Genomic DNA, 56606 nt, shown 5'->3' on the forward strand with positions numbered 1-56606 from the left:
CCTCTCCCGACTTCGCTTCGCTCGTCTGCCCTCTCCCCTGAAGGGGAGAGGGAGATGTGATTACGCCGCTTCGCGCTGGCCGCCGAGATAGTCGATCAGGTTCGCCAGCGTCGCGCGGAGGTCGCGGCGGTGCTTGACCATGTCGATCATGCCGTGCTCGAGCAGATATTCCGCGCGCTGGAAGCCCTCGGGCAGCTTCTCGCGGATCGTCTGCTCGATCACGCGCTGCCCGGCGAAGCCGATCAGCGCGCCCGGCTCGGCGATCTGCACGTCGCCGAGCATCGCGTAGCTTGCGGTCACGCCGCCCGTCGTCGGGTCGGTCAGCACGACGATATAGGGCAGTCCGGCATCATGCAGCATCGCGATCGCGACAGTCGCGCGCGGCATCTGCATCAGGCTGAGAATGCCCTCCTGCATCCGCGCGCCGCCAGCGGCGGTGAAGATGATGTACGGGCAATTCTCCTGGATCGCGGTCTCGACGCCGCGGACGAACGCCTCGCCGACCGCTAACCCCATCGATCCGCCCATGAAGGCGAAGTCCTGCACGCCGATCACCGCCTTGCGGCCCTCGATCGTCCCGCGCGCCGTGATCAGCGCATCGCCTTCCGAGGTTGCCGCGCGCGCCGCCTTGATGCGATCGACATAGCGCTTGGTGTCGCGGAACTTGAGCGGATCGTCGGGCACCTTGGGGAGCGGCACGATCGTGTAGCTGTGCTCGTCGAACACGTACTGGAAGCGCAGCAGCGGTCCGATGCGATCGTGATGGTCGCAATGCGGGCAGACGTGGAGATTGTCCTCGAGCTCCTTGTGGAACGTCATCGTCCCGCAGCCCTTGCACTTGTGCCACAGATTGTCGGGCGTCTCCTTCTTGACGGGGACGACATAGGCGAGCGCGTTGCGCACGCTGGTGAGCCAGCTCATGCGGGAACTCCTTCGCGGGCGGCATGGATCGCCGCCGACAGGGACTGGATATAGGTACGCACGGCGTCGGGTGCCGCGGCGCCGTGCTGCGCGACGAGCTCGACGATTGCCGAGCCGACGACGACACCATCGGCGACCTTGGCGATCGCGGCGGCCTGGTCGGGCGTGCGAACGCCAAAGCCGACCGCAACGGGGAGGTCGGTGTGGGCCTTGAGGCGCTTCACGGCTTCGTCGATCGAGGTCTGCGCGGCCTGTTGCAAGCCCGTGATGCCGGCGACCGACACGTAATACAGGAACCCGTTCGCGCCATCGAGCACCGTCGGCAGGCGCGCCGCGTCCGTCGTGGGGGTGGCGAGGCGGATCGGCGCGATGCCTTTCTCGCGCAGCGCCGGGCCGAGCTCGGGGTCTTCCTCGGGCGGGATGTCGACGCAGATCACGCCGTCTACGCCGGCATCGTGCGCGGCGTTGGCGAACCAGTCGCCGCCGCGGATCGTCATCGGGTTGGCATAGCCCATTAGCACGAGCGGCGTCTCCGGATGGCGCGCGCGGAAGCTCTTGGCGATCGCGAGAATGTCGGCGGTGCGCGTGCCGGCCGCCAGGCTGCGGATGTTGGCGGCCTGGATCGCGGGGCCATCGGCCATCGGATCGGTGAACGGCATGCCGAGCTCGATCACGTCGGCGCCGCCCTCGACGAGCGCGTCGAGGATGGCGGCGGTCGGGCCGTCCCCTGCGGTGACGAACGCGACGAGCGCGGGGTGGCCCTTGGCGAAGGCGGCGGCGAGACGGGTCACTTAGCCCTCTCCCCTTCAGGGGAGAGGGTTGGGAGAGGGGAAGTCGCGATGACGCTGGCAATGGTCAGCAAAACGCCTTCGAGATTCGCCATGACATCTGTGTTCGAGAAACGGATCACGCGGTAACCTTGTTCTTCGAGAAAATGGGTTCTGGCTTTGTCATATGCTTCTTGTCCGGCATGGGTGTCGCCGTCCAGTTCGATCACCAGCATCGGGTCGCGGGCTGCGAAGTCGGCGATATAACGACCGATGACCTTCTGGCGGCGGAATTTAACGTTCTCGAACCGCTTCGCCCGCAGCGCGAGCCAGAGTCGCTGTTCAGGTTCGGAGGGGGCCCGACGCATCGTCTTTGCGTGAGCGGTCAATCGTGCGTCGCGCACCCAACTTCCCCTCTCCCAACCCTCTCCCCTGAAGGGGAGAGGGCTTTTATTGCCTATATCGCCACCCCCAGCGCTTCGGCGACGGTGAAGATGTCCTTGTCGCCGCGCCCGCACAGATTGGCGAGGATGATCTGGTCGCGGTCCATCTCTCGCGCGCGCTTTGCCACGGCTGCGATCGCGTGCGACGGTTCGAGCGCAGGGATGATACCCTCGGTCCGGCACAGCAACTGGAACGCGTCGAGCGCCTCGGTATCGGTGATCGACGTATATTCGACCCGGCCGATCGAGTGCAGCCACGAATGCTCCGGCCCGATGCCGGGATAATCGAGCCCGGCCGAGATCGAATGCGCCTCGGTGATCTGGCCGTCTTCGTCCTGCAGCAGATAGGTCTTGTTGCCGTGCAGGATGCCCGGCGCGCCGCCGGCGAGCGACGCCGCATGCTCCTTGTCGAGCCCGCGACCCGCCGCCTCGACGCCGAGCATCATCACGTCGCCATCGTCGAGGAACGGATGGAACAGCCCGATCGCGTTCGACCCGCCGCCGATCGCCGCGACGAGCAGGTCGGGCAGGCGGTTGATGCGCGAGAGCATCTGCGCACGCGCCTCGATGCCGATCACGCTCTGAAAATCGCGGACCATTTCCGGATAGGGGTGCGGGCCGGCGGCGGTGCCGATGATGTAGAAAGTGTCGTGGACGTTGGCGACCCAGTCGCGCATCCCCTCGTTCATCGCGTCCTTGAGCGAATGCGACCCGCTCGTCACCGGGCGGACCTCGGCGCCGAGCAGCTTCATGCGGAACACGTTGGGCGCCTGCCGCTCGATGTCCTTGGCGCCCATGTAGATCACGCACGGCAGGCCGAAGCGTGCGCAGACGGTCGCGGTGGCGACGCCGTGCTGGCCGGCGCCGGTCTCGGCGATGATCCGGGTCTTGCCCATCCGCATCGCGAGAAGGATCTGCCCGATGCAATTGTTGATCTTGTGCGCGCCGGTGTGATTGAGTTCGTCGCGCTTGAACCACACTTGCGCGCCTTTGCCTTCGGGCGCGGACTCGCGCAAAGCGTCGGTGAGGCGCTCGGCGTAATACAGCGGGCTCGGGCGGCCGACATAATGTTCGAGCAGATCGTCGAACTGCGCCTTGAAGGCCGGATCGGCCTTGGCGGCGCGGTACGCGGTATCGAGCTCGAGCACGAGCGGCATCAGCGTCTCGGCGACATAGCGGCCGCCGAAGTCGCCGAAATGCCCGCGCGAGTCCGGTTGCTGGCGCAGGCTGTTCGCCAGCGCGGGGGGCTGGGTGCGGAAGGAGTTGGGGGCGTTCATGCCGTGCCGTTTAGCATCTGGTGCGGGTGTGTCGAGCCGGGTGCGAAGTCGTCAGCAAGAAGGTTTGTTCGCGCAGAGGCGCAGAGGCGCAGAGGCGCAGAGTGTGTGCAGGGCCGGCGCCGTCGCATGTCACCGCATCGCTGATCTCAGCGACCCGGTTGCAAGAGCACCGCTGCGCAGCAAGCGCGACACCTCTGCGCCTCTGCGCGAACAAAACTTCTTCGCAGCTTCGCGGCTTCGCGTGCACCCCTTGAGCGCGCGGGATCAAAGCTCGTGCACTGCCCCCAGGAACGCGCGGATCTTGGTCACGTCTTTGATCCCCGGCGCGCTCTCGACGCCCGACGAGACATCAACCAGCGTCGCGCCGGTTATCGTCACCGCCTCGCGCAGATTGACCGGATCGAGCCCGCCCGACAGCAGCCACGGCAGCGGGTGGCGGAAGCCCTCGAGCAGGCTCCAGTCGAAGCGGACGCCCATCCCGCCAGGGAGCGCGGCGCCGGGCGGGGTCTTGGCGTCGTACAGGATCCGGTCGGCGACGCCGCCATAGCTCGCCGCCTCGCCGAGATCGGCGCGCGTGCGCACCGCGACCGCGCTCCAGATCGGCAGGCGGGTGCGCGCCTTGATCGCGGCGCTGCGCGCAGGCGCGGTCTTGTGGAGCTGCAGCACGTCGAGATGCCCCGCGCCGATCGCGCTTTCGAGCAGCGCATCGTCGGGATCGACGAACACGCCGACGCGCTGGACATGCGCCGGCACGCGTGCCGCAAGCTGCGCCGCGCGCTCCCGCGACAGCGTGCGGGGTGAGGGGGGGAAGAAGACGAAACCGACATGGCTAGCACCGCCGTCGATCGCGGCGTCGAGCGTCTCGGGCGTGGACAGGCCACAGATTTTGGCGGTGGTGGTCATCGGCTTCCTTGCGCGCGCATTCCGAAGAGCGTCCCCGGGCTCTTAGCGCGTCTCGGGCGGTTCCGACACCTGCCACAGCACACCCGCGGGATCGAACAGGAAGCCGACGCGCAGACCCCAGGGTTGGAGCGTCGGCGCGCGCGGGGGTTGCAGGCCGAACCGCTCGACCAGGTCGACGGTCCGCTGCCACCAAGTGTCGAGATCGCGCACGAAGAATTGCAGCATGCAATTCTCGGCGAACTCTTTCACGTAATAGTTCTGCAGAAGGATGCCGGCCCCTTCGTAATCGAAAATCGCGAGCTCGTCGTCGCGATAGCCGGATACGAAGCCGATCGCCTCGTAGAACGCGCAGGATGTCGCGAAATCCCGCGCAGGCACGAACGGACGGATCAGCGCCATACTCGCATCCTCAGAGCGTTCCGGCGATCTGCCGCGCGGCGGCGTCGGGATCCTCGGCTTGCGTGATCGGGCGGCCGACCACCAGGATCGAGGCGCCCGCGTCGATCGCCGCGCGCGGGGTGACGACGCGCTTCTGATCGCCGATTACCCCATCGGCAAGCCGTACGCCGGGGACGACGAAGAAGCCCTTCGGCCAGAACGCATGCGCCGCGGCGACCTCCTCCCCCGAGCAGACGACCCCGTCGACGCCCGAATCGCGCGCGAGTTCGGTCAGGCGCAGCACTTGCTCGTGCGGGTCGCCGCTGCAGCCGATCGACTTCAGGTCGGTGCCGTCGAGGCTCGTCAGCGTCGTCACCGCGACGACCTTGGTGCCGCTCGGCGCGGCGGCCTTGGCATCCTCGAGCATCGCGCGACCACCGGCGGCATGGATCGTCAGGATCGCCGGCTCGAGATCGCGCAGCGCCATGATCGCCTTGGCGACGGTGTTCGGGATGTCGTGGAGCTTGAGGTCGAGAAAGATCGGCAGGCCAAGCTCGGCCAGCTCGCGCACGCCCGCACGACCGTTCGCCATGAAGAATTCGAGCCCGAGCTTGATCCCGCCGACATGGTGGCGGAGCTTGCCCGCCATCGCTTTGGCCGCGGCGAGATCGGGCGTGTCGAGCGCGACATAGATGCGGTTGCTCATGCCGGATCGACCGGGCGCGCGTCGATCACGACGGGATCGGGCCGGAGTGTCGGGGCGGGCGTCGGCGCGACGGTAACGCGCAGATCGTGCAGCGCACGCTCGGCCGCGGCGAGCCGGTTGCGTAGCCGCCAGCGCAGCGTCGAATGCCATAGCAGCGTCGGCACCAGCCCGGCGAGGAAGGTCAGCAGCAGCAGCAGCGGCAGATTGACCAACGCTTCCATCCCGCCCCACAATTTGATCGGCACGCTGGTCCAGTTGCCGAGCGTGAAGACCGCCGCGATGAACGCGAGCAGGCACCAGAAGAGGATTTTTAGGAACTGCATGGCCGAGAGGGTAATGCCAATGCGGTGGGTTGCCAACCTGTCGCGTCGTTCGCGTGCTAGCCGATCTCGCGGCGCAGCGTCTCGAACAGGCCGGGGATCGCGGTCAGTTTGTCGGCTTCCTCGTCGAGGATCGCGAGGAAGGCGGCGCGCTTGATCGTCGCGGCGCGGCCGGGCTTGAGCGTCATCGACGGTTCGAGCGCCGAGAGCACGATGTCGATCATCCGGTCGGCGCCGTGCAGCCGGCCCCACAGATAGTCGTTCTCGCGGTAGGCGCGGCTGAAGAAGGCGCCGAAGCTGTTGAACTGGATGCCCTTGAGACTCGCCTCGGCGCCGCCGCTGCGGATGCTGGTGGCATCGTCGGGGCAGATGCGGTCGACCTTGATCGGGTCGAACTCGTCGAGCCCTTCGCCCTGGAGGAGCGGGAGCGTCGCGACGTCGAAATAGGGAAAGCCGAGATAGGTCAGCAGCAGCGGCCGCTTGATCTCGCGGCTGAGCCCGGCGAACGCGGCTGCCAGGCGCTCCTCGGTGCGGACATCGAGCGCTTGCAGGTCGAGCGCTTCACCGAGCGCGTCGAGCAGCGGCCCGGCATCGTCGCGCAGCGCCTGCACCGCTTCGCTGAGCGCGCCGTAGCGGTCGGTCCGCTTGCGTTCGAGATATTCGGCAAGGCTTTCGTAGATCGCCTCGCGCACGCCGGCGATCTCGGCCTCGGGCTGATCCCCTTCCAAATCGGTCAGACGGCGGGCGAGGAGGCGCAGCCGTCGGAGGCGGAAGCCGAGATCGAAGGTGCGCAGGAAGCCGATCGTCGCGGGGCTAGCCCCGCGCGCGAAGCTTGACTGCATGTCGTCGAACCCGCGCGCGCTGACCGCGGCGAGGACCTGCGCGCGGATCGCGCGCCAACGCTGGCCGCCACCCTCGCCGCCGGCATGGTGGAGCAGATCGGTGATCCCCTCGACCACGCCGTTGATCTTGAGGTGGCCGTACGCCGCATAGCCATAACCGGCATTCTTCGCCGCCGCCGTCTGCGCGCGCCGCCGCCAGGTGGCGAGGCGCGAGGCGGTCGGCGAATCGAGGAACAGCGTATAGCCGAACAGACCCTCGACCTGTTTCTCGACCTCAGGGCGGATGCCGGCGATGATCGCGCGCATCCGCTCGATCTGGCGCGAGCGCGCAGTGATCTGTTCGAGATTGTCGCGGATCGGTTGCGCGCGCGGCAGTTCGGTGACTGCGCCGATGATCGTCTGGAAGAAACCGGGCGACGTGCTGCGTGTGGTCCCGAACACCAAGGCGCCGCGCGGGTTGGGATCGATATAGACGAAGCGCCGGTCGACCTGCCGTCGCGCTGGCCGCTCGCGCAGCGCGTCGATCGCCGGCTGGAACGGCGCGTTGTTGAGCACCGATCCGTCGATCAGCACCGCGCTGTCCGCGGCGTTGACCGCGAATTGGCGCGGCAGGATCCGTTTCAGAAAGGCGGCGCGCCCGGGCCAGCGCAGCTTGCGTTCCTCGAGCACGCGGTCGAGCTCGCCGACCATGAAAGGCGGGAAGGCGCCAGGGAAGCTCGAGGTGGCGCGCCCGGCGAAGGCGAGCTCGGCGGGATCGGCGAGCGTCTCGCCGGCAAGGCCATGGTCGCTGAACGGCACGATCACACGGTGCTCGGTCTCCATCACCTCGGCCGGCGAATGGAGCGTCAGGCGCTCGGGGTGCCCGCGGAAATCGGTGACGGTGACGAACAGGTCGAGCGGCTGGCCGGGGGGCAGCAGGCGCGGTTCGCGCGGCGACGCGGCCATCGCGGCGAGCGCATCGAGGATCAGGCCGGTGAACAGCTCTCCGCCAAAGGGCGGCTCGAACCAGCGCGAGCGGATGAAATGCGACAGCTTTGCGCGGACTTCCTCGCGTTCGCCGGGTTCGACGGTCTGCTCGATATCCTCGCCGTCGCGCCGCCCGGCCATCCAGGCGAGCGGCAGCGCCCAGACCTTGGTGAAGCGGTGTGTCGGTTTCTGGCGCGGATCGATCAGCGCCTCGATATCGGCCGAATCGAGCCAGAGCTGGGTGAGCGGCTCGAGGCTTTGCCCGGTGCTGATCGCCTGGCCGAGAAAGATGCCGTTCATGCCGCCCGCGCTCGCACCGGCGATGATGTCGACCAGCACGCGCAGCTTGAGCCCGGTTTCGGCCTCGATCTCTTCGAACAGCGCGCGGTACACGCTTTCGCTACCCGTGCCCGGGGTCGCATCGTTGGCATGATAGGCGCGGCTGGCGCGCGCGATCCGCCAGATCTCCTTGGTGATGCCGTGCATGTAGACGGCAAGGCTGATCCCGCCGTAGCAGACGAGCGCGAGGCGGAGTTCCTTTTCGCGCATCACTCGGGCTCCAGCACCGCCCAGATCGGCAGATGATCCGAGGCGCGGCGCGCGGTGGCACTGGCATGGACGCCATACTCGATGACGCGGAAGCCGCGCGTCATGATCCGGTCGAGCCGCCCGACCGGGCGGCGCGCGTGGAAGCTCGGGCCGGTCGGCACGCTCGGATAGTCGCGGCCGAAATCGTGCAGGCAGCCGCCCGAGGGGGTCCATTCGTTGAGATCGCCCATCAGGACGGTGGGCAGCCGTGCGGGGCAGGAGTCGACATGCGCGAGGATTGCGCGCGCCTGCTTGCGCCGCCACAGGCCCGACAGATCGAGGTGCATGCCGAGCACGCGGATCGGCGTTCCCGACGCTGCGACGACGTCGGCGCGGATCGCGCCGCGCGGCTCGAGCGCTGGGATATGCAAGGTCGCGCTGCTCTGCACCGCCATGCCGCGGCGCACCAGGATGGCGTTGCCGTGGAATCCCATGCTCGCCCGGTCGTGGCCGATCGGTATTGCGTGCCACGGGCTGTGCTCGTCCATCAGATGCTGCGGGATGACGCGCGCCTTCGCGCCGAACCGGCGATCTGCCTCCTGCAGCGCGATCACGTCGCCGTCGATCTCGCGCAGTACGTCGAGAATCCGCCGCGGGTCGCGCTGGCGATCGAGGCCGATCCCCTTGTGAATATTATAGCTGACGACCTTGATCATGCGCGCGCCGCGCGGCGGCGATCGGTCTGACACCATAGGAGTGGAATAAGGTCGATCATGGTCCATCAACAAAGCGGCCGGCGCCGCGGTTGCATTCGCGCATCGCTGCGGGCGACCTATAGCGCGCCATAGCGCCAGGACCAGCGCTTCCGCGATCCCGGCCTTTTAGCGCGCGAATGCGCAATTAGGACAGAATTGCAACCTTTTGGCGTTTCATGACTCTAACCAATGTTATTACTCTGACTGCTCGACATCGCCGTGGAGCGGGTTCGCATAAGGAATGGACGATCGTGGATTCGAAGATGTTACGATTGGTGGCGGATATCGTTATGGCGCAGGTCAGCGCCAATCGCGTCGCCACGGGCGAAGTGGCCGGTTTGATCAAGTCGGTGCATAGCTCGCTGACCGGGCTCGGACAGGCGCAGCTGGAGACGTCCGAAGCGCCGACGCCGGCGGTGTCGATCCGGGCAAGCGTCCGCCCCGATTCGATCGCCTGCCTCGAATGCGGTGCGCGCTTCAAGGCGCTCAAGCGCCACCTGACCGGGCACGGCCTGACGCCGCAGAGCTACCGCGAGAAATGGTCGCTCCCCGATTCCTACCCGATGACCGCCGCCGATTACAGCGTCGTGCGCTCGGGCATGGCCAAGGCGAGCGGGCTGGGGCGCGTGCAACGCTGAGCTGCTCCTGCTGAGGAAGCTTGCCGTGGCCGCGCGGTCGCGGCATTGCAGCACCATGCGCACCGTTTCCTCGACCGCGAGCGTGCGGCTCTATCATCTCGACGACAGCGATCCCGTAGCGCAGACGCTGTTCTACGGCCCGCTCGCCGAGGCGATCGTGATCGCACGGCAGCAGAGCGAAGACGTGCAGGCCGGTTTGTGGTTCGCGACCGATAACGATGTCGTGCCGTTCCTCGATATCGACGCGGATTGAGCGGTGGGTGCCGATGCCAGCAACGGATTTGACCATGGCGAGTGACAAGGCGGCGGTCCCGGATTCGGCGTCCGCGGAGAGTGGCGCGGGCGAGGCCCTGACGCACGTCGATACGGCGGGGCGCGCGCACATGGTCGACGTCAGCGAGAAACAGGACACCGCACGCGTCGCCACCGCCGAGGGGCGGCTGCTGTGTTCGGCCGAGACGCTCGACATCGTCGAGCGCGGCGCCGCGCCCAAGGGGGCGGTGGTGCAGACCGCCGAGCTCGCTGGCGTGATGGCAGCGAAGCAGACGAGCACGCTGATCCCGATGTGCCATCCGTTGCTGCTGACCAGCATCACGGTGCGGATCGTCGCCGATCCCGCGCTGCCGGGGTTCCGCGTCGTCGCCAGCGTCAAGACCAAGGGTCAGACGGGCGTCGAGATGGAAGCGTTGACCGCGGTCAGCGTCGCGTGCCTCACCTTGTTCGACATGCTCAAGGCGGTCGATCGCACGATGCGGATCGAGGGGATCCAGGTGACGCTCAAGTCGGGCGGTCGTTCGGGCGTCTGGCAGGCGCAGGGCGCGTGATCTCGTTCGACGCGGCGCTCGCGATCCTCGTCGCCGAAGCCACGCCATTGGCGACAGAGTCGGTCGCGCTCGACGCGGCGCACGGGCGCGTGCTTGCCGAGCCCTGCATTGCGCAGGTCGACGCGCCACGCAGCGACATTTCGGTCATGGACGGCTATGCGCTGCGCGATGCCGATCTCGCGCTAGGTGCGCCGTTTCGCGTGATCGGCGCGGCCTATCCTGGTACGGCTTTCGAGGGGCGGGTCGAGGCGGGTACCTGCGTTCGGCTGTTCACCGGCGCGCCGTTGCCGCAAGGGGCGGATCGTGTCGTGGTGCAGGAGGACGTCGCGCGCAACGGCGATGCGATGCGCGTCGTCGGGACGCTGTCGGGCAAGCGCTATATCCGGCCGCACGGTTCGGATTTTCGCGCGGGCGAGACCCTGCTCGATGCGGGGACGGTGCTCGGCCCGCGTGCGCTGGTCGCGGCAGCGGGGGCCGATATGGCCATGCTGCCGGTGTGGCGGCGGCCACGGCTCAGCGTGATCAGCACCGGTGACGAGCTCGCCGAGCCTGGCGGCGCACGTGCGCGTGTCGGGAGCATCCCCGAAAGCGCGTCCTATGGTGCGGCGGCTTTGGGCGCGGCATGGGGGGCGGAAGTGGTCGGACGCTATCGGCTTCGCGACGATATCGCCGAACTGACCGCCGGCGCGACCGAGTCGCTTGACGAAGCCGATGTGGTCGTCGTCACCGGCGGCGCATCGGTCGGCGAGAAGGATTATGCCAAGCAGATCTTCGTGTCGCTCGGCACCGAGATCCTGTTCTCGCGGATCGCGATCATGCCGGGCAAGCCGGTCTGGTTCGGGCGCCGGGGGGCGCAGTTCGTGCTCGGGCTGCCGGGAAATCCCAGTTCGGCGATGGTCACCGCGCGGCTGTTCCTGACGACCTTGCTCGCGGGGCTGAGCGGGCGCGCGCCGGCGGACGCACTGCGCTGGCGGAGTGCGCGGCTGATGGCGCCGCTCGACGCGGCGAGTGCACGGGAAACCTTCGTGCGCGCGCGGTGTGACGAGGGCGGCGTAGTGTCGCTCGCGAATCAGGATTCGGGGCTGCAGCGCGCGCTGGCTGAGGCCGATGTGCTGATCCGGCGCATGCCGCATGCCGAGGCGGCACCAACGGGAACCTTGGTCTCGATCATCGACTTCTAGCCGGTTGCCCTGGCGACCGCGCCGCGCCATGCACGCTTTCGGCCATAGGAGTTTGACGATGCGCCCCTTCTCCAAGTCGATCCTCGTGGTCGTCGCCATGCTCGCCGCGACCCCGACGCTGGCGCGCGGGCCGCTCGTGCTCGCCGCGGCGAGCCTCCAGGAATCGATGAACGCTGCTGCCGACGCCTGGGCGGCGCAGCGCCACGAGCGTCCGGTCATTTCGTTCGGTGGATCCTCGGCACTCGCACGGCAGATCGAGGCGGGGGCGCCCGCCGATCTGTTCGTCTCGGCCGACGAGGAATGGATGAACGCGCTGGCGAAGAAGGGCGCGATCGTTGCCGCGAGCCGGGTGAGCTTCCTCGGCAACCGTCTGGTGCTCGTCGCGCCCGCGGCGTCGGCAAAGCCAGTGACGATCAAGCGCGGGTTCGCACTGACCCAATGGCTCGGCGGCGGGCGGCTCGCGATGGCCGATAGCGCAGTGCCCGCGGGCAGATACGGGCAACAGGCATTGACGGCGCTCGGCGTCTGGGCCGCGGTCGCGCCGAAGGTCGCGCGCGGCGACAGCGTGCGCTCGGCGCTCGCCTTGGTCGAGCGCGGCGCGGCGCCGTATGGCGTGGTCTATGCGACCGATGCCTATGCCTCCAAGGCGGTCAGGATCGTCGGGGTGTTTCCCGCGGCGAGCCATCCGCCGATCACTTATCCGATCGCGCGGCTCAAGGCCGCGCCGTCGGCGGAGGCGGCCGAGCAGTTCCGTCGTTTCCTGGTGTCGGATGCGGGCAAGGCGATCTTCCGGCATTACGGCTTCGTGCCGCGCTGAGCGCCGTTTCACCATGACGCCCGAGCTGTGGACCATCGTTTGGCTGTCGCTCAAGATCAGCCTGGTCGCAGTGCTGGTGACGCTGCCGATCGCGTTCGCGCTGGCGATGCTGCTCGCGCGCGGGCGCTTTCCCGGCAAGTTCCTGCTCGACGGGCTGGTCCATCTCCCGCTGGTGCTGCCGCCGGTGGTGACCGGCTGGCTGCTGTTGCTCGCCTTTGCGCCGAACGGACCGCTCGGTGCGCCGCTCGCGGCGATCGGCGTGTCGCTGCTGTTCCGCTGGACCGGGGCGGCGGTGGCGGCGGGGATCATGGCGCTGCCGCTGATGGTCCGCGCGATCCGGCTGTCGATCGAGGCGGTCGACCCGCGCCTCGAGGGCGCCGCGCGGACGCTCGGCGCGTCGCGCGCGCGGGTGTGGTGGACGATCACGCTTCCGCTCGCGCTGCCCGGGATCGCGGCGGGGGCGGTGCTCGGCTTCGCGCGCTCGCTCGGCGAGTTCGGTGCGACGATCACCTTCGTCTCGAACATTCCGGGCGAGACGCAGACGCTGCCGATCGCGATCTATTCGGCGTTGCAGGTGCCGGGGTCGGACCCGATGGTCGCGCGGCTTGCGCTGATTTCGGTGCTGCTGTCGCTGGCGGCGCTCGTGCTGTCGGAATGGCTCAGCCGCCGCGGGGGCGTCGACCATGTCTTTTGACGTCGATGTACGGCATCGCTTCCGCTCGGGCACCGTCGCGGCTCTGGCGTTCGAGAGCGGGGCCGGGCTGACCGCATTGTTCGGCCCGTCGGGGGTGGGCAAGTCGAGCGCGCTCGCGATGATCGCCGGGCTGCTCCGGCCCGATGCCGGGCATGTCCGAGTCGCGGGCCGGACGCTGTTCGATCACACCAGCAACGTTCCCGCCGAGCACCGCCGCAGCGGCTACATCTTTCAGGATGCGCGGCTTTTCCCGCATTACCGTGTACGGGCCAATCTGCTCTACGGCGCGGCGCGCGCGGCGGGGGCGGGGATGACGCTCGACGAGGTCAGCGCGCTGCTCGGGATCGCGCATTTGCTCGATCGCTGGCCGCGCACGCTGTCGGGCGGTGAGGCGCAGCGCGTCGCGATCGGGCGCGCGCTGCTGTCGGGGCCGGCGTTCCTGCTGATGGACGAACCGCTCGCCTCGCTCGATCGCGTGCGGCGCGGGGAGATCATGGAGCTGATCGAGCGCGTGCGCGACGAGGTCGGGTTGCCGATCCTTTACGTTAGCCATGATCGCGGAGAGGTCGACCGGCTTGCTACCACGGTTGTGGAAATGGGGGCGGGCTGAGCCCCATACGCGATACGGGTGATTTGCCCCCATCGGTCACCCCGGCCTCGTGCCGGGGTCTACCGGGACGCGCGTATTGACGCCGAAGCGAACGTGGCACGGTGGGCCCCGGCACAAGGCCGGAGGGACGGTTGGGGGCTTAGTCCGCGACGATCTTCACCGGGACCGACTTCGCCGCAGGAACGAAGCTTTCCTCGGCATAATGCTCGACCGGCATCAGCACGTTGCACTCGGGATAATAGGCTCCGAGGCATCCGCGCGGGATGCTGTACGGCGTGACGATCAGCCCGTCGCGGCGGCGCGTGATGCCGTCGCCTGCGTCGCTTTCGAGTGCGACGATCTGGCCTTCCGAGAGCCCGGCCGCGGTCATGTCCTCGGCATGCATGAAGAGCACGTCGCGCGTCCCCTTCACGCCGCGGAAGCGGTCGTGATAGCCATAGATCGTCGTGTTGAACTGGTCGTTCGAGCGCAGCGTCATCAGGCGGAAGCGACCCGCGGCATCGTCGAAGCCGGTGGCGCACAATCCGGTCGGGACGAGGAACTCGGCCTTGCCGCTCTCAGTCAGCCAGATCCGCTCGGACGCCTTGTTGCCCTTCCAATAGCCGCCGGGCTTGAACAGCTTGTTGTTGAAGTCGGGAAAGATCTTCGGATAGGTCTCCTCGATCGCATCGCGGATCAGCGCGTAATCGCCGACCCACGCATCCCAATCGACCTTGGGATTGGCCGGCAGGATCTGCTTGGCGAGCGCACCGACGATCGCCGGCTCGGACAGCAGATGCTCGCTCGCCGGCTGTGCCTTGCCGCGCGAGGCGTGGATGCAGCTTGTCGAATCCTCGACCGTGACGACCTGCGGGCCGCTTGCCTGCACGTCGGTCTCGATCCGGCCGAGGCAGGGGAGGAGATAGGTCACCTTGCCCGGGAAGAGATGGTTGCGGTTGAGCTTGGTGGCGATCTGGACCGACACGTCGAGGCGGGGCCAGGCGGCTTCCATCGGCTCGGTCTCGGGCACCGCGCGCAGGAAATTGCCGCCGAGCGCGACGAACGCCTTGACCGACCCGTCGATTACGCCGCGGCACGCCTCGACGGTGTTGAGGCCCTTCTCGCGCGGCGCGGTGAAGCCGTATTGCTTCTCGAGCTGATCGACCGGCGCGAGCTCGGTCTTTTCGGTGATCCCGACGGTGCGCTGCCCCTGAACGTTCGAATGGCCGCGGACCGGGGTCGGCCCGGCGCCGGGCTTGCCGATATTGCCGCGCATCAGCAGCAAATTGACCAGCATCCGGACATTCTCGACGCCCTTGACGTGTTGCGTCAGGCCCATGCCGTAGATCGCGAGCACTGCCTTGGCCTTGGCATAGAGCCGCGCCGATTCCTCGAGCTCGGACTTGAACAGCCCCGATTCGTGGACAATCGCGTCCCAATCGGCTGCCCGTACCGAGGCTACGAAGGGCTCGAAATCGTGCGTGTGCTCGGCGATGAAGGCGGTATCGAGCACGCCGGGTTTGCCCTCGGCGAGCGCCGCATCGTGCCATTCGACGAGGAACTTGGCGATCCCCATCATCGCCGCGATGTCACCGCCGGCCTTCACCTGATGATATTGCGTCGAGATGTTGGTCTCGCCGAGCGTCGCCATCTCGATCGGGTTCTGCGGATCGGTGAAGCGTTCGAGCCCGCGCTCCTTCAACGGGTTGAAGGTGACGATCTCGACCCCGCGCTTGCGGCAGCTCCGCAGATCATGGAGCATCCGCGGGGCGTTCGAGCCGACATTCTGTCCGAAGAACAGGATCATGTCGCACTTCTCGAAATCCTCGAGCCGCGTCGTGCCAACGGGCACGCCGATCGCCGCCTTGAGCCCGACCGAAGTGGATTCGTGGCACATGTTCGAGCTGTCGGGAAGGTTCTGGTTGCCGTACATCCGCGCCATCAGGCCGTACATGTACGAGGCTTCGAGGCTGGTACGGCCCGACGAATAGAAGACGACCGACTTGGGGTCGAGCGGCCTGAGCGCGGCACCGATCGCGGTGAACGCCTCGTCCCAGCTGCACGCGACATATTTGTCGGTCGCGGAATCGTACCGCAGGGGGTGCGTCAGACGGCCATTCTGCTCGAGGTCGTAATCCTTCCAGTCGCGCAATTCGCTCAGCGTGTGCTGCTGGAAGAATTCGGGCGTGGTGCGATAGCTGGTGAGCTCCCAGGCAGTCGCCTTGGCGCCTTCCTCGCAGAATTCGGCGGGGTGATGGTTGGCGGGCTTGGGCCAGGCGCAGCTCACGCACTGGAAACCGTCGGGTTTGTTCTGCCGGACGAGTTCGCGCAGCGCCTCGGGCCCGACGCGTTCGCGCGGCATGATCTCGGCGAGCGAGCGGACCGAGCCCCAGCCGCCGGCCGGCCCCTTGAACGGCTCGATTTCAGGGGCGTCCGACTTTTGCTTGACCATGACCGTTCCCGCTTGCTGCCCGCATGGCGCTGCGGGGCTTAGCGCTGAACGATAGCAGAACCAATTGGTTCAAGGAGAAATCGCGCAGCGCGCATCGGCGCGATCGTATCGCGCGAAACGCGGCTGCAGCACGCGATTGCGCATTTGGCGATAGCGCGGGATCGGCTAGGGCGATGTGATGACGGCAGCTTCGCTCGACCAGAATTTCGCGCAGATTCGCCCCGATGGCACGCGAACTGCGATCACGCGCGCGGTCGCGGTCGAGCGGCCGATCGCGCTCGAATTTAGCGGGATCGGCTATGCCGTGATGATGGCGTCGCCGACCGATCTCGAGGATTTCGTGACGGGCTTCGCGCTGAGCGAACGCTTGATCCCGGGCGCAGCAGCGGTGTTGGGACTCGACGTCCATTCGCGCGCCGATGGCGATGTCGTGCGGGTCGCGCTCACGCCCGAATGCGCGCCGGGGCTGCTCGAGCGCGTTCGGCACCGCGTTTCGGAATCGTCGTGCGGGATGTGCGGGATCGAGAATTTGGAGCAAGCGCTGCGCCCCCTGCCGCGTGTCACCGCGCAGAGCCGTGCCGACAGCGCCGCGATGTTTCGCGCCTTGAATGCCTTGCGCGCGCTCCAGCCACTCAACCGTGCGACCGGCGCGGTCCACGCCGCCGCCTTATGCTCGGCGGAGGGGGAGGTGCTGCTGGTCCGCGAGGATGTCGGGCGGCACAATGCATTCGACAAATTGATCGGCGCGATGGCGCGCGCCGGGCGCGGTTGGGATGGCGGCTTCGCGTTGCTCTCGTCGCGCTGCTCGTACGAACTGGTCGAGAAAGCGGCGCTGGCGAACTGCCCGCTGCTGGTGACGATCTCGGCGGCGACCGACCTTGCGCTGAAGCGCGCGGTGTCGTGCGGTTTGCGCGTGGTGATGCTCGCGCGCAGCGATGCGGTGCTGGCGGCGCAGGGCGACGCGGCGTGAGGCTGCTTGGCGCGATCCTCGCCGGGGGGCAGGCGACGCGTTTCGGCAGCGACAAGGCGCTGGCGCTGCTCGACGGGCAGCCGTTGATCGATCACGCCGCGGCGGCGCTGCAGGGGACGACCGATACGGTGATCGTCTGCGGGCGCGCCGCCGGCCGCGAAGGTCTGCTCGCGATTCCCGATTGGCCCGCGCCGGGGCTCGGGCCGCTCGGCGGCCTCTGCGCGGCGTTGCGCCACGCTTCGGCGCGCGGATACGCCGCCGTGCTGTCGATCGGCTGCGATACGCCCCGTCTGTCGCGCGCGCTGATCGAACGGCTGGTGGCGGGCGAGGGCGCACGGTTCTTGCGACAAGCCCCGATTATCGGCCATTGGCCTGCGGACCTTGCCGTTGATCTGTCGCGGCATCTTTCCGGCGGCGCGGATCGCGCGGTCTATCGCTGGGCGTCGCGCGTCGGCGCGCTCGCGATCGATGCCAGCGGCGACCTGCCCAACGTCAACCGTGTCGCCGATCTCGCCGCGCTGGCCGACACCCCCGAATGAGCGACGCGCCCCGCCCCGAGCGGCCCAGTTTCGATGATGCGCTCGCGATCATCCGCGCGCATTCGGCGCCGCTCGGCGGCGAGACGGTCGATCTGGCCGAGGCGTTGCAGCGTGTCACTGCTGTGCCGGTGAGCGCGGCTAGCGATTATCCGCGCTTCGACGCGGCGGCGATGGACGGCTTCGCCTTCACCTCGGCGGACACGGTCGACGCGCTGCCGGGATGGCCGGTACTGCTGCCGATCGCTGCCGCGGTACGCGCGGGCATCAGGCCGCTATCGCATGGCCCGGGGACCGCGTGCAGGATCAGCACCGGCGCGCCGCTGCCGGCGGGGTGCGATCATGTGCTGCCCCATGAGGAAGCGCGGATCGTCAAGGGCGCGCTCGTCATCGAGGGTGCACTACCGGCGGGTCGCAATGTTCGACGTCGCGGGGAAGATGCGGCCGCTGGTGCCGCAGTGCTGGCGCCGGGGATCAGGGTGACGCCCGAAAGGATCGGCGCGCTCGCCTGTTACGGGGTCGAAACCCTTAAGGTCGCGCGGCGGCCGGCGATTGCGCTGCTGCCGACCGGGGACGAACTGCTTGCCCGCCCGAGCGCCGAACGACCCGCCGCGATCTTCGACGCCAACAGCGTGATGCTCGCCGCGTTGCTGCGCGCACAGGGGCTCGAGCCACTGCGCGCCGCGCCGGTCGGCGACGATGCCGGGCAGATCGAGCGTGCGATCGCGGCGGCGTCCGACAGCGCGATCGTCGTGGCCACCGGCGGCGCGTCGGGCGGCGACCATGATCATCTCGCGCAGGCGCTGACGCGGCTTGGCGCCACGGTCCATTTCCACGGCGTGCGGATGCGCCCGGGCAAGCCCGTCGTGTTCGCGACGCTGCCGGGCGGCGCTTTGTTCTTCGGTTTGCCGGGCAACCCGGTCGCGGCGTTGCTCGGCGCGCGCTTCTTTCTCGGCGCGGCGCTCCGCGCGATGCTCGGGGAGTCGCCGGAGCGCGGCGATGTGGTCGAGACCGTCACCGAGCTCCGGCCCGATACGACGCTCTTCCTCAAGGCGGTCCGCGACCCCGGCGGCGCGATCGAGATCCTCGCCGATCAGCGATCGCACACGCTGCGCCCGCTGATCGCGGCGAATTGCTGGGTGGTCGCCGACACGACGCCGCTGGGGCCGCGTCGCCGCGTGTTTCCGCTGATCTGAAGCGGCTATTGGTGCGCGCGAAGCGTCACGCCGATCACGCGCGGGTCGCTCGGCGTACCGAGGATCAGCCCCGAATTGCCGGCCTGGATCGTCAGGTTCTGGATATAGTTCGAATCGAACACGTTGCGGACGAACACCGCCACTTCGAGCCCGGCGCGGGTGCGGAGTCCGAGGCTGGCGTTGGTGACGTTGTAGCCGTCGATCAGCGTATATTTCGACAGGCTGGGGTCGCCGTAATAGCTGGTGCGCCAGCTCGTATCCGCGTGGAGGATCACCGCGAGCGATCCGACCGGCAGCGTGTAGTCGCCGCCGATCGTCTCGGACCATTTCGGCAATCCCGCGAGCGGCCGACCGGTAAGGTTGCACGCGGTCGTCGCTGCGGTCTGGACTTCGAGCGGACAGGGGCCGGCGGGGTAATTCGAATAGTCGCCATGCGCGTAGGCGAGGTTGCCACGCAGCTGGAGATTGCGCGTGAGGTTGGCGGTCAGGTCGGCCTCGACGCCCTTCACCGTGACCTTGGGGATGTTCGAGAGATAGCCGCGCAAGGCGACCGTCTGCGAGCTGTCGACGATCGTCGCCTGGAAATCGCGTACGTCGGTGGTGAAGCCGGCAAGGTTGAAGGTCAGCCGTCGGTCGAACAGCGCGGTCTTGAGGCCTGCCTCATAGGTGGTGTTGAGCTCGGGCCGGATCACCGCCGTGGTCAGCACGGGCTGGTTGGCGGTGTTGAGCGGCAGCCCCGACAGATTGATCCCGCCCGATTTGAAACCCCTCGCATAGCTCGCGTACGCCAGCACCCGATCGTTCGCCTGCCAGGCGAGGTTGGCGCGGCCCGACAGGTTGCTTTCCGTGTCGTGCCCCGAATAGTTCTGCCCGCGCAGCACGCCGAGTTGCGCCGCGAGCAGCGCGGCGTTGGTCACGGTCGGTCCGCCGAAGGTGTAGGCGCTGTAGCTGCCGTCCTTGACCTCGTAGGTGTAGCGCAGGCCCCCGGTGAGCGTCAGGCGCGGCAGCAGCTTGTAGTTGAGCTCGGCAAAGGCGGCGTAGCTGTCTTCCTTGAGCCGCGTGGCGCCGTCGGTGCCATAGCCGTCGAGCAGGTTCGCCGGGACCGCGACCGCAGCGGCGCCGGTCCCCGTGGTGGTCCCGATCAGATAGCGCGCGGCGGCGGGGCCATAGATGCTGATCGGCTCGCCGGTGATCTTCTGATCGGAGAAATAGAGGCCGGCGACATAGCCCAAGCGATGTTCGCCGTTCGACGCGAGCCGCACTTCCTGGCTGAACTGGTCCTGCCGCGAGGGGATGTGCTGGGTGATCTGGACGGGGATGCCGGTATAATCGCGGTCGTTCGCCGCATCCCAGTTCCAGAAGCGCCAGGCGCTGACCGAGGTGAGCGTGCCGATCTTGCCGAGGTCCCAGTCGGCGATCGCCGAGACGCCGCCCTCGTTGGTGTTCACGCCGAGCTGCGCGTCGATGTCGGTCTTGCGGTCGTAGGGATTGGTGCTCGGCGGCGCGTAGCCGAACTGCGCGGCGAGCCCGGTCGGCCCGGCATATTGCCGCGTCGCGGCGCGCAGGCTCTGGCCGACGCGGAGATAGACCTGGGTGCAGCATTCGCTCTCGAAATTGGTGAAGTCGGCGGTTAGGCGGAGCTGGAAATCGCTCGTCGGCTTGAACAGCAATTGCCCGCGTACCGCCTGGTTGCCGATGCCGTTTTGCTTCGCGCCGGTGCGGATATTGTCGATCACGCCGTCGCGCCGCGTCGTCAGCCCCGAGATGCGGAACGCGAGCGTGTCGCCGGTCAGCGGACCCGATGCGGAGGCGCGCGCCTGGATGAAATTGTAGCTGCCGACCGATAGCTCCTCGCTTGCCTCGGGTGTGAAGGTCGGCGCCTTGCTGGTGATGCTGATGGAACCTGCCGTCGTGTTCTTGCCGAACAGCGTGCCCTGCGGCCCGCGCAGCACTTCGATCTGTTCGATATCCGAAAAGTCGAACGCTGCGGTTGCGGGGCGGGCGTGATAGACCTGATCGACATAGAAACCGACGCCGGGCTCGAGCCCGTCATTCGCCTGGCTCACCGCGACGACGCTGCTGCCGAGCCCGCGGATCGTGAAGGCGGTGTTACGCGGATTGGCCGAGCTGTAGTTGAGCGAGGGGACCAGCAGGCTCAACTGGTTGGTGTTGACGGTGTACGACCGCTCGATCAGCGCGCCGCCGACCACCGAGACCGCGAGCGGGACCTTTTCCAAATCCTCGGCGCGCCGCCGCGCGGTGACGGTGATGTCGGCTGCGCCCTCCGCGCTGCTGTCCAGGGCGGGGGCGGCGGGCGGCGCGTCCTTGGCCGATGCGACGGTCGGCACGGCACTGCAGAGCGCCGTCACCGAGATGGTGACGGCCAGGATCGACACTCGCATTCGCTAAACCCCTTACGCGCAGCCTCTTGCCTGCCGCGAGTCGCTGTATACCGTCGAATATAGCGAGCGGAAGCGTAATCGTCGGCAAGTGCGATTTCGCGCGATGGGAGGTGGTACGACGCCAGGTTCGCTCTTACGTAAACACCAGAAAATACGCGCCGCGATCTTCGGCCCGGCGCTGATGGTGACGACGCATGAAACTCGATCTGCTCTATTTCTCCTGGGTCCGCGAAGCGGTCGGCCGCGATGGCGAGATCGTCGATGTGCCGGCCGGGGTCGCTACCGTCGAGGATTTGCTCGCGCTGCTGGCGGCGCGCGGCGAAGGCTATGGCGTGTTCGCCACCACCGAGCGGCTGCGCTGCGCGATCGACCAGACCTTTGCACCGCTGTCCGCCGCGATCGCGGGCGCGCGCGAAGTCGCGATCTTCCCCCCGGTGACGGGCGGATGAGCATCCTGATCGGCGTTCAGGCGGCGGACTTTTCGCTCGCGACCGAACTCGAACGGCTCGAGGCGCTCGGCGGCGGCGCGGTCGCGAGCTTCACCGGCATCGTCCGCGCCGACGCGGCCGACACCGTCGCGCTCGAGCTCGAAACCTATCCGGCGATGGCCGAGCAGGCGCTGCGCGCGATCGCGCAGACCGCGACCGAGCGCTGGCCATTGCTCGGCGTGACGATGATCCACCGCTATGGCCGGTTGCCGGTCGGCGCGCGGATCGTGCTCGTCGCTACCGCCTCGCGGCATCGCGGCGCTGCGATGGAGGCCTGCGCCTTCCTGATCGACTGGGCCAAGACCGCCGCGCCGTTCTGGAAAAAGGAATGGCAGAGCGACGGCGCAGCGCAATGGGTCGAGCCGCGCGCCGCGGACGATGCCGCTGCGGCGGCATGGCGCGCACACGACCCGAAATAAGCCCGGATCCGTCGCGCGCCGCCGCAAGATCGCGTGACGCGCGGAGGTCTTCTGCCGTAAAACAGCCCTGCCGATGACTCGTCGCAATCTGGCGACTCACATCGGCCGGGAGAGCGCGGAACTGCCGCGGCCCGGATCCAGAGGCGAGGTGCTGCATGCAATTCACGATCAATGACCGGCCCGTCGAGGTCGACATCGACCTTCGAACGTCCCTGCTCGATCTGCTCCGCGACCATCTCGGCCTTATGGGCAGCAAGAAAGGCTGCAACCAGGGCGCATGCGGCGCCTGCACCGTGATCGTCGAGGGTGAGCGGATCAATTCGTGCCTCGCGCTTGCGGTGCAATATCAGGGCCGCGCGATCACCACGGTCGAGGGGCTGAGCGACGCCGAGGGGCTTCACCCGCTCCAGCGCGCCTTCATCGAGCATGACGGCTTCCAGTGCGGCTATTGCACGCCGGGGCAGCTCTGCTCGGCGGTGGCAATGGCGGACGAGATCGCGCGCGGCATTCCGAGCCACGTCACCGGCGACCTGACCGCCGAGACGATCGCGCTCGACCATGACGAGTTGCGCGAGCGGATGAGCGGCAATCTCTGCCGATGTGGTGCGTATAACGGTATCGTCGCGGCGATCGCGGAGACCTATGCGTCTGCCCCGGCGCGGCAGGAGGAAGCAGCATGACCCCGTTCAGCTATGCCCGCGCCGACGACGTTCCCGGCGCGATCGCACTTGCCGGCGCGACGCCCGACGCGAAATATCTCGGCGGCGGCACCAATCTGGTCGATCTGATGCGCGAGACGATCGAGCGGCCGGCGGCTCTGGTCGACGTGACCGGCCTGTCGCGCGAGATCACGGTCGGCGCCGATGGCGGCGTGGTGATCGGGGCGGGGGTGACCAACACCGCGCTTGCGGCGGACCGCACGATCCGCGCGCACTATCCGGTCCTTTCGCGCGCAATCCTGGCGGGCGCGAGCGCGCAGATCCGCAACGTCGCGACCGTCGGCGGCAATCTGCTCCAGCGGACGCGCTGCGGCTATTTCTACGATGATGCTGCGCGCTGCAACAAGCGCGCACCCGGCGCAGGCTGCGATGCGATCGACGGGTTCAACCGCATCCATGCGATCCTCGGCGCGTCGCCGTCGTGCGTCGCGACGCACCCTTCCGACATGTGCGTCGCGCTGGCGGCGCTCGATGCGCAGATACGCGTTGCCGGACCGGGCGGCGAGCGGACGATCGCGTTGGTCGACCTGCATCGCTTGCCGGGCGGCATGCCCGAGCGCGATACCGAGCTGCAGCCGGGCGAGCTGATCGTGTCCATCGAATTGCCCGCGCTGCCGTTCGCGGCGCACTCGACCTATCGCAAGGTCCGCGACCGCGCGAGTTACGCCTTTGCATTGATCTCGGTCGCTGCGGCGATCGAGCTCGAAGGCGGCGCGATCAAGGATGTGCGCCTCGCGCTCGGCGGCGTCGCGCACAAGCCGTGGCGCGCGTTCAAGGCCGAAGCCGCATTGCGCGGTCAGGCGCCGACCGCGGCGAACCTTCGCGCCGCCGCGGAACTGGAACTCGCCGACGCCGCGCCCCTGCGCGACAACGGCTTCAAGATCGAACTGGCCAAACGCGCGATCGTCGCGACCCTCGCCGAGTTGAGTGGAGAGCAGGCATGAGCATCGTCGAAAACGCCACGCAGCTCGCGCAGGGCACGATGCAGGCGGTGATGAAGAAGGCGATCGAGCTCGCGCCCGACAGCTGGATCCCCGGCGGGGTCCCCGATCCATTGATTCAGCACAAGCACGGGCTGGTCGGCACGCAGGTCTCGCGGCTCGATGGTCCGCTGAAGGTCAAGGGCGCGGCGCGCTTCGCCGCCGAGTTTCCGCTCGAGAACATGGTCTATGCCGCGCTGGCGTACAGCACGATCGCCAAGGGCCGCATCGCCACGCTCGACGTTGCGGCGGCCGAGGCGTCGCCGGGCGTCGTCTTGGTGATGACGCACAAGAACGCGCCGCGGCTCAAGCCGACGCCCGCCTTCATGACCGCGCCCAAGGCGGTCGGCGGCGACGACCTTCCGGTCATGCAGGACGACCGCATCTACTGGAACGGCGAGCCGATCGCGCTGGTGCTCGCCGAGACGCAGGAGCAGGCCGATCACGCCGCCTCGCTGATCGAGGTGACCTATGAGACCGAGACCGCGCTGACCGCATTCGAGGCGGCCAAGCCCGATCGCCAGAGCGCGTCGTTCATGGGCGCGCCGATGCTGGTCGAGATCGGCGACGCCGAGGCGGCACTCGCCGCCGCGCCGCATAGCATCGACCGAACCTATCGCACCCCGCGCCACAACCACAATCCGATCGAGCTCCACGCCGCGACGCTGTTCTGGCAAGGCGACGAACTGATCCTCCACGACGCCTCGCAATGCGTCGCGCATGTCGCCTGGACGCTCGCGCAGGTGTTCGGGATCGACGAGACGCAGGTGCATGTCACCTCGCCCTATGTCGGCGGCGGCTTCGGCAGCAAGACGCTGTGGAACCACCAGATCCTCGCGGCCGCGGCGGCTCGGCTCGCCGGGCGGCCGGTGCGGATCATGCTGTCGCGCGAGGGCGTGTACCGCATGGTCGGCGGGCGCACGCTGACCGAGCAGCGCGTCGCGCTCGGGGCGCAGGCTGACGGGACGTTCGACGCGCTGATCCATACCGGCGTGGTCGCGATGACGCCGCACAACAACATGCCCGAGCCGTTCATCCTTCCGGCACGCTCGGCCTATGCGGCGGGGAGCTTTCTGCTCAACGTCGAAGCGGTCGAGCTCGACATGCTCGCCAACACCTTCATGCGCGCGCCGGGCGAATCGGTCGGCACCTTCGCGCTCGAAAGCGCGGTCGACGAACTGGCGGTCGCGCTGGGCGTGGATCCGATCGCGCTGCGCGAGACCAACGAGCCCGAGAAGGACCCGACGACGGGCATGCCCTTCTCGACGCGCAACATCGTCGCGGCCTATCGCAGCGGCGCCGAGCGTTTCGGTTGGGACAAGCGCACTGCGACACCTGGCGAGCGGCGCGAGGGCGAGTGGCTGGTCGGCATGGGCTGCGCCACCGCGACCTATCCCTATTACCGGATGCCCGGTGGCGCGGCGCGCCTCACGTTGACGAAGCAAGGCGCTGTCTCGCTCGAGATCGCGGCGCACGAGATGGGGATGGGCACCGCGACGACGCACACCATGGTGCTCGCCGAACGGCTCGGGCTGCCGATGGACAAGGTCAGCTTCCGCTACGGCGATTCGAAGATGCCGGGTGTGGTGCTCGCGGGCGGATCGCAGCAGACCGCGTCGATCGGCGCGGCGGTGATCGCGGCGCAGAACGCGCTGTTTGCCGAACTCCTCAAGCTCGCCGGGAACGACTCGCCGCTCGCCGGGCTCAAGCCCGATGAGGTCGGCGGCTATGAAGGTGGGCTTTGCAAGCTCGACGATCCGAGCGCGTGCGAAAGCTATGTCTCGATCCTGTCGCGCGCGCAGCGCGACGAGGTCAGCGTCGAAGCCGAGGGCTCGGCGCCGCTCGAGACGCAGCATTGGTCGATGCATTCGTACGGCGCGATGTTCGCCGAGGTACGCGTCAATGCGGTGACCGGCGAAGTGCGCGTCAGCCGTTTTCTCGGCTCGTTCGACTGCGGCAAGATCCTCAATCCCAAGACCGCGACGAGCCAGTTCCGCGGCGGGATCATCATGGGGCTCGGCATGGCGCTGATGGAGGAGACGCAGTTCGACGAGCGGACGGGCCGCGTGATGAACCCGAGTCTCGCCGAATATCACGTGCCGGTGCATATGGACGTGCCCGAGATCGACGTGATCTGGACCGACATTCCCGACCCGCACGCCCCGATGGGCGCGCATGGCATCGGCGAGATCGGGATTACCGGCGTTGCGGCGGCGGTGGCGAATGCGGTGTTCAACGCGACGGGGAAGCGTGTGCGCGATCTCCCGATCACGCTCGACAAGCTGTTGTAAGCGGCGGGCACGGGGGCGGGGAGGATCGCAGCTCGCGCCGCGATCCTCCGGCTTCCGGTCACCCGCGCTCGTCCCCCAACCCGTCACCCCGGCCTTGTGCCGGGGTCCACCGTGACGCGGATTCCGCCACGGCAGCACCTGCGGCCCGGTGGACCCCGGGATAAGCCCGGGGTGACGGATGGGGGTTAGGGGCGGGGGCGCGTCCTATACCGATCGTATCTGCGTGTAGGAGCGCCTCGAGAAGCGCCCCGACACGCGCACACCCAGCCTCACTACCCGCGGTCGTGCAGCGCCTTGACCATTCCTGCGGCGACCGACAGCGCGATCTCGCTTGCGCCGATCGCGTTGATGTCGATCCCGGCCGGTCCGTCGATCCGCGCGAGGTCTTCCTGCCCGAAGCCCGCCGCTGCCAAACGCTCAAGCCGCGCGGCGTGGCTGCGGCGCGAGCCTAACGCCGCGATATACCCGGTCTCGGCCGACAGCGCCGCGATCAGCGCCGGGTCGTCGATCTTCGGATCGTGACTCAGCATGATCACCGCGGTCGATGGCCCCGGATTGTACGCCGCGACCGCTTCGTCGGGCCAGCGATCGTCGAGCGTCACGCCGGGGAAGCGTTCTTCCGTCAGGAAGCGCGTGCGCGGATCGATCACCGTCGCCTTGATGCCGAGCGTCGTGGCGATCTGCGCCAGCGCCTGCGCGATCTGCACCGCGCCGACGATCAGCACCTGGCGTGGCGCGGCGTAGGTGTTGGCGAAAGCGCCGTCGCCGCCGAGCGGCTCGAGGCTGCTGCGACCGGTATCGAGGTCGGTATAGACCGTCACGCCCCGCCCCGAGCCTTGCGCATGCTCGATCGCATCGAACACCGCCGGCGGGAAGCCGGCGCCGGAAACGGGCTGAACGAGCACTTCGATCGTCCCCCCGCAGGGCAGCCCGACTTCCCACGCCGAGCCGTCGGCGACGCCGTATTTGCGGCGCTCGGGCTTACCGCTCGCCAGCACCTCGGCGGCGAGGGTAAGGACATCGCCCTCGACGCATCCGCCCGACACCGAGCCTTCCAGCCGGCCATCGGCATGGACGAGCATATGGCTGCCGCGCGGACGCGGCGCCGAACCCCAGGTCGAAATGACCGTCGCGATCGCCATCGGCGCCCCGCGCCAGGCCGCGAAGGCCGCGAGTGCCGTCTCGTTGTCCGCCATCGCCTCAGCCCCCGGTCACGCTCATGTGCCGCCCGACGGCTGGCGCGGCGTTACGATCGACAATCTCGAAGGCATGGCGCAACGGCTTGGTGAGCAGCGCGGCGTCGATCGCGGCGTCGAGCGCGGCCGGGCCGCCCTCGCGCAGTACCTGCTTCAGGTCCATCTTGTCGTCATGGCCGAGGCACATATAGAGCCGCCCCGACGCGGTCAGCCGAACGCGGTTGCAGCCTTCGCAGAAATTGTTGGTCAGCGGCGTGATGAGCCCGAGCCGGGTCCCGGTCTCGCGGACGCGGACGTAGCGCGCCGGGCCGCCGGTACGGTGATCGTCGCGCTCGAGCGTAAAGCGTTGCTCGAGCCGCTGACGGACGACGTCGAGCGGGAGATAGCGATCGGTGCGATCCTCATCGACCACGCCGAGCGGCATCGTCTCGATCAGTGTCAGGTCGAAACCATGCGTGCCGCACCAGCGGATCATCGGCTCGATCTCGTCCTCGTTCGCGCCTTTCAGCGCGACCATGTTGATCTTGATCGACAGGCCCGCCGCCTTGCCTGCGGCGATGCCGTCGAGCACCTCGTCGAGATTGCCCGTCCGCGTGATGTGGCGGAAATTCTCCCGGTCGAGGCTGTCGAGGCTGACATTGACGCGCCGCACGCCCGCCGCGAACAGCGTCTCGGCATGCTGCGACAGCCGCGTCGCATTGGTGGTCAGCGTCATCTCGTCGAGCGCGCCGGTCTTGATATGCTGGCCGATATGCCGCGCGAGATCATCGACGCCGCGCCGCACCAGCGGCTCACCACCGGTCAGCCGGATCTTGCGCACGCCGCGCAAGATGAAGGCATCGGCGACCGCGCCCATTTCCTCGATCGTCAGCACTTCCTTGCGCGGCAGGAAAGTCATCGCCTCGCTCATGCAATAGCGACAGCGCAGATCGCAGCGGTCGGTCACCGACAGCCGCAGATAGGTGATCCGGCGACCGAAGCTGTCGGTGAGCGGGCGGGGGACAGTGTCGGGGCGGAGGTTCGACATCGGAAAACGGCAACTCACAAAGGACGGCGAACGGGGCGATACGCGATGGGTCTACCCTATTTAGGGCACCGGCGACACGAATGCCATGCCACCGGCGCCGCGATGCCTCACGCGACCGGCGGCAGATGCGCGAGATGCTTGTCGAGGGTAACGGGATATTCGCGCACGCGAACCCCGCTCGCATTGTAAATCGCATTGGCGATCGCCGCTCCGACGCCGCACAGGCCGAGCTCGCCGACACCCTTGGCCTTCATCGGCGAGGAGGTCGGATCGACCTCGTCGAGGAAGATCACCTCCTGATGCGGGATGTCGGCATGGACCGGCACTTCATATGTGGCGAGGTCGTGGTTGACGAAGAAACCGAAGCGCGTGTCGACCGCGAGTTCCTCCATCAGTGCCGCGCCCGCACCCATCGTCATCGCGCCGATCACCTGGCTGCGCGCCGATTTTGGGTTGAGGATGCGCCCCGCCGCGCACACCGCGAGCATCCGGCGGATTCGCACCTCGCCGGTCAGGCTATGGACTGCCGCCTCGACGAAATGGCCGGCGAAGGTCGATTGCTGGTACGTCTTGCCCAGATCGCCATATTCGATCGCGTCCTCGGCGACGAGACCGGCATCGCCCGCGGCTTCGGTGAGCGCCACCGAGCGATTGCCCGAGCGCACCTTGCCGCCTTCGAAGCTGACATCGGCCGAATTGAAGCCGAGCTTCTGCGCGATCGCCTCGCGCAGCTTGACGCACGCGGCATAGACGCCCGCGGTTGCATTGTTGGCGCCCCATTGCCCGCCCGATCCGGCCGACACCGGGTGATCGGAATCACCGAGCTGGACGACGACCTTGTCGACATCGACCCCCATCATCTCGGCCGCGGTCTGCGCGATGATCGTGTAGGTACCGGTGCCGATATCGGTCATGTCGGTCGAGACGGTGACGATACCCTTCTTGTCGAGCGCGACCCGCGCCGCCGACTTCATCGCCATGCTGTTGCGGAAGCCCGCTGCCATGCCCATGCCGACAAGCCATTGGCCGTCGCGCACTTGCCCGGGCTTGGCGCTGCGCTGCTTCCAGCCGAAGCGCTCGGCGCCCTGTTCGAGGCATTGCACGAGCTGGCGCTGCGAGAAGCGGCGCTCGGGCTTTTCGGGATCGACCTGCGTGTCGTTGGCGACGCGGAAGGCGATCGGATCCATGCCGAGCTTCTCGGCCATCTCGTCCATCGCGATCTCGAGCGCCATCAGCCCAGGCGCTTCGCCCGGCGCGCGCATCGCATTGCCCTCGGGCAGATCGAGCACGGCGAGCTTCATCGAGGTCAGACGGTTGGCGCCAGCGTAGAGCAAGCGCGTCTGGCTGACCGCGGTCTCGGGGCCACCGCCGGGCAGATCGCCCGATCCGCTCTCATGCGCGATCGCGGTAATCTTGCCGTCGCGCCCGGCGCCAAGGCGGATCCGCTGGATCGTCGCAGGGCGGTGCGTCGTGTTGTTGAACATCATCGGGCGCGTGAGCGTGACCTTGACCGGGCGACCGGCGGCCTTTGCGCCAAGTGCCGCAAGGATGACATCGGCGCGGATGAACAGCTTGCCGCCGAAGCCACCGCCGACATAGGGCGAGACCAGCCGGACATTCTCCTTCGGGATACCGAGCGTCTTGGCGACGTCGCCCTTGCTCCAGGCGATCATCTGGTTCGAGGTCCACAGCGTGACCTTGTCGCCGTCCCACTTCGCAGTGGTGGCGTGCGGCTCCATCATCGCGTGGCTGTGATCGGGCGTGGTGTAGGTTGCGTCGAGCTTGACCGGCGCGGCGCCGAACGCTGCGTCGAAGTCACCGATCTTGGTGACGGGGGGCTTGCCCTTGTCGCCATGGTAGGGCGCGGTCTTGAGCTCTTCCGACAGATCGAAGCGGCCCTTGGTCCGTGCGTAATCGATCACGATCAGCGCGGCGGCGGCGCGCGCCTGCTCGAACGTCTCGGCGACGACGAGCGCGACCGCCTGATGGTAATGATCGATCTCGGGCCCGCCGAGCAGTTTGGCGGTGTTGAAATTGCCCTTGCCGAGCGCGCCGGCGCTCTCGGCGGTGACGATCGTCAGCACGCCGGGCGCGGCCTTGGCGGCGGCCATGTCGATCCGGCTGATCCTCCCCTTGGCGATGCCTGCGCCAACGAGATAGCCGTAGGCCGGATTGGTGACGACATCGTGGCGCTCATAGGCGTAGGGCGCGGTGCCGGTGGTCTTGAACTTGCCGTCGATGCGATCGATCGGCTTGCCGACATGCTTGAGCTGATCGATCGGGTTCTGGCCGGCGGGTGTGTCGAACTTCATCGCGTTCAGCCCTTCGCTTCGATCAGGGCCGCGGCGAGCGTGCGCTCGACCAGCGTGACCTTGAAGGCATTGTCGTGCGTCGGCTTGGCGCCGGCGAGCAGCTTCGGCGTCACCGCCGCGGCGCCTTGCGGCAGCGCCGCCTCGGCCGCCTCGACGCGCCACGGCTTGGGTGCGATCCCGCCCACCGCGACGCGGCCCGAGCCGTCGCGCTGGACGATCGCGGCGACCGAAACGAGCGCGAAGGCGTAGGACGCGCGGTCGCGCACCTTGTGATAGATGTGCGTCCCGCCGATCGGCTTGGGCAACGTGACCGCGGTGATCAGTTCGCCGGGCACCAGCGCGGTTTCGATCTGCGGCGTGCTGCCGGGCAGCTTGTGGAAATCGGCGATCGGGATCGCGCGCGCGCTGCCATCGGGGCGGACGGTCTCGACGGTCGCGTCGAGCAGCCGCATCGCCACCGCCATGTCGCCGGGATAGGTGGCGATGCACGCGTCGCTGGTGCCGATGATGCCGAGCTGGCGGCTATACCCGCCGATCGCGGCACAGCCCGAGCCGGGCTTGCGCTTGTTGCACGCCTGGTTGGAATCATAGAAATACGGACAGCGCGTGCGCTGGAGCAGATTGCCCGCAGTGGTCGCCTTGTTGCGCAGCTGGCCGCTCGCCCCCGCGACGATCGCGCGGCTGAGCACGCCGTAATCGCGGCGCACGCGGGCGTCGGAGGCAAGATCCGAATTGCTGACGAACGCGCCGATGCGCAGGCCGCCGTCCTTGGTCTCTTCGATCCGGTCGAGCTTGAGGTCCTGCACGTCGATCAGATGCGCCGGGGTCTCGATCTGCAGCTTCATCAGGTCGAGCAGGTTGGTGCCGCCCGCGATGAACTTCGCGTTCGGCGTGCGCGCGACCGCGGCCGCCGCTTCGGCGTGCGACGTCGCTCGCGCATAGGTGAACGGCTTCATGCGTTGGTCCCCGCAACTTCGCTCATCGCGTCGAGAATGTTCGAATAGGCGCCGCACCGGCAGATGTTGCCGCTCATCCGCTCGCGCATCTCGGCGTTGGTAGCGCGCGGCGCGTCGGTCAGGCTGGCGGTGACATGGCTCGGCGTGCCGGCCTTGATCTCGGCGAGGACCGCCACCGCCGAGCAGATTTGCCCGGGAGTGCAATACCCGCACTGATAGCCGTCATGCTTGACGAAGGCGGCCTGCATCGGGTGGAGATGCTCGGGCGTGCCGAGCCCCTCGATCGTCGTGATCTTGTCGCCCTGGTGCATCACGGCGAGGCTGAGGCACGAATTGATCCGCTTGCCGTCGACGATGACGGTGCAGGCGCCGCACTGACCGTGGTCGCAGCCCTTCTTGGTGCCGGTCAGGTGCAGATGCTCTCGCAACGTGTCGAGCAGCGTCGTCCGCGTATCGACCTCGAGCGTCTGCTTCTTGCCGTTGACGGTGAGGGTGACGGGCATCGTCATCGGCTGCTCCTGTTGTGCCGGTGCCGGCGCCGCTGCTGCCGGGATCGCGGCAAGGCCTGCCGTCATCGCCCCACCCACCAGAACGCCGCGCCGCGACACCGCTGTCTCGCTCTTGATATCCACCGAACGTCCTCTGTTTGAAATGGCCATCCGGCCAGCGCCCCGTCCGCGCCGAACTCACGCGCCAAGCTATAATCCGTCGCAACCGAACCCTCAACCGCGGCCTTTGGTTCACGCCGTAAGAAGGAATAGGCGGCGAGACCGCGACGGGGGGTATTCGAAGCGATGTCAGGCCTCGGTGGCCAATCCTTCGAGCAGCGTTTCGATCACGCCCAGACGTTCAATCGCGTCCTCGTGCGCCGCGCGTAGCAACAAGCGGTCGGCCTTCTGCTCGAGCCCCGTCGTATCGCCGGCAAAATCGGGGCGGGGGGTCAGCGCGATCGCCGCGGGCCCGGCGTCGATCCGCGCGATCCGTGCGCCGAACGCCAGTACACGCAGCCTTGCGACCGTGATCAAGGCGCGTGCCTGCGGCGGCAAGCTGCCGAAGCGATCCTCGAGCTCGGCCTCGAACGCGTCGAGCGCAGGCATGGTGTCGAGCCGCGACAGCCGGCCGTAAAGCGCGACGCGGACGTCGTCCTCGGGGATCCACTCGATCGGAAGACTGCCGGCGATGCCGAGATGGAGTTCGGGCGTCCAGCGTTCGACATGCTCGCCGCGCGCGGTGCGCAGGGCGGATTCGAGCAGATAGTGGTACAGATCGACCCCGATCAGCTTCATGTGCCCGGCCTGGGCATCGCCGAGCAGATCGCCCGCGCCGCGCATGTCGAGATCGCGCGCGCTGATCGCAAAACCGGCGCCGAGCGTGTCGAGCGCCTCGAGCGTGCGCAGCCGCTTGAGCGTCGCCTCGGCGACCTTGGTGTCAGGGTCGGTGAGCAGCAAAATCTGACCGCGCCGCCCGCCGCGTCCGACGCGACCGCGCAACTGATGGAGCTGTGACAGGCCGAAGCGATCGGCGCGCCATACGATCATCGTGTTGGCGCGCGGCACGTCGAGCCCGGCCTCGACGATATTGGTGGCGAGCAAGACGTCGCCGTCGCCACTCGCGAAGCCGACCATCGCGCTGTCGATCTCGGCGGCGGCCATCTTGCCATGCGCTTGGCGGATCGTGAGATCGGGCACGAGCGTGGCGAGACGTTCCTGCATCGGTGCGATGTCCTCGATCCGCGAGACGACGACGAAGCTCTGCCCGCCACGCTCGCGTTCGCGCAGCAGCGCGGTGCGCAGGGTCACCGGATCGAAGGTGCCGATGCTGGTGCGGATCGGCTGGCGCCGCGCGGGCGGGGTGGCAATCACCGACACTTGCTGCAGCCCGATCAGCGCGCTCTGCAAGGTGCGCGGGATCGGCGTCGCGGTTAGCGTCAGGACGTGCCCGTCAGGGTTGAGGCCACGCAGTTTCGCCTTGTCGGCCGCGCCGAAGCGCTGCTCCTCGTCGATCACGACGAGGCCGAGGTCGCGATACGCGACGCCCTTGGCCGCCACCGCGCCGGTGCCGATCACGATCGCGATCGAGCCGTCGGCGAGGCCGGCCTTGACCGTCTTTTTCTCCGCCGGGCTCGACAGCCGCGACAGGCCAGCCACCGCTAGACCGGTGGCGGCGAAACGCTTGGCGAACAGCTCGAGATGCTGGCGCACCAGCACCGTCGTCGGCGCGGCGATCACGACCTGCTTGCCCGCGAGCGCAGCGATCGCGGCGGCGCGCAGCGCGACTTCGGTCTTGCCATAGCCGACATCGCCGACGACGAGCCGGTCCATCGGCTTGCCCGCGGCGAGATCGGCGCGCGTCGCGGCGATCGCGCGCGCCTGGTCGGGGGTCTCGGTAAAGGCGAACGCGGCGGCGAAGCGCTCATACGCGTCGACGTCGGGCTCGAGGACGACGGCGGTGCGGGCTTCGCGTTCCTTGGCGAGCGCGGTCAGACCGCGTGCGCTTTCGGCGACCGCCGCGTCGATCGCGCCGCGGCGCTTCTGCCAACTCGACCCGTCGAGCGTGTCGAGCGCAACCGCGTCGCGGTCGGCGCCATAGCGCCAGATCCGGTCGGCATCGGCGACCGGGACCAGCCGCCGGCCGTCCTTGGCAAATTCGAGCACGATCGCGTCGCCGGCATCGTCCTCGACGCCGACGGGTTCGATCCCGGCGACAAGCCCGATGCCGAAATCCTCGTGAACGACCAGGTCCCCGATGCGGATATCGCCCATGTCGCCGAGCAAGGTGGTCGTGGCATCGCTCGCCGCATGCGTCGCCTGAACGCGGCTGCCGAGCAGATCGGCGGCGGCGATCACGCTCAGACCCGGCGCCTGCCAGCCATGATCGATTGCCATGTCGAGCATCGCCGCGCTGCCGGGTTCGAGCGTCGCGACGTCGGTCCATTGCTGGAGTTTGGTGAAGGCGATGCCCTGCGCCTTGGCGAGCCGCGGGGCGAGGAAGCGGATGTCGCGCGCTGCGCCGAGCAAGACGAGCCGGTCGCCTTGTTCGAGCGCCGCCTTGGCGAAGCGCGCGAACGCCCGGGCCGGTGCCTTGCGTTCGACGAAGCGCGGGACGGGCTGTTCCTCGCCCTGCGCAAGGTCGATCGTGTCACGCCCCTTGAGCGCCGTGTTCCAACGCTTGCGGTCGACGATCGGCGGGGTATCGATCCCGCGCGCCTTGGTGGCCGTCAAAGCGAGGCCGACATAGCGATCGCGGCGCGCAATGCCCTCGGGGTCGATCGCGATGCGCGCTTCTGGGGCATGGTCGAACAGCGATACCCAGTCCGCACCGAGCGGTGGCTCGGACACGCGACCGATCTGGATCGTCCCGATCGGTTCGGTGCCGAGCTGCGAGACGGGATCGTAGAGCCGGATCGCGCTGATCACCGCATTGAAGACCTCGATCCGCACCGGCGCCACGGCATCGGCCGGGAACAGATCGACCACCTGACCGCGCATCGCCATCTCGCCGGGTTCATCGACCCGGTCGTCGGTGGTATAGCCGATCTCGCCGAGCATCGCGGCGAGCGCTGTCATGTCGATGCTGTCGCCGACGGCCAGCGTCGGGGGCGCGTCGTCAAACGCGGCCGGGCGCGGATAGGCCGCGGCGGCGGCTTCGGCGGTGGTAATGAAGGCGACGCGCTGTTGATCGGCCAACGCCAGACGCAGGCGGCGCAGCGCCGCGATCCGGCGACCGACATTGGTCGGCGAAGCGGGCGCGGTATCGCCGGGCAAGGCGTCGCTCGACGGGCTGTGCACCACGACCATTTCGGGAGCCGCGCACGCCAGCGCCGCCGCGACGGCCTCGGCGCGTTGCTCGTCAGTCGCGATATAAAGGATGTCGTGGCCGACTGCGGCCTCCGCGAGCTTGGTCGCGACGATCCCGACGGCGGCGTCGCGCTTCGTGGCGTGAGTGGTTCCCGCAGGCGGATTGGCGTCAGCGAGCAGCATCGCGCGGCCCCAGTACAGAGTTCGCGACGATCGCCGCGCTTTCGGTTCCGCTCATGCTCGGCATATCATCGCGTCAGTTTCTCCCAGCGTCAGGAGCGTCCTAACGGGCGGACAAGCGCTTTCGGTCCCGCAGAAAGCGACGATTTGTCAGGAGATTGACTTCGATCAGGACGAACGTTGGGTTTGGCGCAGCGCCGTGCCCGTCCCCTCGCCAGAGCTTGGCGAGGGTGTGAGTTTCTCGTCGCCGGAGAATAGCCGGTCGAGCCGGCGCCGTGTGGTGCGATCGAACTCGGCCTTCGACACCGTCGAGGGGCGCGACAGTTCGAGCTCGTCGGCGATCGCGGCCTTGATCCGCGTCACCGCGTCGTCCTGGAGAACGCCGGCCTGTACCAGTTCAGTGGTGAGCTGGATCAGGCCGACCGCCGTCGCCTGCGCGCGCAATCCGACGAAATTGATCAGGTCGTGGACTTCCTTGCCGGCTCTCGAATCCATCTCGATACTCCTCGCTCCGGGTCATGCCGTGCGCCGCCCGTGTGCTTATACCGGCCATCCTCTGCTCTTTTGCGGTAATCGCAAGGCCATCGCTGTCGGCCTGACGCAGCACGACGCCGATCGGTCCCGCACATCAGCGCGTGTGGTGCGCGTGGAACAGCCGACCGCCCTCGACCCAATAGACGATCGCGAGCACGACGAGCCCGATCGTGAGATAGCCGATCGCGAGCGGATAGGTCGTGCCGTTATACGACTGCCCGATCAGCGACCCGACCACCACCGCGCCGACGCTGGTGATGAAGCCCTGGATCGACGAGGCGGTTCCCGCAATATGTCCGACCGGCTCCATCGCCATCGCGCCGAAGTTCGATCCGCACAGCCCGATGCAGGTCATGCTCAGCGCCTGGAAGACCATATAGGTGGCGAGCGACTCCGCGCCGAGCGCGATCACCGCGATGTGCAGCGCCGACAGCGCGATCAACGCGAGCAATGCGCTCTGCGAGATCAACCGCGTGCCGAGGCGTTCGACCAGCCGGCTGTTGGCGAAGGCCGCGCAGCCCATGAAGAAGGCGCAGATCGCAAACAGGATCGTGAAGCGATCGCCGGTATGGAATTCCTCGACGAAGATCTGCTGCGCCGAGGAAACGAAGGCGATGATCGCGCCGAAGGTCATCGAGGCGGCCACCGCATAGCCGGCGGAATAGCGGTTGGTCAGCGTCAGCCGATAGGCTTGGCCGAGCGCTGCGAGCGACAAGGGGGAGCGCCGCGAAACGGCGAGTGATTCGCCGAGCCGGAAGAAGGTCCAGCTCAGCACGAACGCGGCGAAGGCAGCGAGCGCGTAGAAGATGAAGCGCCACGGCCCGAAGCCGAGCAGCACCTGCCCGATGCTCGGCGCGAGGATCGGGACGAGGAAGAAGATCATCTGCGCGACCGACAGCGTCCGCGCCATCTGCCGCCCCGAGAATCGATCGCGCACGATCGCTACCGCGAGAACGCGCGTCGAGGCCGACATCAGTCCTTGCAGGAAGCGCGCGCCCAGCAACGCCGCGAAGGTCGTCGATCCACCGGCGAAGATGCTCGCAGCGACGAACCCGGCGAGCGAGGTGAGCAGGATCGGCCTGCGTCCGTAGCGATCGGCGAGGGGCCCGTAGACGAGTTGTCCCGAACCGAAGCCGAGCATGTAGATCGTGATGATCCACTGCCGCTGGTTCGCGGTCGCGATCGCGAGGCGGTGGCCGATATCGGCAAGCGCGGGCAGCATCAGATCGACGCCGAGCGCGTTGACCGCCATCAGCGCGGCGACGAAGGCAACGAACTCGCGCGGTTGCATCGTCGTTGGGGCAGGTTTGTCGAGCATGCCGCCGCCTAGTCGCAACCGAGGCGCGAGGCCACCCGTTCCGGTCGAAGGGCGCACCCTGGCGCGGCCCGCGTCACGCGATCGCGAGATCGGGCGTAGCAGTCGCCGCCGCGAGCAGCGCCCTTACGCTGCGCTCGGTCGCCGCGGTGGCGGGGTTGTAGACGATCATGCCGAGCTCGGGTCGCCCGTCGACCGCAAAGGCGGAGAATTCGAGCTCGAGCAGGCCGACCTCGGGATGGTGCAGCCGCTTGACCCCATCGGCATGGCCGGCGACTTCATTGCTTTTCCACAGAGCCGCGAATTCGGGGCTGCGTTGCGACAGTTCATCGACGAGGTCGGAAATTTCCGCCGCCGCGCCGGCGCGCGTCGCATCCGCTCGAAAGGCGCCAACGACATAGCGCGCGACCTGCGCCCAATCCTCCTGCGCCGCCTTGATCCGCGAGTCCGAGAACATCATACGAAGGATATTGCGCTGGTCGCGCGGAAGCTTGCCATAGTCGGTCAGCACCGCCGCCGCCGCTGCGTTCCATGCGACCACGTCCCACGTCGCGGTCTTGATGATCGCCGGGCTCAAGGGCCAGGCGTCGAGCACGCGTTGCAGCCGCGGGGTCACTTCGTCCGAGCCGGTATAGCGCGCTTCGGGCGGCCGCCCGAGCCCGAGCACGAACAGATGCTCGCGTTCGGGCTCGGTCAGCATCAAACCGGCGGCAAGGCGATCGAGCACGTCCGCCGACGGAGCGCCGCCGCGCCCCTGTTCGAGCCAGGTGTACCAGGTGGGGCTGATGTTCGCGCGCTGCGCGACTTCTTCGCGGCGCAAGCCCGGCGTGCGCCGCCGGCCACCGCTGAAGCCGAAGCTCGCGGCATCCATCCGCGTCCGACGGTCGCGGAGAAAGGTTCCAAGCGGGTTGCTCGGGTCGGAAGCCATAGGATGTCCTGTTACCCGTTATACCATGATACGATCCCTACTTTACCAGAAAGCCGGGTCGGCGGAAATGGCGATATCGATCAACGGAGATTGACTCATGCGCGTTTTTCTTACCGGCGCGACCGGCTTCATCGGCTCCCACATCATCCCCGAACTGCTTGCGGGCGGGCATCAGGTCCTAGGGCTGACGCGATCGGACGAAGGTGCGCGGACGCTCGAAGCCGCGGGTGTCGCGGTGCATCGCGGGACGCTCGAGGATCCCGCCAGCCTGAGCGCCGGAGCGGCACAGGCCGACGCGGTGATCCACACCGCGTTCGACCATGATTTCTCCAATTTCGTCGCCAATTGCGAGAAGGACCGCCACGCGATCGCCGCGCTGGGCGAGGCGCTCGCGGGGTCCGATCGGCCGCTGCTGATCACCTCCGGGGTCGGGATCGGCGATCCCGGGGATGGCGAACCCGCGCGCGAAGACGTGTTCAACGACCGGCATCCCAATCCGCGTGTCGCCTCTGAAGCGCTCGCGCAGACGCTGCTCGCCGATGGCGTCGACGTCCGCGTGGTCCGGCTCCCGCAAGTCCATGACACCGTCAAGCAGGGGCTGATCACGCCCTATATCGCGCTCGCCCGCGAGCAGGGCAGCGTGGCCTATGTCGGCGAGGGCGCCAATCGCTGGTCCGCGGCGCCTGTCGGCGATGTGGCGAGGCTGTACCGTCTCGCGCTCGAGCGCGGCACGCGCGGGGCGCGTTATCACGCGGTTGCCGAGGAAGGCGTCAGCGCGCGCGCGATCGCCGAAATGGTCGCGACGGGCCTCGGCCTCCCGACCGTTTCGCTCAGCCCCGAACAGGCGCCCGCCCATTTCGGCTGGTTTGCAAGGTTCGCCAGCATGGATCTGCGTGCGTCGAGCGCCTGGACACGCGCGCAGCTCGACTGGATGCCGACCGGGCCGGGGCTCATCGCTGACCTGCAAGCGATGGACTATGCCCCGCCGCTCGCAACCGCATAGCCTGTCCGAAACCCAGCGTGACGGGCGCGAGGCACTCGAGCAGGCTCATGCGAACCGGATCGCCTCAGCCCCGCTGGAAGCCACCGTCGCGAACGGTTGCGGCCGCCGGCGACTTCGCCGCGTCCGTCGCCTGGCGGCGCCGGACGCTGACGACCACCGCGACCAGCCCGAGCGCCGATGATGCGGCCCCGGCAAGCGCCACCGCAGGATAGCCGAGCCCGAGCGCGATCACCCCGCCGCCGAGCGCGGCACCGATCGCATTGCCGAGATTGAACGCGCCGATATTGACCGCCGAGGCGAGGTTGGGCGCGTCGGCCGCGGCATGCATGACGCGGACCTGCAATGGCGGGACAAGGGCGAAGCTCGCGACGCCCCACACGAAGATCAGGATCGCGGCGGGCGCCTTGAACGGCATCAGCAGCGCGAAGGCGATCAGGATCAGCGTCAGCGCGAGCAACGTGACGATCAGCGTCCGGTCGACCGAGCGATCGGCAAAGCGCCCGCCGAGCCAGTTGCCGACCGTCAGCCCGACGCCATAGGTGACGAGCATCGCGGTGATGAAGCCGAGCGAGGCATGCGTCGTGTCGCGCAGGATCGGCGTGATGTAGGTGAAGACCGTGAACATCGCGCTCGCCCCGACGACCGTCAGCCCAAGCGCGCCGAGCACCACGCCGCGCCGCAGCACGCGCAGTTCGGCCATCGCGTTCCCGCCCTCGGGCGCCGGAAGCGCGGGCAGCGTCGCCCGCAGCGCGACCATCGTGACGATGCCGAGCGCGGTGATCCCCCAGAACGCGGACCGCCAGCCGAGCGCCGCGCCCGCCCAGGTCGCGAGCGGCACGCCGACGACATTGGCGATCGTCAGTCCCATGAACATCGCCGCGACCGCGCCGGCGCGGCGCTCGGGCGGAACGAGGCTCGCCGCGACGATCGAGCCGACGCCGAAGAACGCGCCGTGGTTGAACGAGGTGAGGATCCGCGCCGCCATCAGCATGCCGTAGCTACCAGATACCGCCGCGAGCAGGTTGCCGAGCGTGAAAATCCCGGCGAGCGCGATCAGCAGCGTCCGCCGCGGCAGACGGCCGGTGGTGAGCGTCATGATCGGCGCGCCGATCATGACGCCGAGCGCATAGGCGCTGATCAGCAGCCCCGCGGACGGGATCGAGACATGGAGATCGCTCGCGATCACTGGCAGCAAGCCCATCGGCGCGAATTCGGTGACGCCGATGCCGAACGCACCGACCGACAGGGCCAACAGCCCGGGGTTGAACTTCATGACGGGGTCCTCAAACCAAAGGCGGGTTCAGCAGGGTGAAACCCGCTTGCTGGCGATAGGGTGCATGCGGGTAGGGCGGAAGCTTGGCGCTCGCCGCGTCGAGCCGGGTGATCTGTTCGGGCGCGAGTGTCCAGCCGACCGCGCCGAGATTGTCGCGCAGTTGCGCTTCGTTGCGCGCGCCGATGATCACCGATGCGACGGTCGGGCGCTGCAGCAGCCAGTTGATCGCGATTTGCGGGACGGTCTTGCCCGTTTCGGCGGCAACCGCTTCGAGCGCATCGACCACGCGGTACAGCTCTTCGGCCTCGACCGGCGGCGCGAACTGCTCGGTATCGTGGAGCCGGCTGCCAGCGGGGACCGGCCGGTCGCGCCCGATCTTGCCGGTGAGGCGACCCCAGCCGAGCGGACTCCACACCAAGGCGCCGACGCCCTGATCCACACCGAGCGGCATCAGATCGGCTTCGTAATCGCGGCCGATCAGCGAATAATAGACCTGGTGCGCGACGAGCCGCGGCCAGCCGTTGCGGTCGGCGGCGGCCTGCGCCTTCATCACCTGCCATCCGGGATAATTCGACACGCCGGCGTAGCGCACCTTGCCCGCCGCGATCAGCGTGGCGAGCGTGCCCATCACTTCCTCTGCCGGGGTCGAGGCGTCGAGGGCGTGGAGCTGGAGGATATCGATATGATCGGTGCCGAGCCGCCGCAGCGACTCCTCCACCGCGCGGATCAGCCGGGCGCGCGAGGCGCCCCAGTCCTGCGGTCCGTCGCCCAGCGGCAGGCCGGTCTTGGTCGAGAGCAGCACCGCGTCGCGCCGGCCCTTGATCGCCGCGCCGAGCACGCTCTCGGACGCGCCGTTCGAATAGACGTCGGCGGTGTCGAACAGCGTGACGCCGGCATCGAGGCAGAGATCGACCATGCCCCGCGCTTCGGCTTCGTCGGTGCGGCCCCACGCGCCGAACAGCGGCCCGGTTCCGCCGAAGGTCGCCGTGCCGAAGCTGAGCGCGGGGACGCGTAGCCCCGATGCGCCGAGTTGCCGATAGTCCATGTGCAGATCCCGTCGATGGTGAGACGCATAAATGGACCCGGGGGGTCGGATTGATTAGGGGCGAACGCGGCGAAGGATTTTTGATATGGACGCAAAGATGGCTTTCGGCACGGACCGCGCGCGCGCGCTCGAAGTGTTCGCAGCGGTAATGCGTGCGGGCAGTTTTTCGGGCGCTGGGCGGCTGCTCGGGCTGACCCCGTCCGCGGTGGCGCGATCGGTCGACCGGATCGAGGCGCGGTTGGGGGTGCGGCTGCTGCTGCGCTCGACGCGAGCGCTCACACCGACTGCCGAGGGGATCGCCTATCTGCAGACCGCGCGGCGGATCCTCGCCGATCTCGACGATGCCGAGCAGCAGATTGCCGACCAGGGCGCGCCGCGCGGCCGGCTGCGGATCAGCGCGGCGCTGTCGCACGGGCGGTTGTGCATCGTCCCGCTGCTCGAGGCGTTCGCGCGGCTCTATCCGCAGATCCTGATCGATATCGCGCTGTCGGATACGCTGATCGACGTCGCGGCGGGGCAGGCCGATGTCGCGATCCGTTTCGGGCCGCTCGCCGACAGCGCGCTCACCGCGCGCAAGCTCGGCGAGAGCGGGCGTGTGATCGTCGCCTCGCCCGACTATCTTGCACGGCGTGGCACTCCGACGGCACCGGAACAGCTCCACGCGCATAACTGCCTCAACTTCAACTTTCGTCGCGTCGAGCCCGTCTGGCCGTTCCGCCGCGACCGACAGGATTTCGCGCTGGTGGTGCAGGGAAATATCGAGGCGAACAATGGCGAGACGCTCGGCCAGCTTGCTGCGGCGGGGGTCGGCATCGCGCGGGTCGGCGCGTTCAGCGTCGCCGAGGACATCGCTGCGGGGCGGCTGGTGGCGCTGCTCGAGGATTATAATCCCGGCGACGTCGAACTGATCCACGCGCTGTTCGTCGGTGGCAGCAACGTGCCCGCCCGCGTGCGCGTGTTCGTCGATTTTCTTGCAAGTCGGCTTACGCGATCGCCAGACCCGTCGTCAGCGCCTCGATCAGCGCGTCGACCTTCGGGCTGAGCTGGCGGCTGCGCGGCCAGACGAGATGCAGCGGCAGACCGACCGTCGCCAGTTCGGGCAGGATCTCGATCAGCTCGCCGCGTGCGAGCTCGTCCTTGATCAGCCAGGTCGCGAGTTGCGCGATGCCGAACCCCGCCTTGACCGCGCCGACCTGCGCCTCGGCGCTGCCGAGCACGATCCGTCCATCCATCTTTCGCTGCTCGATCGCACCGGCTGCGTCGGTAAAGCGCCATGCGATCGTACTGCCGTCGGCGCGGCCATAAAGGATGCGGTCGAGGTCGGCGAGCGCCTCGGCTGAAGCGGGGGACTCGCGGCGCGCGAGATAGCTTGGGGCGGCGCAGAAGATGATGCGTTCGTGCCCGAGATAGCGGTGCCCGAGATTGTCCGCCCATGCCGTCGAGGCCCCGATCCGGATTGCGACGTCGATGCTCTCCTCGACGATGTCGACGACGCGATCGGTGAACGTGACCACCGGGCGGACGCCGCGATGCCGCTCGGCAAAGGCGAGCAGCGCGGGCATCACCTGCATTCGGCCGAACGCCACCGGTACGTCGATTTTCAATCGCCCGACGATTTCGGAGCGTTGCGCGGCGAGCACGGCCTCGGCTTCAGCGAGCTCGCCGAGTACGCGCACGCAGGTTTCGTAAAAAGCCGCGCCGGCATCGGTCAACGCGAGACGGCGCGTCGTGCGATCGAACAAGCGGCTCCCTAGCCGCGCCTCGAGCCGCGCGATGCTCTTGCTCACCGCCGAATTGGTAAGGTTAAGCCGCCCGCCGGCCGCGGTGAAGCTGCCGGCATCGGCTGCGCTGACAAACGCTTCGATACCCTTGAGGCGTTCGGATGGGATCACGGCGCTGCTCCATTCTGGAATTTTGGTCGTCTCATAGCCGAAAAAATGCCGTGAGACTCGACTTTCGGTCGCGCGTTAGAGCGGGCTGAACAGGAGCCTAATCATGCCGTCCATCGTCCGCCCCCTTCATACTGCGCCGCCGGGTGCCGCATCGGCGGGCCGTGGGCTCGCGGTGTTGCTTCTCGCCATCTCTGCGTTCGTGATCGTCACGACCGAGTTTATCATCGTCGGGCTGCTGCCGAGCCTGTCGCGCGATCTTGGAATTTCGATCTCGACCGCGGGGCAGCTCGTAACGCTGTTCGCCTTTACCGTGATGCTGGCCGGGCCATTTCTGACGGCGCTGCTGTCGCATTTCGAGCGCAGGCGGCTGTTCGTCACGATCCTGGTGATCTTCGCGGGCGCCAATGCGCTGGCCGCCGCCGCGCCCGATATCTGGGTGCTTGGGCTCGCACGCTTCCTGCCCGCGCTTGCATTGCCGGTGTTCTGGGGCACGGCGAGCGAGACCGCGGGCGAACTCGCCGGGCCCGAAAAGGCCGGCAAGGCGGTCGCCAATGTCTATCTCGGGATTTCGGGCGCGATGGTGCTCGGCATTCCGATCGGCACGCTCGCCTCGACCGCGTTCGGCTGGCGCGGGACGTTCTGTGGACTGGCGGGGCTTTCGCTGGTGATGGCGGTGTTGCTGTTCGTGGTGATGCCGACGCTTGCACGACCCGCGCGCGTGAAGCTCGCCGAGCAGGCGCGGATCCTCAAGGACCCGTACTTCCTCGGCAACGTCGTCCTCTCGGTGATCGTCTTCACCGCGATGTTCACGGCGTACACCTATCTCGCCGACACGCTCGAGCAGGTCGCCAGGATCCCGGTCGGGCAGGTCGGCTGGTGGCTGATGGGCTTCGGCATCGTCGGCCTCGGCGGCAATTGGCTCGGCGGGCAGTTCGTCGGTCGTGGGCCGTTGATGGTGACCGCGGTCACGGCGCTGGTGCTCGCGCTCGGCATGGCGGCGACGACGCTGGTGGCGGGCTCGCACGTCTGGCTCGCGGTGGCGATCGCGGTGTGGGGGATCGCGAATACCGCGCTTTATCCGATCTGCCAGGTCCGCGTGATGCAGTCGGCGAGCCATGCGCAGGCGCTGGCGGGCACGCTCAACGTGTCGATGGCGAATGCCGGGATCGGGCTCGGCGCGATCATCGGCGGCTCGGTGATCCAGCATCTCGGGCTCGGCGCGGTCGGCTATGTCGCGGCGGCCATCGCCGTCCTCGCCGCGATCGTCGCGGCGCTGGTCGGCCGGCTCAAGCCTGCGGCCTAGCCCGTCCTCGCGCGTTCGCCCCTCACAGGAGTTTCCCATGAGCAAAGTTTCGATCACCACCGATTACGCCGCGCGCGATGCCAGTATTGCGATCAACAGCTACACCACCGTGCTGCGCCGTCCGCGCGTGCCGCACGAAGCGTTCGCGACCTATTGGCGCGATGTCCACGGGCCGCTCTGTTCGCGCATTCCGGGGCTCGCCTGGTACGTCCAGAACCATTTCGATCGCGAGCAGGATGCGCATCTCTGGCCGGAGATCGACGGGATCGCGCCCTTCGCCGATTATGAACTCGACGGTGGCGTGGAGATCGGTTTCGCCTCGGCGGACGACCAGGGCGTGTTCAACGACGCCAGCTCGATCCTGTTCGCCGACGAGCAGAACATGTTCGCGGCGACGATCGCCTATGCGCTGCCAGACGGATCGCGCACGCTGGTCGATCGCTTCCCCGACCCGGTACCCAACGGCGATGACGGGGCCGATCGGATCCACGTCCATTTCGGGGCGGCGGGCGATGACGCGCAGGCGTTCGGCGCTTTCATGACCGGTTTCGCCGAAACACTTGCGGCTCAACCGGAGGTCCTCAAGCTCCGGCTGCATCTGCCGGAGGCGTATGACAATGCCGAGCCTGCGCCGCCTGCGCCCAATGTCGATCATCAGGTGCCGCCCGAGCGCTCGCTGCTCGCGGTGATCGAACTCGCCTTCGAGACGCCGATGACACGGCGTGCGTTCTTCGACAGCGCGGCGTTCCGCGCGACGGTCGATGGGCAGAAGGCGCATATCGCCTATGCCTCGGCATTCGCGGTAAGCGGCGTCTATACCTATGTCCGCGACAAGACGCTGACCGTGGCGGGCCTGCGCGGCAGCCGCGCGGCGCAGCTGATCGAACGGCTCGGGGCGAACAATCAGGTCAAGAGCGACGTGACCGAGCTGATCCACCGCGGCACGCTCGGCTGAGCGCACCGCGGTGCGGAAGCGGCGTCAGTCGCGCTCGATGTCGCGATTGGCGTCGTTGACGGTGAAGCCCCGGATATCGAGCAGATAGGTCGCGGCCGGCACCGGTTTTGTGTCGATCTGCGTCACACGCCAGATCGGGTGATGATCGTTCGATGCGATCAGCAGCGGGACGCGGTGTTTCGCATCCCAGCAAATCGAGGTCGTCCGTTCGCCTTGCGCCAGGCGATACCAGTCGCACGGCGCGGCGCTCGCGGGCATTCCGGCGGGGGCGGTGCCGGTCGTCAGGCTGTATCTACCCTTGGGATGGCGCAGACCGTGCGTCAAATCGAACCAGTCGGTGAAATTGCCGACGCGGTAGAGGTTGGTCCGGTCGATCTGCGTCGCGATCCGCTTCTGGAGATCGAGCACGGTCAGCTGATAGCCCGGCTCGCCCGCGCGGTGCGTGGCGAGGCTGACGATCGCCTGATCGGTGACGCGTTTGACCCGCCGGTCGTGATCGCGCCACAGCTCCATCCGGTGCACCCCGTCTGCCCCGCGGAACAGCACGCGCATGTGCAGTTCCGCAGGCTCTTTCGCCGCCGTGAAGACGTGGTCGAAGTCGAGCGCCGGGCTCGCCGCCGCCACCCCCGCGACCAGCAGCGCGGCGGCAACCGCGCTGCTGCCGACGCCGCGCTTACTGGCGTGTCGCACGGGCATAATCGAAGTAGCGGTAGGTCTTGCCGTCGATCGTCAGGTCCTTGACCTGCAGCGTGATCGTGTAGGTGCCGCGCGGCAGGCTGCTGTCGCGCGTGTTGCCGGTCGGATCGAGCGGGGTCTCGAAGGTCAGGCCCGAGGCCGAACCCGCCGACGGCGTCACCGACGATGCGGCGATCGACGGGGCCGAGCTGCTCGCGGGGATCGCCAGCGCCTCGTTGATGATCCGGCCGTCGGCCTGCGGCATCGCCAGCTTGAGCAGATAGGCGACGGTCGGGGCGACGTCGACATTGCCCGTCGGGAAGGTCACCTTGGCGTTCTTGAGGAAGGACGGGCCCGAGGCGATCAGCGTGTTGTGGACGTCGGTCGGCCCGAAGCTGCCGTGCATGCCGCGCTGGCCGCCGGTGCTCTCATACTCGATCCCCGTCTTTCCCTGGATCGTCGCGGTATCGTCCCAGTTGAACGAGACGACGACGTCGGGCTGGCCGTTGTCGCGCCGGCCGCTATTCTCGAGATTGACCTGGCTCATCGACAGCGTGCCTGGGATCGACCCGTAGCGGCTGTCGACGAACACCGCGCCATATTCCTCGCGCTGCTGGAGGAAGCGGACGAGGTTGCGGATCGTCGTCAGGTCATGGCTCGGCACGTAGAAATAGTCCGACCCGCCATTCGCCGCGACGACGATGCCGTTGGTCGGCAGGCTGCCGGGGGCGGGGACCAGGAAGCGCGCGACCGGGGTGGCGAGCGTCGCGCTGATCGCCTGATATTTGGTGTTGGCCGCGCCGCACAGCGCGCCGGTCGTATCGATCTTGAGCGGGACGGTCGGCGTTCCCGCGGCGCTCAGCCCGTACATCGCGCTGGTCGAGCAGCCCGAGCCGTCATAGGCCTTGAAGCCGCGATAGGTCAGCAGATCGGCCGAGCGGACGTCGCCCGAGAAGGAATAGCCGTTGGCGTTCGCCGCGCCGAGCGTGGCGCCGCTGGTGCCGCTGGTCGACCCGTTGACGAGCGGACCGTTAGGCGCCGCGCCGGGAACGATCGCACGCAGCGGGTAGAGGCTGAGCGGACCCGAGACGCTCGAATGGGCGTGATCCGATACGACGACGATGTTGGTCGAGGTGTCGAGGCCCTGGGCCTTCAAGGCTGCCATCAGCTCGCCGAGCCGCGCGTCCTGCGAGCGCAGGCCGGCGCGGGCATTGGCGCTGCCCGGGCCGTAGCCATGCTCGACGTTGTCGGGCGTGCGGAACCAGATGAGCGAGAGCATCGGGTTCTTCTTGGGCAGGATGTACGAGGTGAACACCGACATCATGTATTTATTGGCGGCATCCTCGGGCGCGCCCTGCGTCGTGTCCGACGAATCGCGCGCGGCGACGGTCTGCGTGCCGGCGGGATCGAACGCGGTGGTATTGAAGGTGACGTAGCCGGCGCGCGCGGTCGGCGTGCCGTTGGTCGCGGCAAGCGTGACCGCGTCGGTGCCCGAATAATTGTTCACGACGTTGGTCGGGAGCGGGATGTTGGCCGCCTGCAATTCGCTGACCAGCGTGCGCGGCTGGACGGTGTTCTCGTCGAGGAACAGGCCGCCCTTGCCGAGATCCTGAATATAGGCTGCGCCCGATTTGCCGACGGTCGCGGTCACCATGCCGGCCGCCTGCGCGGTCGCGAACAGGCTCTTCACCAGCAGCAACTGGCCGCCGTAATAATCGTTGAGCGTGGTGAGGACCTGGTAATCCTCGGTGAACACGGGATCGACATAATCCTGCGCCGTGCCGCCGGCCGACTTGCCGACCGGGATGGTGTTCGAGATGCCCTGCGGCGGCGTCCAGAAGGTGTTGCCGTAGAAGCCCGAGGTCTTGGGGAACGAGCCCGTCGCGAAGGACGAACCGTTCATCATTGTGAAGGTCGGGTAGGTCGAATGGTTGTCGCTGAACTGGACGCCGGCGGTCTGCAGCGCGAGCAGATTGGGCGTGTCGGTCGCGGTCACGTCATCGGGGCGCAGGCCGTCCCACACCATCACGATCGTGCGAGTCGCGGTCTGGGTGGGGGTCGGCGTCGGAGTCGGCGTGGGCGTCGGAGTCGGCGCGGGCGCCGCATCGCTGTCGTTGCACCCCGATAAAACGAGGCTCGCGGCACATAACGCTACCAACCCAATCCGAATTTTCATGATTTCGCCCCTCAACGTTCCGCCGTCGCGCCGTCCGGCTCGCAGCGACACGGCGCTAGCGCTGTTTCGTGACGGGCGGATGACTCCAGACACATACCGTTACAGATCAGACACATTGGCGTCCGGACGGTCCCATCCAGCGGAAACATCTTGTGTGCAATATATATGTGCACAATATAAAGGCTGGTATTGGCTTCGAGGATTTGACCATGAGCGCACTCTACAGCACCAAGGTGACTGCGGTCGGCGGCCGCAGCGGGAAGATCCGCAGCGACGACGGCCTGCTCGATCTCCGGCTCGCGATGCCGACCGTGCTCGGCGGCAAGGGCGGGGCGACCAACCCCGAGCAATTGTTCGCCGCGGGCTATGCCGCCTGCTTCGAGAATGCAGTGATCCATGTTGCCCGCACCACGCCGCAGAAGGTCAAGGATGACGATATTCTGGTTGTCGCCGAAGTCGGCCTGTCGCCCAACACCACGGGTGGTTTCGTCTTGTCGGCCGCGCTCGACGTGACGATCACCGGGCTTGACCAGGCGAGCGCCGAAGCGCTCGTCGCCGCGGCTCACACGATCTGCCCCTATTCGAACGCGGTAAAGGGCAATATCGACGTCCAGATCACTACCACGACCAAATGAGCGAGGAGGCGGCAATGCGCGACGGCGACGATTTCCTGCGGCTCGACCGCCAAATCTGCTTCCCGCTTTATGCCGCCTCGAATCTGTTCGGCCGGCTCTATCGCCCGGTGCTCGCCAAGCTTGGGCTGACCTATCCGCAATATCTCGTGATGCTCGTGCTGTGGGAGCAGGCGCCGCTGAGCGTCGGCGCGCTCGGCGAGCGGCTGCATCTGGACAGCGGGACGCTGACCCCGCTGCTCAAGCGGATGGAGCGCGCTGGGCTGGTGACGCGCCAGCGCGACGCTGCCGACGAACGGCGCGTGCTGATCGGCCTGACGCAACAGGGCACAACGTTGCGCGAGGCCGCGCGCGACGTCCCGCTGACGCTCGCCGGCGGGCTCGGCCTCTCGGCCGAAGAACTGTCCGACCTGCGTGCGACCGTGCAGCATCTCGTCGGGGTGCTCGCGACCGCCGACAGCGAGGTCGCCTAGCGCCTCACCCCGCCAGCCGGTGCACCCCGTCGTCGTTCGGCGGCACCGCTTGCGTGTGCGCATCGGCAACGAACGCGAGGCACTGCGTCATCGGCATGGGGCGTGCGAGATGATAGCCCTGCATCATCTGGCAGCCGAAGGTCCGCAACATCCGCAGATCCTCCAGGCTCTCGACCCCCTCGGCGGTGACGTCGATCCGCAGCGACTGGCCGAGATTGAGCAAGGCCTTGACGAGCACCTGGTCGCCGTTCGAGCCGGATAGCCCCGAGACGAAGCAGCGGTCGATCTTGATCGCATCGACCTTGAGCGTCCGCAGCAGGGACAGCGACGAATACCCGATCCCGAAATCGTCGATCGCGATGCGAATGCCCGCGTGCGACAGCGCCGCCATCTTGCGCGCGCAGCTGGTGGTGTCGAGCGCAGTTTCCTCGGTGATTTCGATCTCGAGCGCGGCCGGCGGGAGCTGCCGCTCGGCCAGCGCGGACAGGATCATGCGGTCGACTGGAAGCTGCGACATTTCGCGCGGTGATACGTTCATCGCGACCGTGACATGATCGAAGCCGCGCGCGCGCAGCGCGACGATCATGCAGCATACGCGGTCGAGAATCAGGTCCATCAGCGATCGCGCGAAGCCCGCCCTGGCCGCGGTCGCCATCAGGTCGGGCGGCGTGATCCAGCCGAGCGTGGGGTGCTGCCAGCGCACCAGCGCCTCGAGCCCGAGAATCCGGGTGCCGCCGTCGCCGAAGATCGGCTGGAACCACACCGAGACATCGCCATTGCCGAGTGCGGCCGGCAGATCGCGCTCGATATCGCGGCGCAGCTCGAGCGCGGTGCGCAGGTCGTCGCCGAACACATGGCAGCGGTTCCGCCCCGCGGACTTGGCTGCGTACAGCGCCAGATCGGCGCAGCACAACATTTCCGGCATGGCGCTGCCGTGCGCCAAATGCACGCCGACGCTCAGCCCGACGCGCGCGATCGTCCCGAAGGTCGGATAGGGCGCCGCGACCGCGGCGATCAGACGATCGGCGAGCGCAAGCGGCGCGGTGAGCGCCGCGTCGGCCGCGAGCAGGACCGCGAATTCGTCGCCTCCCCAGCGGCCGAGCAGCACCGCGTCGGGCAGTTCGCGACGCAGGCGCTGCGCGACTTCGACCAGTACCGCGTCGCCAGCCGCGTGACCGAACACGTCGTTGATCGCCTTGAAACCGTCGAGATCAAGCAGCATCAGACACTTGGGTGCGGACTCCGCGTCGATTTGCACAGCGGCGGCGCGCAGGAAGCCCGCGCGGTTGAGCAGTCCGGTGAGATGGTCATGATCGGCGCGGTGGCGCATTTCGCTGGCGCTGGCCTGTGCGCAGGCGTGCGCGGCTTCGAGCGACCCGTTGACCACCGCCAGGCGATGGCCGAGCGCGCTCGCGCCGCGGAAGGCAGCCTCGGCGCGGCGTGCGGTGACGATCAATGCCGCCAGATAGATTGCCATCGTCGCCGCGAGCATATTGCGGTCGAACCCGCCCACCGACAGCAACGCGAGCGCGCTCGACACGATCGGCGGCGTGATGAAGGCGATCGGCACGCGCGCATAAGCGCCGCCATGCGATACGGCGCCGGCGGTGATTCCGCAGCCGACCGCGAGGAAGAACAGCGACTGCGGTGCGGTGTACAGCGCACACAGGGCGGGCAGCATCGCCCATACGAGACCGGCCGCAAGCGTGATCACCCACAAGCCGCGAAGCTGGCGCTCGACGTCGGCGGGAGTGCCGGAGGGCATCTCGCGCGCACGACGCAGGAGCGATACGCGAGCGGCGGCGACGGCCAGCGATGCTGCCAGCCAGATCAACGCAAGAAGCGTATGCCCCGCGTGCCAGGCGACAGCCGCGCAAATGCCGGAGAGGATCAGGTTGATCGGCAAAGCGATCGCCGCGCTGCCCAGTGCCGCGCGCAATTGATCGACCCTGATACGCGCATCCAACGTTTCGTTCTCGGCCGATGCGAGCGGGTCGTCCGATAATACGATTGGAGAAAGGAGATCGACCATGGCTGCCTCATGAACCGCATCCGTAACGATCCGGTAAAATACCGTTGGACGTAGCGACGTTTCGACATCGATACGATAGGGCAGATGCGGTCAAGTTCCCCGTATGTGGCGCGAAGCGTGCCGGCGCCGAGCCCAATGCGGAGCTTTATCCGCGTCCGCCTGTTTCTCAAGTAGCGATCACAGGAGCATCATCATGCGCATCGGAATTATCGGCTCGGGCAATATCGGCGGCACCCTGACGCGACGGTTGCGGACACTCGGGCACGACGTACTGGTTGCCAACTCGCGCGGGCCGGGATCGCTGGCAGTGCTCGCTGCGGAGACCGGTGCGCGCGCCGTCGCGATCGACGCGGTGGCGCAGGATCGCGAGCTCGTCATCGTTTCAATTCCGCTGCGCAGCATCCCCGAGCTAGACTCGGCGATCTTGGCCGCGGTCCCGGTGCTGGTCGACACGAGCAACTATTATCCGCAGCAGCGCGACGGCTTGATTGCCGAGATCGAGGCCGGCGAACCCGAAAGCGCCTGGGTCGAGCGGCATCTGCGGCATCCCGTCGTCAAGGCGTTCAACTCGATCCATGCCGAGCATCTGTTCGGTAGCGGTAGTGCTGCCGGCACGCCCGACCGGATCGCCTTGCCGGTGTCGGGCGACGACGCGGGTGCCAAGGCGAGCGTGATGGCGCTGATCGACGAGCTCGGTTTCGACTCGGTCGACACCGGACCGATCGCGCAATCGTGGCGGCAGCAGCCGGGCACGCCGGCCTACGGCGCGGACCTGCCCAGGGACGGTTTGCGCAAGGCGCTCGACCAGGCGTCGCCCGAGCGCAGCGCGGAGTGGCGCGCGAAGCCGGATAGCCCGGCCAACTGATCGCGATGTGTAACCGCGCACGCCTGAGCTACGAGCCGGAGACGCTCCGCACGCATTTCGCAACGGTGTTCGCGGCGGAGCGACCGCTCGACAATCGCTTCAACGCGCGCGAGCTGATGCCGCGCGGTCGGGCCTATGTCGTGCGCGAGGAAGCGGGGCGGCGCGGGCTCGACATCATGGCGTGGGATGTGCTCGGCGGCGCGGCGGCATGGCCGATGACCAACGTGCGCAACCTCGGCCTGTCGCAGTGGCGCGCGCTTGCCGCCAGGCCGGAGAACCGTTGCCTGATACCCCTCAGCGAATTCTGCGAATGGACTCCACAGGCGCACGATCTCGGTGACGGCAAGAAGCCGCTCAAGGGGGAGATGTGGTTCCAGGTGACAGACCAGCCGTTGTTCTGCGTCGCGGGGTTCTGGCAGCGCACCGCCAAGGGGAACGGCTTCACGATGGTGACGTGCGACCCGAATCCGCTGGTGGCGCCGATCCATCCCAAGGCGATGATCACGATTCTCGCACCCGAGGACCACGAGCGCTGGCTGCGCTGCAGCTATGAGGATGTGGTCGCGCTGCAGCGACCGTATCCAGCGGAGCAGATGACGGTGCGCGGGCCGGTGTTCCCGACGCGGCGGAACGAGGTGTAGCCGACCCTAACGTCACCCCGGCCTTGTGCCGGGGCCTACCGTGCCGCGTATGCTGAACCGGCAATATGCGGATCACGGTGGACCCCGGCACGAGGCCGGGGTGACGGCGGGTGGTGGGGTCAGTCGGCAGCCGTCGTGTCCTTCGGTTTTGCCTTCCCAACTTCCCGCACCAGCCAGCGATACAGGCTCGGCAGCAGCACCAGCGTCAGCAATGTCGAAGTGACGATCCCGCCGATCACCACCGTCGCCAGCGGGCGCTGGACTTCCGCACCTGCACCACTCGCGATCGCCATCGGCACGAAGCCGATCGACGCCACCAGCGCTGTCGACAGCACCGGCCGCAACCGATCGTGCGCGCCCTGGCGCACCGCCTCGTCGACCGGCAGCGCATCGCCATCGCGCCCGTCGCGCAGGCTGTTGATATGGTCGATCAGCACCAGCCCGTTGAGCATCGCGATCCCCGACAGCGCGATGAAGCCGATCGCCGCGGTGATCGAGAAGGGCATCCCGCGCAGCCACAGCGCGAGCACGCCACCGGTCACCGCGAACGGGATCCCGGTATAGACGATCGCCGCCTCCTTGACGCTGCCGAGCGCGGCATAGACCAGCAGGAAGATCAGGATCAGCGCCGCCGGCACGACGATCGACAGCCGCTTCTGCGCCGCCTCGAGCTGGTGGAACTGCCCACCGAATTCGATGCGATAGCCCGGCGGCAGCTTGACCTGCTGCTCGACCTCGGCACGCGCCTTCTTGACGTAGCCGGCGAGATCACTGGTCTTGAGATTGACCATCAACGCCGCGCGCCGCTTGCCGCCGTCGTGGAGGATCGGCTCGACCGCGCGGATCGTGCGCAGATGCGCGACGCGCGACAGCGGCACCATGCCGTATTCGCCGACACGCAAAGGGAGGGCGAGGATCGAAGCGGGGTCGGCGCGCAGGTCTTCCTTCATCCGCACGACGATCATGTGGCGCGCTTCCTCGTGCGGGATGAAGCCTTCCTCGGTGCCCGCGATCGCATCGGTGATCGCCTTGTTGACCTCGGCGGTGCCGAGCCCGAGCCGGTTGAGTGCGGCATGGTCGAGTTCGACGACGATGCTTTTCGGGCGTCCGGCGGTCTCGAACTCGACCCCTGCGGTGCCCGGCTGCTTCTCGAGGATCGCCTTCGCCTGCTTCGCCGCGCGTTCGAGCACGTCGTAATCCTCGCCGAACACCTTGACCGAGACGTCGGCGCGGACGCCCTCGAGCATCTCGTTGAAGCGCATCTCGATCGGCTGCGCGAACTCGAACGTCTGGCCCTTATAGACCTTCCGCCCGACCTTCTCGATCCCCGCGACAAGTTCCTCCTTGGTCTTGGGCATGCCCTGACCCGTCGGCCAGTCCTTGAGCGGCGCATAGAAGATGTAGAGATCGTTCTCGTTCGGCGGCATCGGATCGGTCGCGACCTCGCTCGTGCCGATCCGCGAGAAGGTGTGCGTCACCTGCGGGAACTGGCGCTTAATCTGACGCTCGGTCTCGGCTTCGATCGCAAGGCTGCGGTCGAGCGACATGCCAACCGGGCGATACACCATCGCGGTGATCGACCCTTCGTCGAGCTGCGGCGTGAATTGCGAGCCGAGCGTGCGGAACACGAGGAACGTCCCCGCCAGCAGGATCAGCGCGCCGAGCACGAGCAGCTTGGGATGCGCGAGCGCGCGTTCGAGTACGGGCACATAGCCGCGCTCGGCATAGCCGATCAGCCCCTTCTTGCGGGTGTCGCCGGCCTCGCCGGTCGGCGCGCGCAGCAGCCAGGCGGCGAGCGCGGGGACGATCGTGAAGGTCCAGATCAGCCCGGCGAAGATCGCGAGCATCACCGCCTGAGCCATCGGCTGGAACAGCTTGCCCTCGACCCCGCCGAGGCTGAGCACGGGCACGTAGACCAGCGCGATGATGACGATGCCGAACAGCGTCGGGCGCGCGACCATCCGCGCCGCGTCGGCGACGGTCTGGCGGCGTTCCTCGGGCGTGAGGTCCTCGCCCTTGTCGCGGCGGCGTTCGGCGAGCAGGCGCAGGCTGTTCTCGACCACGACGATCGCCCCGTCGACGATCAGCCCGAAATCGAGCGCGCCGAGACTCATCAGGTTCCCCGAAACGCCGATCGCGGTCATGCCCGAGACGGTGACAAGAAAGGCGAGGGGGATGACGAGCGCGACGATCAGCGCCGCGCGCCAATTGCCCATCACGACGAGCAGCACCAGCGCGACGAGCAACGCGCCTTCGCCGAGATTATGCTCGACCGTCGAGATCGCGCGGTCGACCAGGTCGGCGCGGCTGTATTGCCGGTCGAGCACCATGCCCTTGGGCAGTGCCGCCTGGATGTCGGGCAGAGCGTCCTGCACGCGCAGCGCGACCTCGCGGCTGTTCTGGCCGACGAGCATCATCACTGTGCCGAGCACGGTCTCGCGCCCGTTCTGCGTCGCCGCGCCCTGGCGCGGGGCCGAGCCGATCACGACATTCGCCAGATCGCGCACCTGCAGCGGCAGCACGCCGGCGGCGAACTTGACCGGGATTGAGCCGATCTCGGTCGCATTGGTGACGCGCGCCTTGGTCAACACGGTGAAGCGCTCGGGCCCGCGCACGATGATCCCGCCGCCGGCATTCTCGACATTCTTGCCGACCGCATCGGCGAGCTCGCCTGCCGTCACGCCGTGCAGCGTGAGGCGCGCGGGGTCGGGCTGGACGACGAATTGCTGCTCCATCCCGCCGTTCGAGTTGACGTCGGCGACACCGGTCACCGCGCGCAGCATCGGGCGGACGGTATATTCCTGCGCCTCGTACAGTTCCATCAGCTGGCGTTGCGCGTCATAGCCGGGCGGCGGCTTCTTCCATTCGAGCGTGTAGTAATAGATCTCGCCCAAGCCCGTCGTGATCGGCGCGAGCTGCGGCGAGGCGCCCGGCGGGAGCTGGTCGCGCACCGCCTGGATCCGCTCGGAGACGAGCTGGCGCGCGCGCAACTGGTCGGTGCCGTCCTTGTAGAGCAGGGTGACCTGGCTCAGCCCGGTCTTGGTCAGCGAGCGCGTTTCCTGCAAGCCGGGCTGGCCCGCCATCGCGCGCTCGATCGGCAGCGTCGCGAGCCGCTCGATCTCCTCGGGCGCTAGCGCGGGGACCATCGTGTTGATCTGGACCTGGACGCCGGTGATATCGGGAATCGCGTCGATCTTGAGCGCCGAATAGGCCCCCATGCCGAGCATGGCGACGATGGCGGTGACGATCGCCACCGCCAGGCGGTGGCGCGTCACGAGCGCGAGCAACCCGCCGATCATCGCGCGAGCGCGGTCCCGCCGTTGAGCGCGCGGAGCTGGAGCAACGCCTCGAGCGCCTCGCGCCGCGTGTCGAGCACCGCGTTGGTCGCCTCGAT

52 protein-coding genes (1 of these 52 only partly in view) are annotated in these 56606 nt (G+C 67.8%); 23 read left to right on the forward strand and 29 right to left on the reverse strand.

Annotated elements, in window-relative coordinates; genetic code table 11:
- Window positions 1–60 precede the first annotated feature (60 nt).
- From accD to RH90_RS11635, 10 genes are all read right to left on the reverse strand, one after another.
- On the reverse strand, window positions 61–921 hold the full coding sequence (gene accD, locus RH90_RS11590; RefSeq protein WP_010185834.1) for an acetyl-CoA carboxylase, carboxyltransferase subunit beta: 861 nt from the start codon (window positions 919–921) through the stop codon (window positions 61–63).
- Entirely contained in the window at window positions 918–1712 is a 795-nt protein-coding gene (gene trpA, locus RH90_RS11595) for a tryptophan synthase subunit alpha (RefSeq protein ID WP_010185835.1), read from the reverse strand. The genes accD and trpA overlap by 4 nt, the downstream gene beginning before the upstream one ends.
- Window positions 1709–2056: an endonuclease domain-containing protein gene (locus RH90_RS11600; protein ID WP_010185836.1), complete on the reverse strand. Its 348-nt coding sequence runs from the start codon at window positions 2054–2056 to the stop codon at window positions 1709–1711. The genes trpA and RH90_RS11600 overlap by 4 nt, the downstream gene beginning before the upstream one ends.
- 89 nt (window positions 2057–2145) lie before the next feature.
- Window positions 2146–3408 (reverse strand): tryptophan synthase subunit beta, encoded by a 1263-nt coding sequence (gene trpB / locus RH90_RS11605; RefSeq protein ID WP_010185837.1) that lies wholly within the window; start codon window positions 3406–3408, stop codon window positions 2146–2148.
- A 264-nt stretch (window positions 3409–3672) separates the two neighbouring features.
- Complete coding sequence (locus RH90_RS11610; RefSeq protein ID WP_010185838.1) at window positions 3673–4311, reverse strand: phosphoribosylanthranilate isomerase; 639 nt, start codon at window positions 4309–4311, stop codon at window positions 3673–3675.
- 42 nt (window positions 4312–4353) lie between these two features.
- Window positions 4354–4710 (reverse strand): VOC family protein, encoded by a 357-nt coding sequence (locus RH90_RS11615; RefSeq protein WP_010185839.1) that lies wholly within the window; start codon window positions 4708–4710, stop codon window positions 4354–4356.
- 10 nt (window positions 4711–4720) lie between these two features.
- A complete protein-coding gene (gene pyrF, locus RH90_RS11620) occupies window positions 4721–5395 on the reverse strand; it encodes an orotidine-5'-phosphate decarboxylase (protein ID WP_010185840.1) in 675 nt (224 codons plus the stop codon).
- Window positions 5392–5754, reverse strand: a complete 363-nt coding sequence (locus tag RH90_RS11625) for a hypothetical protein (RefSeq protein WP_232280348.1) — start codon at window positions 5752–5754, stop codon at window positions 5392–5394. Before RH90_RS11625 ends, pyrF begins: the two co-directional genes overlap by 4 nt.
- A gap of 20 nt (window positions 5755–5774) precedes the next feature.
- Window positions 5775–8072, reverse strand: a complete 2298-nt coding sequence (locus tag RH90_RS11630) for a patatin-like protein (RefSeq protein ID WP_010185842.1) — start codon at window positions 8070–8072, stop codon at window positions 5775–5777.
- Window positions 8072–8767 carry an endonuclease/exonuclease/phosphatase family protein gene (locus RH90_RS11635; protein WP_029625256.1) on the reverse strand — a complete coding sequence of 232 codons (696 nt, stop codon included), beginning with the start codon at window positions 8765–8767 and terminating at the stop codon, window positions 8072–8074. Before RH90_RS11635 ends, RH90_RS11630 begins: the two co-directional genes overlap by 1 nt.
- 302 nt (window positions 8768–9069) lie before the next feature.
- Between RH90_RS11635 and RH90_RS11640 the strand changes: the two genes are divergently transcribed.
- The 7 genes from RH90_RS11640 to RH90_RS11670 are packed head-to-tail and all read left to right on the forward strand — an operon-like array spanning window position 9070 to window position 13570.
- The gene (locus RH90_RS11640; RefSeq protein ID WP_081477004.1) at window positions 9070–9444 is read left to right on the forward strand and encodes a MucR family transcriptional regulator; all 375 of its coding nucleotides are present in this window, start codon (window positions 9070–9072) and stop codon (window positions 9442–9444) included.
- 55 nt (window positions 9445–9499) lie between these two features.
- Window positions 9500–9697 carry a hypothetical protein gene (locus tag RH90_RS11645; protein ID WP_029625258.1) on the forward strand — a complete coding sequence of 66 codons (198 nt, stop codon included), beginning with the start codon at window positions 9500–9502 and terminating at the stop codon, window positions 9695–9697.
- Window positions 9698–9731: 34 nt separating this feature from the next.
- On the forward strand, window positions 9732–10268 hold the full coding sequence (gene moaC, locus RH90_RS11650) for a cyclic pyranopterin monophosphate synthase MoaC (protein WP_010185846.1): 537 nt from the start codon (window positions 9732–9734) through the stop codon (window positions 10266–10268).
- The gene (locus RH90_RS11655) at window positions 10265–11449 is read left to right on the forward strand and encodes a molybdopterin molybdotransferase MoeA (RefSeq protein WP_010185847.1); all 1185 of its coding nucleotides are present in this window, start codon (window positions 10265–10267) and stop codon (window positions 11447–11449) included. Before moaC ends, RH90_RS11655 begins: the two co-directional genes overlap by 4 nt.
- Before the next feature lie 58 nt (window positions 11450–11507).
- Window positions 11508–12266, forward strand: a complete 759-nt coding sequence (modA, locus tag RH90_RS11660; protein WP_010185848.1) for a molybdate ABC transporter substrate-binding protein — start codon at window positions 11508–11510, stop codon at window positions 12264–12266.
- A gap of 13 nt (window positions 12267–12279) precedes the next feature.
- Window positions 12280–12960: a molybdate ABC transporter permease subunit gene (gene modB, locus RH90_RS11665; RefSeq protein ID WP_010185849.1), complete on the forward strand. Its 681-nt coding sequence runs from the start codon at window positions 12280–12282 to the stop codon at window positions 12958–12960.
- Window positions 12950–13570 carry an ATP-binding cassette domain-containing protein gene (locus tag RH90_RS11670; RefSeq protein ID WP_010185850.1) on the forward strand — a complete coding sequence of 207 codons (621 nt, stop codon included), beginning with the start codon at window positions 12950–12952 and terminating at the stop codon, window positions 13568–13570. Before modB ends, RH90_RS11670 begins: the two co-directional genes overlap by 11 nt.
- A 139-nt stretch (window positions 13571–13709) precedes the next feature.
- Here RH90_RS11670 and RH90_RS11675 read toward each other — a convergent pair whose 3' ends face one another.
- Window positions 13710–16001 (reverse strand): FdhF/YdeP family oxidoreductase, encoded by a 2292-nt coding sequence (locus RH90_RS11675; protein ID WP_010185851.1) that lies wholly within the window; start codon window positions 15999–16001, stop codon window positions 13710–13712.
- A gap of 178 nt (window positions 16002–16179) precedes the next feature.
- Here RH90_RS11675 and fdhD point away from each other — a divergent pair, with 178 nt between their 5' ends.
- Genes fdhD through RH90_RS11690 form a run of 3 tightly spaced genes read left to right on the forward strand, consistent with a single transcriptional unit; the run spans window position 16180 to window position 18703 of the window.
- Window positions 16180–16971, forward strand: coding sequence for a formate dehydrogenase accessory sulfurtransferase FdhD (gene fdhD / locus RH90_RS11680; RefSeq protein WP_010185852.1), 792 nt, complete (start codon window positions 16180–16182; stop codon window positions 16969–16971).
- Window positions 16968–17510 (forward strand): molybdenum cofactor guanylyltransferase, encoded by a 543-nt coding sequence (locus RH90_RS11685; protein WP_010185853.1) that lies wholly within the window; start codon window positions 16968–16970, stop codon window positions 17508–17510. The genes fdhD and RH90_RS11685 overlap by 4 nt, the downstream gene beginning before the upstream one ends.
- A complete protein-coding gene (locus RH90_RS11690) occupies window positions 17507–18703 on the forward strand; it encodes a molybdopterin molybdotransferase MoeA (RefSeq protein WP_010185854.1) in 1197 nt (398 codons plus the stop codon). The genes RH90_RS11685 and RH90_RS11690 overlap by 4 nt, the downstream gene beginning before the upstream one ends.
- Window positions 18704–18708: 5 nt before the next feature.
- On the opposite strand, the gene RH90_RS11695 is transcribed toward RH90_RS11690, so the two are convergent.
- Entirely contained in the window at window positions 18709–21105 is a 2397-nt protein-coding gene (locus tag RH90_RS11695) for a TonB-dependent receptor (protein ID WP_029625260.1), read from the reverse strand.
- 194 nt (window positions 21106–21299) lie between these two features.
- Between RH90_RS11695 and moaD the strand changes: the two genes are divergently transcribed.
- The 5 genes from moaD to RH90_RS11720 all read left to right on the forward strand — a co-directional run bounded on the left by moaD (window position 21300) and on the right by RH90_RS11720 (window position 26002).
- Window positions 21300–21554, forward strand: a complete 255-nt coding sequence (moaD, locus tag RH90_RS11700) for a molybdopterin converting factor subunit 1 (protein WP_010185856.1) — start codon at window positions 21300–21302, stop codon at window positions 21552–21554.
- A complete protein-coding gene (locus RH90_RS11705) occupies window positions 21551–22012 on the forward strand; it encodes a molybdenum cofactor biosynthesis protein MoaE (protein WP_010185857.1) in 462 nt (153 codons plus the stop codon). Before moaD ends, RH90_RS11705 begins: the two co-directional genes overlap by 4 nt.
- Before the next feature lie 155 nt (window positions 22013–22167).
- The gene (locus RH90_RS11710; protein WP_010185858.1) at window positions 22168–22692 is read left to right on the forward strand and encodes a 2Fe-2S iron-sulfur cluster-binding protein; all 525 of its coding nucleotides are present in this window, start codon (window positions 22168–22170) and stop codon (window positions 22690–22692) included.
- Window positions 22689–23675 (forward strand): FAD binding domain-containing protein, encoded by a 987-nt coding sequence (locus RH90_RS11715; protein WP_010185859.1) that lies wholly within the window; start codon window positions 22689–22691, stop codon window positions 23673–23675. The genes RH90_RS11710 and RH90_RS11715 overlap by 4 nt, the downstream gene beginning before the upstream one ends.
- Window positions 23672–26002 carry a xanthine dehydrogenase family protein molybdopterin-binding subunit gene (locus RH90_RS11720; RefSeq protein ID WP_010185860.1) on the forward strand — a complete coding sequence of 777 codons (2331 nt, stop codon included), beginning with the start codon at window positions 23672–23674 and terminating at the stop codon, window positions 26000–26002. The genes RH90_RS11715 and RH90_RS11720 overlap by 4 nt, the downstream gene beginning before the upstream one ends.
- A 272-nt stretch (window positions 26003–26274) precedes the next feature.
- Here RH90_RS11720 and RH90_RS11725 read toward each other — a convergent pair whose 3' ends face one another.
- From RH90_RS11725 to RH90_RS11765, 9 genes are all read right to left on the reverse strand, one after another.
- Window positions 26275–27198 carry an XdhC family protein gene (locus RH90_RS11725; RefSeq protein ID WP_010185861.1) on the reverse strand — a complete coding sequence of 308 codons (924 nt, stop codon included), beginning with the start codon at window positions 27196–27198 and terminating at the stop codon, window positions 26275–26277.
- A gap of 4 nt (window positions 27199–27202) precedes the next feature.
- Entirely contained in the window at window positions 27203–28225 is a 1023-nt protein-coding gene (moaA, locus tag RH90_RS11730) for a GTP 3',8-cyclase MoaA (RefSeq protein ID WP_010185862.1), read from the reverse strand.
- Window positions 28226–28332: 107 nt separating this feature from the next.
- Window positions 28333–30537, reverse strand: coding sequence for an aldehyde oxidoreductase molybdenum-binding subunit PaoC (paoC, locus tag RH90_RS11735; protein ID WP_010185863.1), 2205 nt, complete (start codon window positions 30535–30537; stop codon window positions 28333–28335).
- 5 nt (window positions 30538–30542) lie between these two features.
- Window positions 30543–31493: an FAD binding domain-containing protein gene (locus RH90_RS11740; RefSeq protein ID WP_010185864.1), complete on the reverse strand. Its 951-nt coding sequence runs from the start codon at window positions 31491–31493 to the stop codon at window positions 30543–30545.
- A complete protein-coding gene (gene paoA / locus RH90_RS11745) occupies window positions 31490–32125 on the reverse strand; it encodes an aldehyde dehydrogenase iron-sulfur subunit PaoA (RefSeq protein WP_010185865.1) in 636 nt (211 codons plus the stop codon). The genes RH90_RS11740 and paoA overlap by 4 nt, the downstream gene beginning before the upstream one ends.
- Window positions 32126–32290: 165 nt before the next feature.
- The gene (locus RH90_RS11750) at window positions 32291–35473 is read right to left on the reverse strand and encodes a helicase-related protein (RefSeq protein ID WP_010185866.1); all 3183 of its coding nucleotides are present in this window, start codon (window positions 35471–35473) and stop codon (window positions 32291–32293) included.
- A 165-nt stretch (window positions 35474–35638) separates the two neighbouring features.
- Window positions 35639–35965, reverse strand: coding sequence for a hypothetical protein (locus RH90_RS11755; protein ID WP_010185867.1), 327 nt, complete (start codon window positions 35963–35965; stop codon window positions 35639–35641).
- A 133-nt stretch (window positions 35966–36098) separates the two neighbouring features.
- Window positions 36099–37295, reverse strand: a complete 1197-nt coding sequence (locus tag RH90_RS11760; RefSeq protein ID WP_010185868.1) for an MFS transporter — start codon at window positions 37293–37295, stop codon at window positions 36099–36101.
- Between the two features lie 100 nt (window positions 37296–37395).
- Window positions 37396–38247, reverse strand: a complete 852-nt coding sequence (locus RH90_RS11765) for a helix-turn-helix transcriptional regulator (RefSeq protein WP_010185869.1) — start codon at window positions 38245–38247, stop codon at window positions 37396–37398.
- A gap of 97 nt (window positions 38248–38344) precedes the next feature.
- Here RH90_RS11765 and RH90_RS11770 point away from each other — a divergent pair, with 97 nt between their 5' ends.
- Window positions 38345–39250: an SDR family oxidoreductase gene (locus RH90_RS11770; RefSeq protein ID WP_010185870.1), complete on the forward strand. Its 906-nt coding sequence runs from the start codon at window positions 38345–38347 to the stop codon at window positions 39248–39250.
- Between the two features lie 64 nt (window positions 39251–39314).
- Here RH90_RS11770 and RH90_RS11775 read toward each other — a convergent pair whose 3' ends face one another.
- Entirely contained in the window at window positions 39315–40523 is a 1209-nt protein-coding gene (locus RH90_RS11775) for an MFS transporter (protein WP_010185871.1), read from the reverse strand.
- Window positions 40524–40533: 10 nt separating this feature from the next.
- A complete protein-coding gene (locus RH90_RS11780) occupies window positions 40534–41568 on the reverse strand; it encodes an aldo/keto reductase (protein ID WP_010185872.1) in 1035 nt (344 codons plus the stop codon).
- Between the two features lie 85 nt (window positions 41569–41653).
- On the opposite strand from RH90_RS11780, the gene RH90_RS11785 reads away from it, so the two are divergent.
- Window positions 41654–42610, forward strand: a complete 957-nt coding sequence (locus tag RH90_RS11785; protein WP_010185873.1) for a LysR family transcriptional regulator — start codon at window positions 41654–41656, stop codon at window positions 42608–42610.
- Here the strand turns inward: RH90_RS11785 and RH90_RS11790 are convergent.
- Window positions 42552–43460 carry a LysR family transcriptional regulator gene (locus tag RH90_RS11790; RefSeq protein ID WP_010185874.1) on the reverse strand — a complete coding sequence of 303 codons (909 nt, stop codon included), beginning with the start codon at window positions 43458–43460 and terminating at the stop codon, window positions 42552–42554. The genes RH90_RS11785 and RH90_RS11790 overlap by 59 nt on opposite strands.
- Before the next feature lie 103 nt (window positions 43461–43563).
- Between RH90_RS11790 and RH90_RS11795 the strand changes: the two genes are divergently transcribed.
- Entirely contained in the window at window positions 43564–44763 is a 1200-nt protein-coding gene (locus tag RH90_RS11795; protein WP_010185875.1) for an MFS transporter, read from the forward strand.
- A 37-nt stretch (window positions 44764–44800) separates the two neighbouring features.
- Complete coding sequence (locus RH90_RS11800) at window positions 44801–45718, forward strand: EthD domain-containing protein (protein WP_010185876.1); 918 nt, start codon at window positions 44801–44803, stop codon at window positions 45716–45718.
- 24 nt (window positions 45719–45742) lie between these two features.
- Here the strand turns inward: RH90_RS11800 and RH90_RS11805 are convergent, their stop codons facing one another.
- The gene (locus RH90_RS11805) at window positions 45743–46414 is read right to left on the reverse strand and encodes a hypothetical protein (RefSeq protein WP_010185877.1); all 672 of its coding nucleotides are present in this window, start codon (window positions 46412–46414) and stop codon (window positions 45743–45745) included.
- Entirely contained in the window at window positions 46392–48569 is a 2178-nt protein-coding gene (locus RH90_RS11810; RefSeq protein ID WP_029625263.1) for an alkaline phosphatase family protein, read from the reverse strand. The genes RH90_RS11805 and RH90_RS11810 overlap by 23 nt, the downstream gene beginning before the upstream one ends.
- Window positions 48570–48778: 209 nt before the next feature.
- Between RH90_RS11810 and RH90_RS11815 the strand changes: the two genes are divergently transcribed.
- Complete coding sequence (locus tag RH90_RS11815) at window positions 48779–49204, forward strand: organic hydroperoxide resistance protein (RefSeq protein WP_010185879.1); 426 nt, start codon at window positions 48779–48781, stop codon at window positions 49202–49204.
- A gap of 14 nt (window positions 49205–49218) precedes the next feature.
- Window positions 49219–49674, forward strand: a complete 456-nt coding sequence (locus RH90_RS11820) for a MarR family winged helix-turn-helix transcriptional regulator (RefSeq protein WP_010185880.1) — start codon at window positions 49219–49221, stop codon at window positions 49672–49674.
- A gap of 4 nt (window positions 49675–49678) precedes the next feature.
- On the opposite strand, the gene RH90_RS11825 is transcribed toward RH90_RS11820, so the two are convergent.
- Window positions 49679–51640, reverse strand: a complete 1962-nt coding sequence (locus RH90_RS11825; protein ID WP_198283405.1) for a putative bifunctional diguanylate cyclase/phosphodiesterase — start codon at window positions 51638–51640, stop codon at window positions 49679–49681.
- A 259-nt stretch (window positions 51641–51899) separates the two neighbouring features.
- Here RH90_RS11825 and RH90_RS11830 point away from each other — a divergent pair, with 259 nt between their 5' ends.
- Both RH90_RS11830 and RH90_RS11835 read left to right on the forward strand, forming a co-directional pair.
- Window positions 51900–52571: an NADPH-dependent F420 reductase gene (locus RH90_RS11830; RefSeq protein WP_010185882.1), complete on the forward strand. Its 672-nt coding sequence runs from the start codon at window positions 51900–51902 to the stop codon at window positions 52569–52571.
- Window positions 52572–52576: 5 nt separating this feature from the next.
- On the forward strand, window positions 52577–53212 hold the full coding sequence (locus tag RH90_RS11835) for an SOS response-associated peptidase (RefSeq protein WP_010185883.1): 636 nt from the start codon (window positions 52577–52579) through the stop codon (window positions 53210–53212).
- Between the two features lie 119 nt (window positions 53213–53331).
- On the opposite strand, the gene RH90_RS11840 is transcribed toward RH90_RS11835, so the two are convergent.
- Both RH90_RS11840 and RH90_RS11845 read right to left on the reverse strand, forming a co-directional pair.
- On the reverse strand, window positions 53332–56511 hold the full coding sequence (locus RH90_RS11840) for an efflux RND transporter permease subunit (RefSeq protein ID WP_010185884.1): 3180 nt from the start codon (window positions 56509–56511) through the stop codon (window positions 53332–53334).
- Window positions 56508–56606: the 3' portion of a TolC family protein gene (locus tag RH90_RS11845; protein ID WP_010185885.1), read on the reverse strand. Its footprint extends 1158 nt past the window's final position; the window shows 99 of its 1257 coding nt (coding positions 1159–1257); its start codon lies beyond the right edge, outside the window; its stop codon occupies window positions 56508–56510. The genes RH90_RS11840 and RH90_RS11845 overlap by 4 nt, the downstream gene beginning before the upstream one ends.

This window comes from Sphingomonas sp. PAMC 26605, from assembly GCF_000241485.1.
Taxonomy (GTDB): domain Bacteria; phylum Pseudomonadota; class Alphaproteobacteria; order Sphingomonadales; family Sphingomonadaceae; genus Sphingomonas.

What these genes read in the sequence shown, in the direction of transcription:
- RH90_RS11765 (WP_010185869.1), bottom strand. Translation starts at nt 38,247, where the DNA reads ATGGCTTCCGACCCGAGCAACCCGCTTGGAACCTTTCTCCGCGACCGT.
- RH90_RS11675 (WP_010185851.1), bottom strand. Translation starts at nt 16,001, where the DNA reads ATGGTCAAGCAAAAGTCGGACGCCCCTGAAATCGAGCCGTTCAAGGGG.
- RH90_RS11725 (WP_010185861.1), bottom strand. Translation starts at nt 27,198, where the DNA reads ATGGCGGACAACGAGACGGCACTCGCGGCCTTCGCGGCCTGGCGCGGG.
- RH90_RS11810 (WP_029625263.1), bottom strand. Translation starts at nt 48,569, where the DNA reads ATGAAAATTCGGATTGGGTTGGTAGCGTTATGTGCCGCGAGCCTCGTT.
- paoC (WP_010185863.1), bottom strand. Translation starts at nt 30,537, where the DNA reads ATGAAGTTCGACACACCCGCCGGCCAGAACCCGATCGATCAGCTCAAG.
- RH90_RS11820 (WP_010185880.1), top strand. Translation starts at nt 49,219, where the DNA reads ATGCGCGACGGCGACGATTTCCTGCGGCTCGACCGCCAAATCTGCTTC.
- RH90_RS11600 (WP_010185836.1), bottom strand. Translation starts at nt 2,056, where the DNA reads ATGCGTCGGGCCCCCTCCGAACCTGAACAGCGACTCTGGCTCGCGCTG.
- fdhD (WP_010185852.1), top strand. Translation starts at nt 16,180, where the DNA reads ATGACGGCAGCTTCGCTCGACCAGAATTTCGCGCAGATTCGCCCCGAT.
- RH90_RS11630 (WP_010185842.1), bottom strand. Translation starts at nt 8,072, where the DNA reads ATGCGCGAAAAGGAACTCCGCCTCGCGCTCGTCTGCTACGGCGGGATC.
- RH90_RS11710 (WP_010185858.1), top strand. Translation starts at nt 22,168, where the DNA reads ATGCAATTCACGATCAATGACCGGCCCGTCGAGGTCGACATCGACCTT.
- RH90_RS11715 (WP_010185859.1), top strand. Translation starts at nt 22,689, where the DNA reads ATGACCCCGTTCAGCTATGCCCGCGCCGACGACGTTCCCGGCGCGATC.
- modB (WP_010185849.1), top strand. Translation starts at nt 12,280, where the DNA reads ATGACGCCCGAGCTGTGGACCATCGTTTGGCTGTCGCTCAAGATCAGC.
- RH90_RS11800 (WP_010185876.1), top strand. Translation starts at nt 44,801, where the DNA reads ATGAGCAAAGTTTCGATCACCACCGATTACGCCGCGCGCGATGCCAGT.
- RH90_RS11780 (WP_010185872.1), bottom strand. Translation starts at nt 41,568, where the DNA reads ATGGACTATCGGCAACTCGGCGCATCGGGGCTACGCGTCCCCGCGCTC.
- RH90_RS11615 (WP_010185839.1), bottom strand. Translation starts at nt 4,710, where the DNA reads ATGGCGCTGATCCGTCCGTTCGTGCCTGCGCGGGATTTCGCGACATCC.
- RH90_RS11755 (WP_010185867.1), bottom strand. Translation starts at nt 35,965, where the DNA reads ATGGATTCGAGAGCCGGCAAGGAAGTCCACGACCTGATCAATTTCGTC.
- RH90_RS11640 (WP_081477004.1), top strand. Translation starts at nt 9,070, where the DNA reads ATGTTACGATTGGTGGCGGATATCGTTATGGCGCAGGTCAGCGCCAAT.
- RH90_RS11840 (WP_010185884.1), bottom strand. Translation starts at nt 56,511, where the DNA reads ATGATCGGCGGGTTGCTCGCGCTCGTGACGCGCCACCGCCTGGCGGTG.
- RH90_RS11645 (WP_029625258.1), top strand. Translation starts at nt 9,500, where the DNA reads ATGCGCACCGTTTCCTCGACCGCGAGCGTGCGGCTCTATCATCTCGAC.
- RH90_RS11835 (WP_010185883.1), top strand. Translation starts at nt 52,577, where the DNA reads ATGTGTAACCGCGCACGCCTGAGCTACGAGCCGGAGACGCTCCGCACG.
- RH90_RS11690 (WP_010185854.1), top strand. Translation starts at nt 17,507, where the DNA reads ATGAGCGACGCGCCCCGCCCCGAGCGGCCCAGTTTCGATGATGCGCTC.
- pyrF (WP_010185840.1), bottom strand. Translation starts at nt 5,395, where the DNA reads ATGAGCAACCGCATCTATGTCGCGCTCGACACGCCCGATCTCGCCGCG.
- RH90_RS11830 (WP_010185882.1), top strand. Translation starts at nt 51,900, where the DNA reads ATGCGCATCGGAATTATCGGCTCGGGCAATATCGGCGGCACCCTGACG.
- RH90_RS11670 (WP_010185850.1), top strand. Translation starts at nt 12,950, where the DNA reads ATGTCTTTTGACGTCGATGTACGGCATCGCTTCCGCTCGGGCACCGTC.
- RH90_RS11635 (WP_029625256.1), bottom strand. Translation starts at nt 8,767, where the DNA reads ATGATCAAGGTCGTCAGCTATAATATTCACAAGGGGATCGGCCTCGAT.
- trpB (WP_010185837.1), bottom strand. Translation starts at nt 3,408, where the DNA reads ATGAACGCCCCCAACTCCTTCCGCACCCAGCCCCCCGCGCTGGCGAAC.
- moaD (WP_010185856.1), top strand. Translation starts at nt 21,300, where the DNA reads ATGAAACTCGATCTGCTCTATTTCTCCTGGGTCCGCGAAGCGGTCGGC.
- RH90_RS11760 (WP_010185868.1), bottom strand. Translation starts at nt 37,295, where the DNA reads ATGCAACCGCGCGAGTTCGTTGCCTTCGTCGCCGCGCTGATGGCGGTC.
- RH90_RS11750 (WP_010185866.1), bottom strand. Translation starts at nt 35,473, where the DNA reads ATGCTGCTCGCTGACGCCAATCCGCCTGCGGGAACCACTCACGCCACG.
- moaA (WP_010185862.1), bottom strand. Translation starts at nt 28,225, where the DNA reads ATGTCGAACCTCCGCCCCGACACTGTCCCCCGCCCGCTCACCGACAGC.
- RH90_RS11775 (WP_010185871.1), bottom strand. Translation starts at nt 40,523, where the DNA reads ATGAAGTTCAACCCCGGGCTGTTGGCCCTGTCGGTCGGTGCGTTCGGC.
- RH90_RS11695 (WP_029625260.1), bottom strand. Translation starts at nt 21,105, where the DNA reads ATGCGAGTGTCGATCCTGGCCGTCACCATCTCGGTGACGGCGCTCTGC.
- RH90_RS11795 (WP_010185875.1), top strand. Translation starts at nt 43,564, where the DNA reads ATGCCGTCCATCGTCCGCCCCCTTCATACTGCGCCGCCGGGTGCCGCA.
- RH90_RS11770 (WP_010185870.1), top strand. Translation starts at nt 38,345, where the DNA reads ATGCGCGTTTTTCTTACCGGCGCGACCGGCTTCATCGGCTCCCACATC.
- RH90_RS11705 (WP_010185857.1), top strand. Translation starts at nt 21,551, where the DNA reads ATGAGCATCCTGATCGGCGTTCAGGCGGCGGACTTTTCGCTCGCGACC.
- RH90_RS11805 (WP_010185877.1), bottom strand. Translation starts at nt 46,414, where the DNA reads ATGCCCGTGCGACACGCCAGTAAGCGCGGCGTCGGCAGCAGCGCGGTT.
- RH90_RS11815 (WP_010185879.1), top strand. Translation starts at nt 48,779, where the DNA reads ATGAGCGCACTCTACAGCACCAAGGTGACTGCGGTCGGCGGCCGCAGC.
- RH90_RS11740 (WP_010185864.1), bottom strand. Translation starts at nt 31,493, where the DNA reads ATGAAGCCGTTCACCTATGCGCGAGCGACGTCGCACGCCGAAGCGGCG.
- moaC (WP_010185846.1), top strand. Translation starts at nt 9,732, where the DNA reads ATGGCGAGTGACAAGGCGGCGGTCCCGGATTCGGCGTCCGCGGAGAGT.
- RH90_RS11785 (WP_010185873.1), top strand. Translation starts at nt 41,654, where the DNA reads ATGGACGCAAAGATGGCTTTCGGCACGGACCGCGCGCGCGCGCTCGAA.
- modA (WP_010185848.1), top strand. Translation starts at nt 11,508, where the DNA reads ATGCGCCCCTTCTCCAAGTCGATCCTCGTGGTCGTCGCCATGCTCGCC.
- accD (WP_010185834.1), bottom strand. Translation starts at nt 921, where the DNA reads ATGAGCTGGCTCACCAGCGTGCGCAACGCGCTCGCCTATGTCGTCCCC.
- RH90_RS11720 (WP_010185860.1), top strand. Translation starts at nt 23,672, where the DNA reads ATGAGCATCGTCGAAAACGCCACGCAGCTCGCGCAGGGCACGATGCAG.
- RH90_RS11610 (WP_010185838.1), bottom strand. Translation starts at nt 4,311, where the DNA reads ATGACCACCACCGCCAAAATCTGTGGCCTGTCCACGCCCGAGACGCTC.